General features: G+C 37.0%; 48 protein-coding genes and 3 tRNA genes (2 of these 51 only partly in view). 32 read left to right on the top strand and 19 right to left on the bottom strand.

Annotation, left to right across the window (positions count from 1 at the left end; translation table 11 throughout):
* Nucleotides 1–980, top strand: partial view of a SusC/RagA family TonB-linked outer membrane protein gene (locus HMPREF2660_RS03770; protein WP_083299054.1) — the 3' portion only. The gene continues 2,155 nt to the left of window position 1, outside the view; the window shows 980 of its 3,135 coding nt (coding positions 2,156–3,135); the start codon falls outside the window, past its left edge; it ends in the stop codon at nucleotides 978–980.
* A gap of 14 nt (nucleotides 981–994) precedes the next feature.
* Complete coding sequence (locus HMPREF2660_RS03765) at nucleotides 995–2,482, top strand: RagB/SusD family nutrient uptake outer membrane protein (RefSeq protein ID WP_013598198.1); 1,488 nt, start codon at nucleotides 995–997, stop codon at nucleotides 2,480–2,482.
* 97 nt (nucleotides 2,483–2,579) lie between these two features.
* On the opposite strand, the gene HMPREF2660_RS03760 is transcribed toward HMPREF2660_RS03765, so the two are convergent.
* Nucleotides 2,580–3,536: a magnesium transporter CorA family protein gene (locus tag HMPREF2660_RS03760; protein WP_070485657.1), complete on the bottom strand. Its 957-nt coding sequence runs from the start codon at nucleotides 3,534–3,536 to the stop codon at nucleotides 2,580–2,582.
* 86 nt (nucleotides 3,537–3,622) lie between these two features.
* Between HMPREF2660_RS03760 and tyrS the strand changes: the two genes are divergently transcribed.
* Together tyrS and cls are read left to right on the top strand one after the other, a co-directional pair.
* The gene (gene tyrS / locus HMPREF2660_RS03755; RefSeq protein WP_070485655.1) at nucleotides 3,623–4,921 is read left to right on the top strand and encodes a tyrosine--tRNA ligase; all 1,299 of its coding nucleotides are present in this window, start codon (nucleotides 3,623–3,625) and stop codon (nucleotides 4,919–4,921) included.
* Between the two features lie 77 nt (nucleotides 4,922–4,998).
* Nucleotides 4,999–6,501, top strand: coding sequence for a cardiolipin synthase (cls, locus tag HMPREF2660_RS03750; protein WP_070485653.1), 1,503 nt, complete (start codon nucleotides 4,999–5,001; stop codon nucleotides 6,499–6,501).
* 16 nt (nucleotides 6,502–6,517) lie between these two features.
* On the opposite strand, the gene HMPREF2660_RS03745 is transcribed toward cls, so the two are convergent.
* Nucleotides 6,518–7,081, bottom strand: a complete 564-nt coding sequence (locus HMPREF2660_RS03745; protein ID WP_070485652.1) for a hypothetical protein — start codon at nucleotides 7,079–7,081, stop codon at nucleotides 6,518–6,520.
* 88 nt (nucleotides 7,082–7,169) lie between these two features.
* Between HMPREF2660_RS03745 and HMPREF2660_RS03740 the strand changes: the two genes are divergently transcribed.
* Nucleotides 7,170–8,546, top strand: coding sequence for a tryptophanase TnaA (locus tag HMPREF2660_RS03740; RefSeq protein WP_013598193.1), 1,377 nt, complete (start codon nucleotides 7,170–7,172; stop codon nucleotides 8,544–8,546).
* A 15-nt stretch (nucleotides 8,547–8,561) separates the two neighbouring features.
* Here HMPREF2660_RS03740 and trpA read toward each other — a convergent pair whose 3' ends face one another.
* Both trpA and HMPREF2660_RS03730 read right to left on the bottom strand, forming a co-directional pair.
* The gene (gene trpA, locus HMPREF2660_RS03735; RefSeq protein ID WP_070485651.1) at nucleotides 8,562–9,335 is read right to left on the bottom strand and encodes a tryptophan synthase subunit alpha; all 774 of its coding nucleotides are present in this window, start codon (nucleotides 9,333–9,335) and stop codon (nucleotides 8,562–8,564) included.
* On the bottom strand, nucleotides 9,332–10,537 hold the full coding sequence (locus HMPREF2660_RS03730) for an endonuclease/exonuclease/phosphatase family protein (RefSeq protein ID WP_041942099.1): 1,206 nt from the start codon (nucleotides 10,535–10,537) through the stop codon (nucleotides 9,332–9,334). Before HMPREF2660_RS03730 ends, trpA begins: the two co-directional genes overlap by 4 nt.
* A 74-nt stretch (nucleotides 10,538–10,611) precedes the next feature.
* On the opposite strand from HMPREF2660_RS03730, the gene HMPREF2660_RS03725 reads away from it, so the two are divergent.
* From HMPREF2660_RS03725 to HMPREF2660_RS03715, 3 genes are all read left to right on the top strand, one after another.
* Complete coding sequence (locus HMPREF2660_RS03725; protein ID WP_013598190.1) at nucleotides 10,612–13,392, top strand: carboxypeptidase regulatory-like domain-containing protein; 2,781 nt, start codon at nucleotides 10,612–10,614, stop codon at nucleotides 13,390–13,392.
* Nucleotides 13,393–13,417: 25 nt separating this feature from the next.
* Nucleotides 13,418–14,806, top strand: coding sequence for a DUF5689 domain-containing protein (locus HMPREF2660_RS03720; protein WP_013598189.1), 1,389 nt, complete (start codon nucleotides 13,418–13,420; stop codon nucleotides 14,804–14,806).
* Between the two features lie 133 nt (nucleotides 14,807–14,939).
* Nucleotides 14,940–15,380 (top strand): nucleoside deaminase, encoded by a 441-nt coding sequence (locus HMPREF2660_RS03715; protein WP_013598188.1) that lies wholly within the window; start codon nucleotides 14,940–14,942, stop codon nucleotides 15,378–15,380.
* A gap of 241 nt (nucleotides 15,381–15,621) precedes the next feature.
* On the opposite strand, the gene HMPREF2660_RS03710 is transcribed toward HMPREF2660_RS03715, so the two are convergent.
* From HMPREF2660_RS03710 to HMPREF2660_RS03700, 3 genes are all read right to left on the bottom strand, one after another.
* Nucleotides 15,622–15,695, bottom strand: a tRNA-Cys gene (locus HMPREF2660_RS03710).
* A 46-nt stretch (nucleotides 15,696–15,741) separates the two neighbouring features.
* Nucleotides 15,742–16,101 carry a dihydroneopterin aldolase gene (gene folB / locus HMPREF2660_RS03705; protein WP_013598187.1) on the bottom strand — a complete coding sequence of 120 codons (360 nt, stop codon included), beginning with the start codon at nucleotides 16,099–16,101 and terminating at the stop codon, nucleotides 15,742–15,744.
* A gap of 116 nt (nucleotides 16,102–16,217) precedes the next feature.
* Complete coding sequence (locus HMPREF2660_RS03700; RefSeq protein ID WP_013598186.1) at nucleotides 16,218–16,817, bottom strand: superoxide dismutase; 600 nt, start codon at nucleotides 16,815–16,817, stop codon at nucleotides 16,218–16,220.
* Between the two features lie 157 nt (nucleotides 16,818–16,974).
* Between HMPREF2660_RS03700 and HMPREF2660_RS03695 the strand changes: the two genes are divergently transcribed.
* The 6 genes from HMPREF2660_RS03695 (at nucleotide 16,975) to HMPREF2660_RS03670 (ending at nucleotide 25,253) form a co-directional block, all read left to right on the top strand.
* Entirely contained in the window at nucleotides 16,975–18,162 is a 1,188-nt protein-coding gene (locus tag HMPREF2660_RS03695; protein WP_013598185.1) for a serine hydrolase domain-containing protein, read from the top strand.
* A complete protein-coding gene (locus HMPREF2660_RS03690; protein ID WP_013598184.1) occupies nucleotides 18,155–18,841 on the top strand; it encodes a 3'-5' exonuclease in 687 nt (228 codons plus the stop codon). Before HMPREF2660_RS03695 ends, HMPREF2660_RS03690 begins: the two co-directional genes overlap by 8 nt.
* A 180-nt stretch (nucleotides 18,842–19,021) precedes the next feature.
* Nucleotides 19,022–20,158, top strand: coding sequence for an aminotransferase class I/II-fold pyridoxal phosphate-dependent enzyme (locus HMPREF2660_RS03685; protein WP_013598183.1), 1,137 nt, complete (start codon nucleotides 19,022–19,024; stop codon nucleotides 20,156–20,158).
* Nucleotides 20,159–20,176: 18 nt separating this feature from the next.
* Entirely contained in the window at nucleotides 20,177–22,096 is a 1,920-nt protein-coding gene (locus tag HMPREF2660_RS03680; protein ID WP_070485650.1) for a polysaccharide biosynthesis protein, read from the top strand.
* Nucleotides 22,086–22,853 carry a polysaccharide biosynthesis/export family protein gene (locus tag HMPREF2660_RS03675; RefSeq protein WP_013598181.1) on the top strand — a complete coding sequence of 256 codons (768 nt, stop codon included), beginning with the start codon at nucleotides 22,086–22,088 and terminating at the stop codon, nucleotides 22,851–22,853. Before HMPREF2660_RS03680 ends, HMPREF2660_RS03675 begins: the two co-directional genes overlap by 11 nt.
* 3 nt (nucleotides 22,854–22,856) lie before the next feature.
* Nucleotides 22,857–25,253: a GumC family protein gene (locus HMPREF2660_RS03670; protein ID WP_070485649.1), complete on the top strand. Its 2,397-nt coding sequence runs from the start codon at nucleotides 22,857–22,859 to the stop codon at nucleotides 25,251–25,253.
* A 535-nt stretch (nucleotides 25,254–25,788) separates the two neighbouring features.
* Here HMPREF2660_RS03670 and HMPREF2660_RS03665 read toward each other — a convergent pair.
* The 3 genes from HMPREF2660_RS03665 to HMPREF2660_RS03655 all read right to left on the bottom strand — a co-directional run bounded on the left by HMPREF2660_RS03665 (nucleotide 25,789) and on the right by HMPREF2660_RS03655 (nucleotide 29,914).
* Complete coding sequence (locus HMPREF2660_RS03665; RefSeq protein WP_070485648.1) at nucleotides 25,789–27,951, bottom strand: SurA N-terminal domain-containing protein; 2,163 nt, start codon at nucleotides 27,949–27,951, stop codon at nucleotides 25,789–25,791.
* Between the two features lie 95 nt (nucleotides 27,952–28,046).
* The gene (gene lptC, locus HMPREF2660_RS03660) at nucleotides 28,047–28,529 is read right to left on the bottom strand and encodes an LPS export ABC transporter periplasmic protein LptC (RefSeq protein WP_232013423.1); all 483 of its coding nucleotides are present in this window, start codon (nucleotides 28,527–28,529) and stop codon (nucleotides 28,047–28,049) included.
* Between the two features lie 98 nt (nucleotides 28,530–28,627).
* Nucleotides 28,628–29,914, bottom strand: a complete 1,287-nt coding sequence (locus tag HMPREF2660_RS03655; protein ID WP_070485777.1) for a BamG family beta-barrel-assembly machinery protein — start codon at nucleotides 29,912–29,914, stop codon at nucleotides 28,628–28,630.
* Between the two features lie 231 nt (nucleotides 29,915–30,145).
* Between HMPREF2660_RS03655 and HMPREF2660_RS03650 the strand changes: the two genes are divergently transcribed.
* The 4 genes from HMPREF2660_RS03650 to HMPREF2660_RS03635 all read left to right on the top strand — a co-directional run bounded on the left by HMPREF2660_RS03650 (nucleotide 30,146) and on the right by HMPREF2660_RS03635 (nucleotide 33,121).
* Nucleotides 30,146–30,218, top strand: a tRNA-Phe gene (locus HMPREF2660_RS03650).
* A gap of 146 nt (nucleotides 30,219–30,364) precedes the next feature.
* Entirely contained in the window at nucleotides 30,365–30,958 is a 594-nt protein-coding gene (locus HMPREF2660_RS03645; protein WP_013598175.1) for a riboflavin synthase, read from the top strand.
* Nucleotides 30,958–32,415, top strand: coding sequence for a sensor histidine kinase (locus HMPREF2660_RS03640; RefSeq protein WP_070485647.1), 1,458 nt, complete (start codon nucleotides 30,958–30,960; stop codon nucleotides 32,413–32,415). The genes HMPREF2660_RS03645 and HMPREF2660_RS03640 overlap by 1 nt, the downstream gene beginning before the upstream one ends.
* Nucleotides 32,408–33,121: a tRNA1(Val) (adenine(37)-N6)-methyltransferase gene (locus HMPREF2660_RS03635; protein ID WP_013598173.1), complete on the top strand. Its 714-nt coding sequence runs from the start codon at nucleotides 32,408–32,410 to the stop codon at nucleotides 33,119–33,121. Before HMPREF2660_RS03640 ends, HMPREF2660_RS03635 begins: the two co-directional genes overlap by 8 nt.
* 62 nt (nucleotides 33,122–33,183) lie before the next feature.
* Here the strand turns inward: HMPREF2660_RS03635 and pckA are convergent, their stop codons facing one another.
* Nucleotides 33,184–34,755: a phosphoenolpyruvate carboxykinase (ATP) gene (pckA, locus tag HMPREF2660_RS03630; protein ID WP_070485646.1), complete on the bottom strand. Its 1,572-nt coding sequence runs from the start codon at nucleotides 34,753–34,755 to the stop codon at nucleotides 33,184–33,186.
* A 220-nt stretch (nucleotides 34,756–34,975) separates the two neighbouring features.
* Here pckA and HMPREF2660_RS03625 point away from each other — a divergent pair, with 220 nt between their 5' ends.
* The 6 genes from HMPREF2660_RS03625 to pheS all read left to right on the top strand — a co-directional run bounded on the left by HMPREF2660_RS03625 (nucleotide 34,976) and on the right by pheS (nucleotide 40,295).
* Nucleotides 34,976–35,212, top strand: coding sequence for an acyl carrier protein (locus HMPREF2660_RS03625; protein WP_013598171.1), 237 nt, complete (start codon nucleotides 34,976–34,978; stop codon nucleotides 35,210–35,212).
* Nucleotides 35,213–35,220: 8 nt separating this feature from the next.
* Nucleotides 35,221–36,474: a beta-ketoacyl-ACP synthase II gene (gene fabF, locus HMPREF2660_RS03620; RefSeq protein WP_013598170.1), complete on the top strand. Its 1,254-nt coding sequence runs from the start codon at nucleotides 35,221–35,223 to the stop codon at nucleotides 36,472–36,474.
* A complete protein-coding gene (rnc, locus tag HMPREF2660_RS03615; protein WP_070485645.1) occupies nucleotides 36,474–37,244 on the top strand; it encodes a ribonuclease III in 771 nt (256 codons plus the stop codon). The genes fabF and rnc overlap by 1 nt, the downstream gene beginning before the upstream one ends.
* A complete protein-coding gene (locus HMPREF2660_RS03610; protein WP_070485644.1) occupies nucleotides 37,225–37,680 on the top strand; it encodes an IPExxxVDY family protein in 456 nt (151 codons plus the stop codon). The genes rnc and HMPREF2660_RS03610 overlap by 20 nt, the downstream gene beginning before the upstream one ends.
* An 11-nt stretch (nucleotides 37,681–37,691) precedes the next feature.
* Complete coding sequence (gene pyk, locus HMPREF2660_RS03605; protein ID WP_013598167.1) at nucleotides 37,692–39,131, top strand: pyruvate kinase; 1,440 nt, start codon at nucleotides 37,692–37,694, stop codon at nucleotides 39,129–39,131.
* A 144-nt stretch (nucleotides 39,132–39,275) separates the two neighbouring features.
* The gene (gene pheS, locus HMPREF2660_RS03600; RefSeq protein WP_070485643.1) at nucleotides 39,276–40,295 is read left to right on the top strand and encodes a phenylalanine--tRNA ligase subunit alpha; all 1,020 of its coding nucleotides are present in this window, start codon (nucleotides 39,276–39,278) and stop codon (nucleotides 40,293–40,295) included.
* Nucleotides 40,296–40,379: 84 nt separating this feature from the next.
* Here the strand turns inward: pheS and HMPREF2660_RS03595 are convergent, their stop codons facing one another.
* Complete coding sequence (locus HMPREF2660_RS03595; RefSeq protein ID WP_070485642.1) at nucleotides 40,380–41,438, bottom strand: ABC transporter substrate-binding protein; 1,059 nt, start codon at nucleotides 41,436–41,438, stop codon at nucleotides 40,380–40,382.
* A gap of 123 nt (nucleotides 41,439–41,561) precedes the next feature.
* On the opposite strand from HMPREF2660_RS03595, the gene HMPREF2660_RS03590 reads away from it, so the two are divergent.
* Nucleotides 41,562–41,635: transfer RNA gene (locus tag HMPREF2660_RS03590), tRNA-Arg, on the top strand.
* Between the two features lie 120 nt (nucleotides 41,636–41,755).
* Here the strand turns inward: HMPREF2660_RS03590 and HMPREF2660_RS03585 are convergent.
* From HMPREF2660_RS03585 to HMPREF2660_RS03570, 4 genes are all read right to left on the bottom strand, one after another.
* The gene (locus HMPREF2660_RS03585; protein ID WP_070485641.1) at nucleotides 41,756–44,464 is read right to left on the bottom strand and encodes a T9SS type A sorting domain-containing protein; all 2,709 of its coding nucleotides are present in this window, start codon (nucleotides 44,462–44,464) and stop codon (nucleotides 41,756–41,758) included.
* 262 nt (nucleotides 44,465–44,726) lie between these two features.
* A complete protein-coding gene (locus HMPREF2660_RS03580; protein WP_070485640.1) occupies nucleotides 44,727–46,283 on the bottom strand; it encodes an SGNH/GDSL hydrolase family protein in 1,557 nt (518 codons plus the stop codon).
* A gap of 9 nt (nucleotides 46,284–46,292) precedes the next feature.
* Nucleotides 46,293–47,522 (bottom strand): OmpP1/FadL family transporter, encoded by a 1,230-nt coding sequence (locus HMPREF2660_RS03575; RefSeq protein ID WP_013598161.1) that lies wholly within the window; start codon nucleotides 47,520–47,522, stop codon nucleotides 46,293–46,295.
* A 139-nt stretch (nucleotides 47,523–47,661) separates the two neighbouring features.
* Nucleotides 47,662–48,873 (bottom strand): BaiN/RdsA family NAD(P)/FAD-dependent oxidoreductase, encoded by a 1,212-nt coding sequence (locus HMPREF2660_RS03570; protein WP_013598160.1) that lies wholly within the window; start codon nucleotides 48,871–48,873, stop codon nucleotides 47,662–47,664.
* Between the two features lie 106 nt (nucleotides 48,874–48,979).
* Between HMPREF2660_RS03570 and folD the strand changes: the two genes are divergently transcribed.
* Genes folD through HMPREF2660_RS03555 form a run of 3 tightly spaced genes read left to right on the top strand, consistent with a single transcriptional unit; the run spans nucleotide 48,980 to nucleotide 51,053 of the window.
* Nucleotides 48,980–49,855 (top strand): bifunctional methylenetetrahydrofolate dehydrogenase/methenyltetrahydrofolate cyclohydrolase FolD, encoded by an 876-nt coding sequence (folD, locus tag HMPREF2660_RS03565; protein ID WP_070485639.1) that lies wholly within the window; start codon nucleotides 48,980–48,982, stop codon nucleotides 49,853–49,855.
* An 8-nt stretch (nucleotides 49,856–49,863) separates the two neighbouring features.
* Nucleotides 49,864–50,511, top strand: a complete 648-nt coding sequence (locus HMPREF2660_RS03560; RefSeq protein ID WP_013598158.1) for a 7-carboxy-7-deazaguanine synthase QueE — start codon at nucleotides 49,864–49,866, stop codon at nucleotides 50,509–50,511.
* 35 nt (nucleotides 50,512–50,546) lie between these two features.
* Nucleotides 50,547–51,053: a plastocyanin/azurin family copper-binding protein gene (locus HMPREF2660_RS03555; RefSeq protein WP_070485638.1), complete on the top strand. Its 507-nt coding sequence runs from the start codon at nucleotides 50,547–50,549 to the stop codon at nucleotides 51,051–51,053.
* Between the two features lie 195 nt (nucleotides 51,054–51,248).
* Here HMPREF2660_RS03555 and HMPREF2660_RS03550 read toward each other — a convergent pair whose 3' ends face one another.
* Both HMPREF2660_RS03550 and hisS read right to left on the bottom strand, forming a co-directional pair.
* The gene (locus HMPREF2660_RS03550; RefSeq protein WP_070485637.1) at nucleotides 51,249–52,169 is read right to left on the bottom strand and encodes a PfkB family carbohydrate kinase; all 921 of its coding nucleotides are present in this window, start codon (nucleotides 52,167–52,169) and stop codon (nucleotides 51,249–51,251) included.
* A gap of 98 nt (nucleotides 52,170–52,267) precedes the next feature.
* A complete protein-coding gene (gene hisS / locus HMPREF2660_RS03545) occupies nucleotides 52,268–53,677 on the bottom strand; it encodes a histidine--tRNA ligase (protein WP_070485636.1) in 1,410 nt (469 codons plus the stop codon).
* Nucleotides 53,678–53,796: 119 nt separating this feature from the next.
* On the opposite strand from hisS, the gene HMPREF2660_RS03540 reads away from it, so the two are divergent.
* From HMPREF2660_RS03540 to HMPREF2660_RS03525, 4 genes are read left to right on the top strand one after another with little or no spacing between them, the layout of a single operon-like run.
* A complete protein-coding gene (locus HMPREF2660_RS03540; RefSeq protein WP_070485635.1) occupies nucleotides 53,797–54,876 on the top strand; it encodes a DNA replication/repair protein RecF in 1,080 nt (359 codons plus the stop codon).
* Between the two features lie 9 nt (nucleotides 54,877–54,885).
* Nucleotides 54,886–55,197 carry a DciA family protein gene (locus HMPREF2660_RS03535; RefSeq protein ID WP_013598153.1) on the top strand — a complete coding sequence of 104 codons (312 nt, stop codon included), beginning with the start codon at nucleotides 54,886–54,888 and terminating at the stop codon, nucleotides 55,195–55,197.
* Between the two features lies 1 nt (nucleotide 55,198).
* On the top strand, nucleotides 55,199–56,179 hold the full coding sequence (locus HMPREF2660_RS03530; protein WP_070485634.1) for a YheT family hydrolase: 981 nt from the start codon (nucleotides 55,199–55,201) through the stop codon (nucleotides 56,177–56,179).
* A gap of 32 nt (nucleotides 56,180–56,211) precedes the next feature.
* The gene (locus tag HMPREF2660_RS03525; RefSeq protein ID WP_070485633.1) at nucleotides 56,212–56,994 is read left to right on the top strand and encodes a nitrilase-related carbon-nitrogen hydrolase; all 783 of its coding nucleotides are present in this window, start codon (nucleotides 56,212–56,214) and stop codon (nucleotides 56,992–56,994) included.
* Nucleotides 56,995–57,062: 68 nt separating this feature from the next.
* On the opposite strand, the gene aspA is transcribed toward HMPREF2660_RS03525, so the two are convergent.
* Nucleotides 57,063–57,671 carry the end of an aspartate ammonia-lyase gene (gene aspA, locus HMPREF2660_RS03520; protein WP_070485632.1) on the bottom strand. 789 nt of this gene lie beyond the right edge of the window, so 609 of the gene's 1,398 nt are visible here — the last part of the coding sequence; its start codon lies beyond the right edge, outside the window — the gene reads right to left on this strand; the stop codon is at nucleotides 57,063–57,065.

Below are 57,671 nucleotides of genomic sequence, written 5' to 3'. Positions count from 1 at the left end.
TTGATGTTGCCTTAGAGTTCGGATTCTTCCAGAATCGTATTTCGGGAGTTGTAGAATATTTCGACAGAAGAACAGAAGACATGATATTCCGAGTACCAACTCCAGGCTCTGCGGGTGTTCCTAATAATGGTATTTACAAAAACGTAGGAACAATGAAAAATAGTGGATGGGAGTTTGGGCTAAACTTAGGGTTAATAAAAAATGAAAGCTTCGAGTGGAACCTGAATCTAGCTGCAACCCTATATGATACTGAAATGATAAAAATGCCAGAAGGTCAAGAAGAAATTATCAGCAATGCTCAACGACTAGCAAAAGGACACTCTCCGTACGATTTCTGGCTTCGTCAATGGTATGGTGTAGACCCTACAGATGGAGCACCTTTATATATTCAAGATCCTAAAATAAATGCCAATGCCGATACACGCACAATGGCAGATGGCACTGTTGTTACAACAAACCACAACAACGCACTATATGATTACTCTGGAACAGCAATACCAGATGTTGGAGGATATTTTAGTACAGAATTCAAATACAATGGCTTTTATCTAAATGCACTATTTACCTATCAAATTGGTGGGAAGATATATGATTCTAACTATGCATCACTTATGGGATCCTATGCAGAAGGTAAAGCAATGCATGTTGATATGCTAAATGCTTGGAAAAAACCAGGTGATATTACAAATGTACCAATTGTAAGTACACAGAACACTTCGGCAGCAGGAGCTGTTTCAAGCAGATGGTTAGTAGATGCGGATTATTTAGCTTTGAAGAATGCACAATTTGGGTACACCTTTAAGCAAGATGATATCAAAAATTTAGGCATAACTGCATTGAAAGTTTTTGTTAGTGGAGAAAACCTATTCTCGGCAACTAAGAGGAAAGGTCTAGAACCTGCTCAATCTTTTAACGGACATACTTCTTATCGTTACACACCATCTAGGATAGTAGCTTTAGGACTAAATGTTTCATTCTAAAAAAATAAAAAATCATGAAAAAAATAAAAATCCTTACATCAACTTTATTAGGTCTAAGCTTACTATTGAGTAGCTGTTCAGATGACTATTTGGATACCGAGCCAACCTCGTCTGTTAGTGAACAAGCAGCAATGTCAACTGCAGACAACTTGATGGCAGCAATAAACGGAATGCATAGAAATATGTATACGAGACAAAACAGAAGTCAAGGACAAAACGGGTACACCGCTCAATTAATCTTTTCTGATGTAATGGGAGATGATGTTATCTTCCCTTCTACAGGAAACGGATGGTTTGTTTCTGCTATACGTTGGTTACACACCAACAACGAATCTGCTAGCGATATTTCCTATCCATGGCTATTTTGGTATTCGATGGCAAGAAATGCCAATACAATTATCACTTATGGTGAAAAGGCCTCAGGAGACCTAGAGTTGAAAGAAAACGCAATAGGGCAAGCTTATGCCTACCGCGCATTTAGCTATTTTCAACTTGTACAAATATATGGCAAGCGCTATGTTGCAGGCGAAGCAAATGCAAACCCTGGAATAGTTGTACGTCTCGACCCAACCGATATCGGACCAAAAGCAAGAGCTACCGTTGCTGAAGTCTATGAGCAAATATGGAAAGATCTAGACAAAGCAGAAGAACTTTTAGAAGGTAAAGACCAAGCAAACGTCTCGCATTTTAGCGTTAACAATGTTAGAGGTCTAAAAGCTCGTGTGGCACTCGTGCAACAAAACTATGCCAAGGCCGCAGAATACGCAGCACTTGCAAGAACACCATTCAAACTGATGTCTCGCGAAGAATATATGGAAGGTTTCAATAATTACAATAACCCAGAGTGGATGTGGGGAATAAAAATAGTAAGTGACCAAACAGACTATTTTGGGAATTTCCACGCATATATGTCGAGAAATTACAGTTCTACACAAATACGACTAGCACCGAAAGTAATGAATGTTAACCTATACAATGCATTCCCGAACTCAGACGTACGTAAAGAATTGGTTGACCCTACGGGCGAACATGCTTCATTAAAACTACCTCGCAACTTTTCGAGACACCCGTACACTTCACAAAAGTTCTTAGCCCAATCTTTTTCGATTTCATTAGGAGATGTTCCATTTATGAGAGCTGCAGAAATGTACCTAATAGAAGCAGAAGCTAAATATAAATTAGGTAACGAAGACGGTTCTAAACTAATCCTTAAACAGCTTATACAAGCAAGAGATAACGAATTTAGCGACTTCACCAAAACAGGAGAAGAATACTATGAAGAAATATTGCTCAATAGACGTATAGAGCTTTGGGGAGAAGGTTTTAGATTTTTCGACCTCAAACGTTTAGGTTTACCTCTCAATAGAAAAGATGCAAACCAAAACACCACAGTTATCAACAATCTATACACGATTGAGCCGAATGATCCACGTTGGCAATGGTTAATTCCGAGGCAAGAAATTAACTCTAACCCTTTGATCGAACAAAACCCAACTCAATAATAGTGTATTAATATTTAATCAGAGACTGTCTTCATAGACAGTCTCTTTTTTTACAAAGAGATATACTAACGATCGTAAGGTCAACCAACTAGTCGTACTATAATATCTGTTTCTTCTTAAACCAAAAATAGATAAAAATAACAATGGCAATCATCGCAACCAAACAAATAGGATAGCCATATCTGTAAGCCAATTCGGGCATATATTCGAAATTCATCCCATACACACCAACCATAAAAGTTAAGGGCAAGAAAAATGCAGAAAAAATCGTCAACAACTTCATAATATCATTTGTTTTTTGATTGGATAAAGACATGAAAATCGCAATCAAATTTTGGATATCATCTAAAATCTGAGAATAAAAATGTAGATATTTCTGACTCGATTCTCGTAAATCCTGAAACTGACTAGGATTCTTCTGGAAAATCGTCAGCTCCTTTATCACATCATCCATCAAACTTAGAATTTTCTTGCACGACGAAGCTTCTCGTTTCAACTGAAAAATTTTCTTCAATGTAATTTTATTCGATTTATCCGAAAAAACAATGGTCTCGAAAGCGTCAATCTTTTCCATCATCTTCTCCCCTGGCAATTGATAAGACAATAAGGTTTGTCTCAAAATATAATACAACAACAATTTCGAATTAATTTTTTGATGATCCCTATTCTTCATCAAACAAGCCTCCTTAGCCTGCACCAGCAAATTGGTTGGTTTTTGATGAATAGTTAACACAATATTCTCGTTGAAATAAACCCCAATTTTGTGACTAAATTCGCGCACAATATTTTGGTGCTGATGTTTATCTTTACCATAAAACCGAACCAAAAGAAAAGAAATCAAAACATCGGATTCGAATTTTGGAAAATGACCAGGCTCTAAATTATCTGCCAAAGTAAAACGATTGAACTGATAAACTCTGCCCAATTCTTCTAATTCTTCTTTGGTAGGATTCTCTAAATCGATCCATTTTAGGAATGCATTTTCGAACAAAATAGATTGCATAAGCGATAAATCTTCTCGGAAGTTAGAAAATTCGCTCCACTTTCCTACCATGATACTAAAAAAATTGCCAGATATATTATACCTTTGTCCGATAATTTTTTAACGAGTATTTATAAAAACCTCCTTAGTAGAATAAAATGAACAACCCGCTAATCGAAGAGTTAACATGGCGTGGACTTATCCACAACATCATGCCTGGTACAGCCGAACAACTAAACAAAGAAATGACAACCGGTTATGTAGGTTTCGACCCAACCGCCGATTCGTTGCACGTTGGTAGTTTGGTGCCCATCTTTTTATTGGTGCATCTACAACGGCATGGCCACCGCCCTGTCGCTTTGGTAGGAGGAGCAACTGGAATGATAGGTGACCCAACTGGGAAAAGTGCAGAACGCAATTTACTCGACGAAGAAACCCTAGAAAAATACGTCAACGGAATAAAAGCTCAACTTGCTCGATTCCTCGATTTTGATGGGCGAAATGGCAACTCTGCAATCTTAGTTAACAATTATGATTGGATGAAAGACTTCTCCTTCATCGATTTTGTGCGCAACGTCGGGAAACATCTAACCGTAAATTATATGATGGCAAAAGACTCTGTGAAATCGCGCCTTTCTGCCGAATCCAACGTCGGTATGTCTTTTACCGAATTTACCTATCAATTGATTCAGGGGTATGACTATCTTTACTTATACGAAAAACTCGGCGTCAAACTACAAATGGGTGGATCTGATCAGTGGGGAAATATCACCACCGGAACAGAACTTATTCGTCGAACGATACAAGGAGAAGCCTTTGCTTTTACTTGTCCTTTGACCACAAAAGCAGACGGAACAAAATTCGGTAAATCTGAAGGTGGAGAAAACATTTGGTTAGACAAAAAAAGAACTTCACCTTATAAATTCTATCAATTTTGGCTCAATCAAGCTGATGCTGATTGCGAAAAATATATCAAAATTTATACATTCCTCGATAAAGAAACCATCGACGATCTTATCGAACATCATAGAAAAGAACCTCATCTACGCGAGCTTCAACGCAAATTAGCAACCGAAATCACCATCATGGTTCACGGGGTTGATGAGCTTCATAAAGCTGAAAAAGCATCGCAAGTATTGTTTGGGAAATCTACCTCAGAAGATCTAAAAAGCTTAGACGCTGACACTTTCCTATCGGTTTTCGAAGGCGTTCCGCAAGCGACAATCGCCAAAGAAGACTTAGAAAACGGTTTAGCAATTGTCGATGTGTTGGTAGAAAAATCAGGTTTCCTAAAATCGAATTCAGAAGCGAGAAGAGAATTAGCAGCCAATGCTATTTCGGTAAATAAAGAAAAAATTACCGATGAATTTATCCTCGATTCTTCTCACCTAATTGCTGACAATTACGTGCTGTTGCAAAAAGGAAAGAAAAACTATTTTATCCTACTTGTAGAATAATCCTACCCCAAAAATACAACGTAAAAACTCATCCTTTATGATGAGTTTTTTTTATTTTAGTATAATAAGATTTTACCTTGGCAGAAGCAACACATATCCTACATCAACTATGGCAATTTTTGGTAGAGTGGTATTGGATCCCGCTAACGCTTATTTATTTGGTTTTGATTCTTACCATTCTCATCGAAAATAGAAAACCCGAAAAAACTATTGCTTGGATTTTGGTCATTTTTTTTCTACCCATTATTGGTTTATTATTCTATTTCTTTTTCGGACAAAAATTCAATAAAGAAAAAACATTATCCCGAATAGATACCAAACAACAACGCCAAATCATCGAACGTTGGCACAGCATAAGTTCGTTTAATAGCAGTAACCAACAACTAATTACAGAACAAACCGGTAATTTTAGTAAAGTTTTTCAATATTTGTACCACAGCCTTTCTTCTCCCTCATACCTTGATAATCAGCTAGAAGTATTGATCAATGGAGAGGAAAAGTTTCCTCGATTTCTAGAAGTTCTTCGACAAGCTAAACATCATATCCATCTAGAATATTATATTTTTGAGTTGGACCAAATAGGCCAAGAAGTAATTGAAATTCTCAAAAATAAAGCAGCAAACGGTGTCATTGTTCGCATAATCGTAGATGGATTTGGATCACCAAAACTAATAAAAAAAGCAAAAAAAATTTTTGAGGATAGCTTGATTCAGTGTCAGACTTTTTTACCAGTCCACTTTTCTTCTTTGGCAAATTCTAACTATCGTAATCATAGAAAGATAATGATTGTAGATGCAGAAATTGCTTTTGTCGGGGGTATCAACATTTCCGACCGCTACATCAATACTCCTCCCTACAGCGACAAAAATAAATTGTATTGGCGAGATACTTCTCTCTGCATTCGAGGCGAATCGGTTGATATGTTAGAGTTACAGTTCTGGTTAAGCTGGTCGATGACCCAAGGCCAAATGTACTCGATGGACGAAGCTGAATATCATTTCCCAGAACAGAAAATTACATACAGATCTATTGAGTCTGTTATAGGCTTCTCGTACACTTCACCCGGGTCTGATGTCCCCTCGGCAATGGAATCCATGATTCTAGCAATCTCCTTGGCAAAAGAAAAGATCTGTATCACAACTCCTTATTTCATCCCGTCAGATGAATTCAAGTCTGCCTTATTAATCGCTGTTTCTAGTGGTGTAGAAGTCAACCTCATCCTACCCGAAAAAGGCGATTCGTTTATAGTGCAACAAGCTTCGCTATCTTTCCTTAAAAGCCTGATGAAACGTGGTGTCAATGTTCATCTCTACCAAAAAGGATTTATCCATGCGAAAACGATTACGGTCGATAACGAGATTGCTTTTGTGGGAACAGTGAATCTAGACAACCGAAGTTTTTTTATCAATTTCGAGATTACAGCTGTTTTTTATGATAAGAAAGCAATAAAAAAGTTATACCAACAATTTAAGTTGGATTTACTCGACACGCGAAAAATCACCTATCAACAATGGAAATCTATCCCGATGATTCACCGTGGGATTGCCTCTCTTTGTAGATTATTAGCTCCTTTATTATGATACGGTAGAAAAAAAATCACAACAAAACTAACGATTTTTTAGATCTAAAAAGCTCCTCTATTTCTGGTGGTAAACCGTTGAGGTTATCCATAAAATCATCAAAAAAACCTTTGGTATGGTCTGATAACAAAGCCTGATACATCTCGATCGCATCATCAGAAATAAACAACGGCGTAGACGGCAAATTCATCGTAGGAGAATGCAACAAAACAACCTGAAACTCTTGGCAATCATCTATCGATTTACCCGTCAAAAAACATTGATTTTTTTCTTGCAGTTGCTTCAGCTTTTCAATGACTTGAGTTTTATTTTCTTGGATAATTTGAGCTTTATCATGAAGAAATTGTTGAATATTTTTTTTCGATTCGCTAGAAATATCTCGATTCATTTGCAATCGACAAGCATCGCAAACAGCCAACTCAAAAACCATTACCCAATCATTTTCTAGATAATCTTTTTTATAGGCTTTTTCTACTACAAAGTTCTTATCAACAATCGATACCCGACAAACCGAACAATACCTAAATTGTTCTTGGTTTTGATCGGATTGCATCAAAGAAGTAACATCAAACTTTTTCATTTTTTAGTACTCTTCTAAAGAATTCTTTAAATCTACTTATTTTTCATCAAAAATTCTCCTACATTTAAAGTTCAAAATCACAAAAAAAATGAAATTACCTTTTATAGAACCGTATCGCATCAAGACCATAGAAGAAATAAATTTTTCTACTCGCGAAGAAAGAGAAAAATGGATAGAAGACGCTGAGTATAATTTGTTTAATCTACAGAGCAATCAGGTGATTATCGATCTTCTTACCGATAGCGGAACCGGAGCCATGTCTGATAAGCAATGGGCAGAAATGATGACTGGTGACGAAAGTTATGCAGGTTCTTCATCCTTCAAAAAACTAAAAGATACGGTGGAGCAACTTACTGGTTTTCCCTATCTTTTGCCAACACATCAGGGCAGAGCTGCCGAAAATGTATTGTTCTCTGTACTGGTAAAAGAAGGCCATATTATTCCGGGCAATACGCATTTTGATACGACAAAAGGGCACATAGAATTTAGGAAAGCACATGCAGTTGATTGTACGATCGACGAGGCTTTCTCTATAGACGATCCTTACCCTTTTAAAGGAAATATCGACATAGAAAAGCTGGAAAAAATATATCAGCAATACGGAAAAGAAAAAATTCCGTTCACCCTGATTACCATTACTTGTAATTCTTCTGGTGGTCAACCAGTTTCGATAGAAAATATTCGTGCCGTGAAAGCCTTATCGGAACGGTATAATATTCCGATTTTTTTTGATGCTGCACGATTTGCCGAAAATGCCTTCTTTATAAAAGAACGTGAAAAAGAATTTCATCATCAAACCATCAAAGAAATTTGCAAAGAAATGTTTTCGTATGCTGACGGTATGACGATGTCTTCTAAAAAAGATGGTTTGGTAAATATTGGAGGTTTTCTAGCACTGAAAAATGAAGAGTTATACCAAGAGGCTGGAAATTTCGGAATTATTTACGAGGGTTATTTAACCTACGGAGGTCTGGCTGGTAGAGATTTAGCTGCTTTGGCACAAGGTTTACAAGAGTCGACAGAACATAGCTATTTGCAAGCGCGTATCGGGCAGGTAATTTATTTGGGTGAAAAACTAAGAAGTTATGGAATTCCAGTACAATATCCGATTGGTGGCCATGCTGTTTTTGTAGATGCACTGGGTTTTTATCCTCACCTAAAAAGAGATGATTTCCCAGCACAAACCTTAGGTATAGAATTGTACAAAGAAGCTGGTGTTCGTGGAGTAGAAATTGGCACTTTATTGGCAGATCGCGATCCAGAAACTAGAGAAAATCGCTATCCAGCTCTCGAGCTCTTACGATTAGCAATCCCAAGAAGAACATATACGCAAAACCACATGGATTATATTGCCAAGGCACTGAAAAATGTTTTCGATCGGAGAGAAGAAGTCACCAAAGGCTACTCTATTGCTTGGGAAGCGCCTATTTTACGACACTTTACTGTGAAATTGAAAAAGAAGTAAAAAAACAAAGGAAGTCTAAGCTTCCTTTGTTTTTATGGAATAAATAAATTGTTCGATAGCTTGATCCAGATTTTCACTTTCGCCGAGCATTTTAAGAAATGCACTCCCTATTATGGCTCCGTTTGCAAACTTAGTTGCTTTTTGGTAATCGGTAGCAGTTGCAATTCCGAAACCTACCAAACTCGGCTTCGACAACTGTTTTTCTTTGATTCTCTTTAGGAAACTTTCGTTATAAGCGCTATTACTGGTTCCGGTTGTCGCAGAATTCGATACAATATATACGAAACCAGTTGTGGCATCAATTAATTTTTGCGCACGCTCTTCAGAAGTTTTAGGTGTAACGAGAAACACTACTTTCTGGTCATAGGCTTCGAACATAGCTTGATGTTGTTCTTGATATATTTCTACAGGCATATCAGGAATAATCAAACCAGATACGTTTGTTTTTTTACAGTTTTGTAGAAACTTTTCCAATCCATATTTCATCAATTGATTATAATATCCCATCAATAATATAGGCGTTTGTATAGGTTGAACGCTTGCCAATTGCTGAAAAAGTATGTCGATAGTGAGCCCATTCTTCAGGGCTTGTTCGCTGGTTTTCTGTATCACCGATCCATCTGCTAATGGATCCGAATAAGGAATACCAACTTCGATAAGGTCTGATCCACTTTTCTCCAAAGCTTTGATTATCTTGGGAGTATCGTCAAGTTTGGGATATCCTGCAGTAAAATAGATTGCTAGTAAATTGTTCTTTTTATGTTTGAAAAGTTGATCTAATGTATTCATTCTGCTTGTTTGATAAGAATAGTATAAATCGGGAAGTGATCCGAATATCCGTCTGCACGATAGGTGTCACCACTCCACATTCTGTAGGGAGTTCCTTTCCATTGGCCATCTTTGGTGATAAGATAATCACGAGTAAAAATTTCGGTTTTAAAAATTCTATACGATGAGAAATCATTCTCTTTGGTCACCAATGAAGCGGTAAAAATAAACTGGTCGAAAAGATTCCATGCGTCACGGTATGCCAGTGTCCCATAACCTTTCTTAAATAGTTTTGTCATCGGATTATAATACCCGCCTTCTTTTACAGAAGACTTATCAGCTGCTGCTTTGAATGTATTCCGGATACTTGGACTCACTGGATCGTCGTTAAAATCTCCCATGGCGATAACTTTTGCATTCGGATTTTTTTGTTTCAACTCATCAAAAATACCTCTCATGACTTTCGCTGCTTCTATCCTACCTGGCATCGAAACTTTTTCACCTCCACTACGTGATGGCCAGTGGTTGACCAAGAAAGAAATTTCTTCACCATCTAAGAGTCCCGTAACCAAAAGAATATCACGTGTATAACGACGAGAGCCATCTTTATCGTAATTGAATATCGGGTAAGGTCTTGCATATGTCACAGTAAAGCGATCTTTTTGATACATCAACCCAACATCTACTCCACGCGCATCGAATGAATTAAAATGCACAACACCATAGTTATACTTATTGAGGAAAGGAGAATTAGCGATATCGATCATGTTTTGACTATTTTCTATTTCGCACAAACCAATAATTACTGGCGGAACTTTGGTTACATCTGTGCCAATTTCAGATAGTACTCGAGCGATATTATTAACTTTTTGGTTATAGCGTTGACTCGTCCAAACTTTTTTTCCTCTTGGTAGAAATTCGTCTTGGAGAATTAGCGGACGGACCACTTTTTTGTTTTTCAGGTTTTCGTAAGTGTACGGCATTTTAAAAGGTTCTGCCTCGTATTTGTCTATATCTTCTACCGGAATAGAGGTATGATAATGAGGATCATTAAACGGTAAATGTCCATTAATATATCCCGCAGACTCTATTGTATCGAAAAGGTTTTCGATATTATAAAAGGCCACCGTAGCACTTTTATATTGTTGCGCATTGGTAATCGTCTGAATTACACATACGAAAAGCAGGTGTAATATTAACGTTAATTTGTGTTTTAGCATCATAAAGTATTAATTATTTCTTAAATTTGTTACCCCATAAAGGTCGCATGTAAAATTAAGAATAAAATTAGTATTGAATGAATAAATTATTATTAAGTCTTTCATTCTTCTTGTCTTTTATGATGGTCGTGTTCGGACAAACAAAAGTACATGGAGTAGTGAAAAATGGTAGCACGGAAAAGGAAGTTTACAACCTGAACGTGAAGCTGGAAGGCTTGTACGAGGAAATGGTAACAACCGATCGGATAGGATATTTCCAGTTTATGAATGTCCCGAATGGCTCGTACACCCTACGAGTAAATGGGCCAAATTATGATCCTTATCTTATAGAATTTACCGTAAGTGGAGAAAGGGATTTGGATTTAGGAGACCTATTTATCAATTACAATCCTGCTTCTGCCGAAGTTGGGCTTATTACATTGAGTGACGATGAAGTTTCTTCAGAGGAATCTTCTCAGGCATCGAGTGCAGGTCTATTACAATCATCGAAAGACATCTTTGCAAGTGTAACCGCCTATGAGCTAGGAGCATATTGGTTTAAGCCACGAGGCTATGATAATAAGTACAGCGATATCCATTTTAATGGTATTCGGATGAATAAAATAGACAATGGCCGAGCAACCTTCAATAACTGGGGAGGTTTGAATGATGTAACTCGTCGTCCACAAGAATTAACTTATGGGATAGACCCTGCAGAAACAGCATTTGGTGATATTGGTGGGGTAACCAATTTCGATACTCGTCCTTCGACAATGCGCAAAGGATTTGGTTTGGCTTATTCAGTATCGAACCGTTCTTACCGTCAGCGCGTAATGTTAACTTACAATTCTGGATTGTCTGAAAAAGGATGGGCTTGGATGATTTCTGGTTCTAAGAGATGGGCAGAAGAAGGAGTAATCGAAGGTACTTTTTATGATGCTTATGCACTTTTCATCGGAGCGGAGAAAAAATTCAACGAACATCATACCTTGAATTTTACGGCTTTTGGAGCACCAAATCGTCGAGCAGGAGGATCGCCAAACACACAAGAGATTATCGATATCAAAGGAATTCATTACAATGCCTATTGGGGGTGGCAAGATGGAGATAAACGAAGTGAACGCGTTCGTAAAACATTCGAACCAGTATTTCAATTAACACATCACTGGAATATCAACCCAAAATCGAGATTAACGACTACACTTTCTTACCAATTTGGTGAAGACAGTGGAACACGATTAGATTGGTTTGCAGCTAGCAACCCATCGCCATCATACTACAGAAATGCACCAAGTTACCATTTATGGAAAACAGGAGCAAATGAAGCCGACTACAATGCCCAACTAGACAAATGGAAAACGGGTAAGGTAGGACAAATCGACTGGAACAGCTTATACCAAGCAAACTACGCAATGTATTATAACTCAAACGAAAAAGAAAGAGGGCGTGCAGTTTATTGGTTAGCAAAAGATGTTACGGCAGATAAAGTATATGCATTTAACTCCAACTTCAAGTCGCAATTAACCGATAAAATAGATCTAGTAGTTGCATTCGCCTATCAGCATACCGAATCGGAAATGTACCGCGAAGTAGACGATCTAATGGGAGCACAATACGTATCGAATGATGATGATTACGCCAACAACACAAAACGCAGAAGCTACAACATGCTCGACCCTGATTATGTAGCTCGTGAAGGTGGTCGTTATGAGTATAACTATGAAGTGGTTAGAAATTTTGCAGACTTATTTATCCAAACGAAATTGAAAGGAGATTTGGTAGATTTCACTTTAGGAGCACATGCTTCGTACACAGATTTCTTCCGTGATGGAAAATATCAACATTATTTATACACGAATAATTCGTATGGAAAAAGTAAAACGTATGACTTTTTCAATTTTGGTGTAAAAACTCAATTCTTATTCAAACTAAACGGTCGTAACTTCGTTTCGTTGAATGGGCAATATTCTACCGAAGCACCTACAGCAGACGAAGTATTCCCAAATGCTCGTCTTCACGATATAAGTATTGCTTCAATCGATAATGCAAAAATCTATACCGGAGATCTTAGCTATATCTATCGTGCACCAAGAATCAAAGGACGTATAACAGCATTCTACACCAAAATAGAAGACGAAACAGAAAAATCTTTTGGCTATATCGATGGACGTCAAGGGCCAACAGGTTCTAATACTTACTTCGCTGCAGAAGTTCTTACAGGAGTAGACAAACAACATCTCGGAGGAGAATTTGCGATCGAAGCACAGGTAACACCAACCATCAAAACCTCATTAGTAGTAGCTGCTGGTCAACACACCTATACAAATAATCCTGACTATTATTTATTTTCTGATGATTTAATGGATCCAACCACAGGAACAGGTGAAGCCTACAAAAACTTTGGAAATACTTACCTCAAAGATCACTTTGTTGCAGCTGGTCCACAAGTTGGGGGGTCATTAGGTGTAGAATATCGTGACCCTAAATATTGGTGGGTAGGAGCATCTGCAAACTATTTAGGAAACAACTATATCGATATGGCAGCGTATAGAAGAACCCGTCATGTATTCGAAGGGTATTCTGGACCAGTTACCGAGGAAGGCCTGAAAATGATTTTCGATCAAACCAAGACTTCAGACGAATTCATGTTCAACCTAAATGCAGGTTTCTCTAAACGTATTGGCAAATACTACGCACTTATCAGTGGTACTGTAAACAATGTTTTCGATAATAAAGAATACATTACTGGAGGATTCGAGCAATTACGTCTAGGTTCTTACACCAATGCAATCAACCCGAATTATCAGAAAAACATCGGGCCAAAATATTGGTATGGAATCGGACGATCTTATTTTGTCAATTTAATTTTTAGATTTTAATTAATAACCCGAAACACTATTAACAATGTATAATATCAAACAATTTTTTCCCAGTATAGCATTTGCCGTTGCTGCGCTTTCTCTCAATTCTTGCGTTCAGGACGACGATTATAAAATGCCACCTATCGACTGTTTAGAAGTTACAAAAGCAACTCATACCCTAGCAGATGTTTTCGCTTTAGTTGGAGATGGGCAATATAAATTCCCAGATAACCAAGACTACATCGTAGACGGGTATGTGATCAGTTCGGATGAAACTGGTAACTTCTACAAAACATTTTCTATCCAAGATAAAGTTTCAAACCCTACGTACGGAGTCCAAATCGAAACCGAAGCTTTGAACCTATATAGCAAATATCCTTTATATGCAAAAGTACAAGTAAACCTAAAAGGATTAATTGCTGGAATGGATAGAGGAGTTCTAAAAATTGGAGTAGATGATCCTTCTACAACCTACATGATAGATCGTATGCCCGAAGAAGTTCTTACCAAAAACGTAGCTAAATTCTGCTATCAAGGAGAAACTCCTGTACCGACCGTTTACGAAAACTTGAAAGACGCCCTGAAAGATGAGCACATCAACACATTAGTAACCATCAAAAATATCCAATTCTTGGATCCTAAAGGAGATGCTACCTATGGTGATGTTACCAATAATCCACCAAAAACACTCAACAGAAAATTGGTAGACCGTTTAGGAAAAACTGTAGACTTACGAAACAGTGGATTTGCAAAGTGGGCTGGTAACGAATTACCAGAAGGATCAGGCGAAATTACCGTAATAGTAAGTAAATACGGTACCAGTTATCAACTGTACATACGTGACACCGATGACGTAAAATTCGATCAACCACGTTTTGGTGACACCGGAGGTGGAGGAAACGAAGGAGGATCGAGTTCTGAAGCAGCCAACTTCTTATTTGCGGGAGCAGACTTTGAAGACTGGACTACTTTTCTCGGTTCACTTAACCGTTTCGGACTTGGAAAAGATTTAGCAGTACAAGGAATCGGATTAGGTAGAGATGGATCTAATGCATTTCATCTAAACGGCACAACCTTAGATACCAACCCATACGTATTTACCGTAAACGCTGGTACGCTTACCATCCCAGAAAAAACAACAAAAATTACGCTTTGGGTAAAAGGAGCTGCCAACAAATCACTTTCATTTAACGTGTATACGACCGATGGTACAATTTTCTTTAACGCAGGAGAATTTGGTTCACAGGACATTTCATTAAATCCTGCCAGAAACAACCAATATATAGGCGCTGTAAACACTAACAACGAGTGGCGTTTGATAACATTAAACATCAATGGTTTAACGCTCAATAAAACAGGTGATTTATTTGCACTTAAAGCAGGATCGAAAACAAAATACGATATAATTATCGATAACATCAAAGTAGAATAATCCAAAGATTCTATCCCAAAAAAACCTCGGAAGTAAACTCTGAGGTTTTTTTTATGATCATAAAGCTTTATCATCATAAAAAAAATAACATTTCGTAAAGAAAGTTGTACATTCGACCGAAGTAAATAATGTGATGGAAAATATTTTTTCGGATGAATATTTTATGCGGAAAGCTTTACAAGAAGCACAAGTAGCTTTTGATCGAGATGAAATTCCGGTTGGTGCTTTGATTGTCAGTCAGAATAAAATCATAGCTAAAACACACAATCTCACCGAAACCCTAACCGATGTTACCGCACATGCAGAAATGCAAGCAATTACGTCAGCAGCGAATTACTTGGGAGGTAAATACCTGAAAGATTGTACGCTCTATGTAACCCTAGAGCCTTGTGTAATGTGTGCGGGAGCTCTGTATTGGAGTCAGATTTCGAGAATAGTTATTGGTGCATCAGATGAGAAAAGAGGTTTCCGATCGCAACTTGTAAAACTTCATCCCAAAACCCAAATTACAGAAGGTGTATTGGCCAAAGAAAGTACCGAACTAATACAAAAGTTTTTTAAGGATAAACGTTAAAAAAAACAATGAAAACTCATGTTTTCACAACCTCTACAAATACTTCCATAATTAATTTTTTTACTGACTAATAATAGGATGTAGACCTGTATTTCCCAAACTTTTGCTTAACTCAACGATTCCTTTATTATTATATACTGGGTTTTAGCTTTAGTTGGGTGAACTGAAAATATTGTATCTACGTAGGTAAAGGCTAGAAATAAAAAAGCCAATCACCTATGCAGATGATTGACTTTTTAGTTGGAGGTTCCTAGCGGATTCGAACCGCTGTGGACGGTTTTGCAGACCGCTACCTAGCCTCTCGGTCAAGGAACCATATCATTTCGGATTGCAAATATAAGCAATTATTTAGAAAAGGCAACTATTCGTACTTTTTTTCCATCACTACACTCACTTTTTCTACATGTCCACCAATCGGCGGATTGAGTTTGGATAACTTTACCTTTGCCCATTTTGCCGCAATCAACTCGTTCCCAATGCGCTCTAAAATTCTATGTGCCACATGTTCTAATAACTTCGAGCGCTGTCCTACCTCCTCTTTTACGATTTGGTTAAGCTGCACATAATCCAACGCATCCACCAACTCATCAGACTCACTTGCTTTGGTAAAATCACCTTCCACCTCAAGATCAATCAAATAATCAGAGCCAATTCTTGCTTCTTCATCTAAGCATCCGTGGTTAGCATAGATTTTTATATTTTCTAAAATAATAATCCCCATACTTTTTCTTTTTCGATAGGATGAAATACACTCCTAGAACCAAGTAAGCCAAAAATAAAAAAAGACTTGGCAATAAGCCAAGTCTTTCTATGAAATTCTATGAAAAAAAATAATAATTAATTATTATTAAATAATTCTTCTACTTTATCCCAATTGATTACACTGAAAAAAGCTTCGATATAATCTGGTCTTTTGTTTTGATATTTCAAATAATATGCATGCTCCCATACATCAATACCCAAAATAGGGAAGCCCTGAACATCTGCAACCGGCATCAAAGGATTGTCTTGATTTGGTGTTGAGCTTACAACCACCTTACCATCTTTTTTCACTAACCAAGCCCAACCAGAACCGAAACGAGTTGCAGCAGCCTTAGAAAATTCATCTTTGAAAGCGTCAAAAGAACCAAATGCTTCATCGATTGCTTTGGCCACATTCCCTACGGGCTGTTTGCTTCCTCCTGGCGTCATAATATCCCAAAATAAATTGTGATTGTAGAAGCCGCCTCCATTGTTACGTACAGCAGGCTTGTCGGTTCCTTTTGCCAAAATTTCTTCGATTGTAGCGTTTGCCAAATCTGTCCCTTCAATAGCTGCATTTAGATTATTAGTATAGGCAGCATGATGCTTATCATGGTGAATCTCCATGGTTTTGGCGTCGATATAAGGTTCTAATGCATCAAATGCATAAGGAAGTTTTTTTAATTCAAATGACATAATTTTTATTTTTATTTGTTCTTTAATTTGTTACTAAAGATACAAAATATTCTATCAACTATAGAGAATACACCTTGTACTTTAACATATTTTTATATTAATATTCTTATCTTTCGGTAAACTAAACTCTTCATTCTTAAAATCCAATATCGTTATCATGAAGATTATTTGGAAATTAATAAAAATTTGTATTGCCGTTTGCTGCATCTTTATATTACTGCTTTTTGCTACCGGAAACGACTATATTATCCGCGGGGCACGCCTAACTTATCTCAAAGGACATAAAACCGCTAATATAGACGATTATAAAGACTTTGATAATAACTTGGTTCTTACAGGGCATCCGCAACCTTGGACCAAACATCCGCAATACAACCAAATCGAAATTACTGACACACTACAAAAAGAATTGGTACAGTTCAAGACGGCTTCATTTGTTGTAATAAAAGACAATCAATTATTGATCGAAAAGTATTACGACCCGTACAATGATAAAAGCATTACCAACTCTTTTTCGATGGCCAAAAGCATCACAACCATGTTATTGGGCAAAGCTATAGAACAAGGCTTTATCAAAAGTTTGGATCAAAAAATTATCGATTTCTTACCCGAATTCGAAAAAGATAAATTCGGGAAATATTGCACCGTAGGCGACTTATCTCGTATGACTTCTGGTTTCGAGTGGGAAGAGGATTATTATTTCCCACTCAATCCGACGGCAAAATCTTATTATGGTGACGATATAAAAAAGCAAATGCTGAGTAATACATTCAAGAAAGCACCGGGTGGACATTTCGAGTATCTTTCGGGTGACACTCAATTACTAGCCATTGTTTTGGAGCGTGCAACTGGCAAGTCTCTTTCTCAATATTTTAGTGATAATTTTTGGAAACCCATGGGCATGGAGCAAGATGCATATTGGTCGAAAGATCGAAAAGACGGAATGGAAAAAGCTTTTTGTTGCTACAATGCTACGGCCAAAGACTTTGCAAAGTTAGGTCAATTACTTTTGAATAAAGGACAATGGAACGGAAAACAAATTCTTGCTTCAGACTTTGTAGAAAAAATGATTACTCCCAATACACAAGCCTTTGACAAAAACGAGCCCGTTATCTATGGCTATTCTATCTGGACAGATCTACAACACTCCACTCCGTTTTATGCAATGCTGGGGCACTTGGGCCAACGCGTAATCATGATTCCTTCTGAGAACTTAGTTATTGTACGATTAGGAAAAGAAAAAGATACTCGCCCACATAATCGAGGAGTATTGAAAGATTTGGATATTTATTATCTTGTTGATGAGGTATTGAAAATGAATCAAAAAATCTTACCTAATGAATAGTTCTACCCTTCAAAAAATACTTTTCATCGATATCGAGACCGTTCCTCAGGCCAAGGATTGGAATGATTTGGACGAGCGTACCCAAATTTTGTGGGATAAAAAAACAATGCATCAGCGACAAGAGCTCTCTGCAGAAAAGTTTTATGCCCACCATGCTGGTATTTTGGCCGAGTTCGGTAAAATTATTTGCATTTCTTGTGGGCTTGTTCATCAGGGAGAGATCCGTGTAAAGAGTTTTTATGGGCATCATGAAGAAAAGATTTTGCAAGATTTCTGTCAATTACTACACGAAAATTACTCTAAAAGCGATCATTTACTTTGTGCACATAATGGTAAAGAATTTGACTTCCCATATATTGCACGTCGTTTGATTATTCATCAAATACCAATCCCAAAGCTTTTACAAATACAAGGAAAAAAACCTTGGGAAATTACACTGCTCGACACGCTAGATTTATGGAAATTTGGCGATTATAAACACTACACTTCTCTAGATTTATTGGCACATATTTTAGGAATAGAATCACCCAAAGATGATATAGACGGATCGCAAGTAGCACAAATATATTATGAAGAAAAAAATCTTGATCGTATAAAAAACTATTGCGAAAAGGATGTTATTACATTGATAAATGTTTTTCTTCGGATGAATCATCTTCCTATTATTCACAAAATGTAATAAAAATAGAAACCTTTTTTTCTTAGCTATCTTTCTGAGAAATACCTTGTTTGATAGCTGCTTATTTATAACCACCTTAAAAGCTTTTAATAATAATTAAAGGTTAAATGACTTAATCTATTTTTGAGAATAGAAAAATAAATTAAATTTGCATGCTAAACTTTTCATAAAAACATAAAAATGAAAGATAAAATATGGCTATCTTCTCCTCATATGGGAGGAAGGGAACTGGATTTTATTCACGAAGCGTTTGACCAAAACTGGGTGGCGCCACTAGGCCCGAATGTAAACGGATTCGAGGATGATTTGACAAAATTTCTTAACGATGATGTATACGTTGCTGCACTTTCTGCAGGAACAGCTGCATTGCATCTAGGTTTGATTATTCTAGGAGTAAAAGCAGACGATGAAGTAATTTGCCAGTCTCTTACTTTCTCTGCATCAGCCAACCCAATCCGCTACCAAGGAGCAACCCCTATATTTATAGATTCTGAACCTGACACTTGGAATATGTGCCCAATTGCTCTAGAAAGAGCAATCCAAGACCGCTTGGATAAAGGAAAAAAACCAAAAGCTATCATACCAGTACACTTGTATGGTATGCCGTATAAAATAGAAGAAATACAAAAAATTGCCGACCAGTATGCAATTCCTATACTCGAGGATGCTGCCGAAGCTTTAGGCAGTACCTACAAAGGGAGACATTGTGGGACATTCGGACATTTAGCTGCGTTATCTTTCAATGGAAATAAAATCATTACAACATCGGGAGGAGGAGCACTAGTTGCACATTCTGAAAAAGAAAAACAACAAGCTGTTTTCTTGTCTACACAAGCACGTGATGCAGCTCCGCATTACCAACATTCGCAGATTGGTTACAACTATCGAATGAGTAACATTAGTGCAGGAATTGGTCGTGGACAAATGCTTGTCTTAGAAGACCATATCGCTAAAAGAAGAGCTATTCACCAATTCTATAAAGAAATTTTTTCTACAATCGAAGGGGTAAAGGTTTTCGATGAACCCTCATCAGATTATTTTTCAAACCACTGGTTATCAGCCATCACTATAGACAGTGAAAAAACCAACGGAAAAACTGCAGAACAATTACGCTTAGCATTAGAAAAAGAAAATATAGAAAGTAGACCTATTTGGAAACCAATGCATCTACAACCAGTTTTCGAAATGTATCCTTACTATGGTACAACAATTGCAGAAGACATTTTCTCAAGAGGATTATGTTTACCATCAGGATCTAATTTAAGTGAAGCTGATTTAGTACGAATTAAAAACGCAATCCTCGATTTTTTTGCGTAATCTGCTCTTTATAGTAATATGAGGATAATAAAACAACGTTTAAAAAAAGAAACTCCTAGGAGTTTAGTTTTACTTATAGACCTGACAATCGTTGCATTGTCTTATATGGTAACTAATTTTATATTCAATAGTTTCCAAGATCAATTCGATCTTGAGAGAATGATTGATAGGCTTCCTTTGATTTTACTTGTATACCTGATAGCATTTTTCATCTTCAAACCATATAGAGGAATCATTCGTCAAACCTCTTTAAAGGATGCTACAAGTGTATTATGGTCGTGTTTAGTTGCAGGTTCAATTTTATTAGCAGTAGGTTTCATAGTACGCTATTTTGTAGATAGCCCAACGATCAAGCAATTTGCGCGTTTTTCTTTTTCTGTAATCTTTTTCCACTCATTTATCTCTACGTTATTGATGGTTTATTGCCGTGCGATGTACAAAACATTTTACCGTTGGTACGTTCTAGAAACCCCGAACAAAGTACGCTCAATTATCTACGGTGCTGGGGATTCTGGGATTATAACACTCAATGCTCTACAAAACGATACTTATAGAAAAAGCCTAATATTCGCTTTTGTTGACGATAACGAAAAAAAACAAAAAACGACTATTCATGGTATCAATGTTCTAAGTCCCGATGTGCTTACCGAATCTTTCATTGTGCAACATCGGATAGATGAAATTATTCTCTCGATCCAAAACATAACTAACGAACAGATTTTCGAAATCACTCGTAAACTAGACAAGTTACCTGTCAAACTAAAAATTATTCCACCTGCCAGCAACTGGTTAGACGGGAAATACACATCAAAGCAAATTAAAAAGCTAAAGATCGAAGATTTACTTGGAAGAAAACCAATTAATCTAGACAATCCTATAATCGATGAAGAAATTGTAGGCAAGGTAGTTGTTGTAACTGGTGCTGCAGGTTCTATAGGCGGCGAGTTGGCGCGTCAGATTGCACAGAAAGCCTTCAAACAACTAATATTAATCGATGTAGCCGAATCTGCTTTGTATGACATTCAGCAAGGATTCAAGACGACGAATAGCGAAGAAACCCATTTTATTATAGGCAATATAAGAGACTATAAGAGAATGGAGCAAATTTTTATCCGTTTCAGACCCGATATTGTCTTTCATGCGGCTGCCTACAAACATGTTCCTTTAATGGAGCAATACCCATTTGAGTCGGTCAACACGAATGTACGAGGCACCAAAAATGTTGCAGATCTAAGTGTTCTTTATGGAGTAAAAAAATTTGTAATGATTTCTACCGACAAAGCTGTGAACCCGACCAATGTAATGGGTGCAACCAAACGTATCGCCGAAATTTACGTAAGTTGCCTCAACAAAAAATCTGCGACTAATTTTATCGTTACTCGATTTGGGAATGTTCTTGGTTCTAATGGTTCTGTTATACCTTTATTCAAAAGACAAATCGAAAAAGGAGGTCCTCTTACCGTAACACATGAAGATATTACTCGTTTTTTCATGACGATTCCAGAAGCATGTCAGCTCGTTTTAGAAGCTGCAGTAATGGGAAACGGTGGCGAAATATATGTTTTTGATATGGGCAAATCGGTAAAAATTATGGATCTTGCCAAAAGAATGATTTATTTGAGTGGGCTAAAATACCCAGACGATATAGATATCCGTATAACGGGACTGCGCCCTGGAGAAAAAATATATGAAGAACTTTTAGCCGATAAAGAAAATACTATTAAAACGCATCACGATAAAATAATGATTGCTAAAGTAAGGGATTGTGATTGTGATGAAATGGAATTCAAAATCAATAAATTAATTACCTTTGCTCAAAATCATTTTACACGAAAAGACAACCTAGAGTTAGTAAAATTAATAAAAAGTATAGTGCCTGAGTATATATCACAAAACTCTGCTTACGAAGCCTTAGATAAACAGCCATATGAAAAATAAGTTATCCTATTTGTTTCTATTAATCAGCTTGCCACTTTTCATTTTTTCATGTGCAAGCAGAAAAGACATTGTATATTTTCAGGGAGATGACCAACAGGTACTCGATGCAATCTATGAGGCACAGATTCCTAAAATTCAACCCAATGATATTTTAGCCATTGCAGTAAGCGCTGCCGATGTGAGAGCTACAGAAGCTTTTAACCAAAACAGCATTTACCAAGCACGTACCTCTTCTGGTTCAGACGGAACATATAAAGTTACGTACACGGTTGACGAAGAAGGCTATATAGATTATCCTATTCTAGGAAAAGTTAAATTGGGCGGACTTACTAGATCACAAGCTATCGAAACAATGCGAGCTCGTTTTTCTCAATACATCAAAGACCCAAGTGTTAGTATTACGTATACCAATTTTCGGGTTAGTGTAATGGGTGAAGTACAAAAACCAGGAACCTTCAATCTACCAAACGAGCGTGTTTCTATTCTAGAGGCACTAAGTATGGCCGGTGATTTAACCATACAAGGTGTACGAAAAAACATAATGGTTATCCGTGAACAAAACGGTGTAAAAGAAACTCATCGTATTGATATTAGTTCTCGAGATGCACTCAACTCTCCAGTATTCTATCTTGCCCAAAATGATGTGGTTTACGTTGAACCTAACAAAACAAAAATGCAATCATCGGTATTGAATTATACCGTATTTATCTCAATAGCTGGTGTAATAATCTCCGTAATTTCTGTTTTATCACGATAAAAAATGACGAATAATAACCCAATAGAGTTCAATCATTCTAACGATGAATCGATCAACTTGCGTAAAGCAGTAGAAGAGTATTTCTATTATTGGAAATGGTTTCTCCTTTCCGTTATCGTTGCTCTACTGATAGCCTTTATATATTTGCGTTATGCAACCAAAGAATACGCAGTAGATGCAAAAATATTGTTGAGCGAAAAACAAAATGTTTCCTCAGAACTTGCAGCATTTGGGGATGCATCAAGCCTTTTGGGCGAAGGAACAAATGCCGTAGTTGCCGATCAGATCGATGTACTAAAATCGAGAAGATTGATGCATAAAGTAGTACAGAAACATAACCTCAACAAGCGATATTTTCATGTTGGGCGAGTGAAAGAATCAGAAAGCATGGAAGTTGATTCACCTGTAAAAATATCTTTCCTCAATGATACTTTAGCTTATAATGATAACTTCCGAGGTTCATTGACCATTAAAATTGTTGATAAAAATAACTTCTCTATTGAAGAGAGTACAATTGTAAAAACCGGGAATTATAAATTCGGGCAAAAAATCAACAGTAAGCTCGAGAGTTTCATTCTTTTACCTAATAAAGAATTCGAAGAAAATATCGGGAATACTATTCGCATCAACATTCAGCCGATGATGAGTACGGTAAATTATTACCGTAGCCGAATAAAAGTAGAACCGAACACCGACAAAAAATCGATGGTGGTGAATTTTGGTATGGTCGACAACCTAAAACCTAGAGCCCAGCTGGTTGTAAATTCTATTATCGATGTATATAACAATGACCTCAATTCTGATACTGATCGCCTTACCAAAGCAACAACCAAATTTATTAACGATCGTTTGGCGCTAGTTACCAACGACTTAAAGGCAGTAGATAAAGATTTAGAAATCTATAAATCATCAAACAATATTACTGATGTAAGTTCGGAAGCCAATATCTTCTTACAAAATGCTGCCGATAATGATAAAAAAGTTTTAGAATACACCACACAATTACAAATTGCCGATTATGTAAGCAGTGCTGTAAATTCGGGTAAAAATGAACTACTCCCATCGAATGTAGGGATACAAGATGCAACGATAGCTTCGCAAATTAATAAATACAACGAATTGATGATGGAGAAACAAGATCTCTTGAAATCAATGACCAATGAAAACCCCTCGTTGCAACCATTAAACGAAAGCATCAAAGAATTACGCCAAACAATCCGACAAAGTTTAGGAATCTATCGGAGAAATATGCAAACTGCTTTGGGTTCTGTACAGAGTAAACAAGGACAAATCAATACCCAAATAAAACGTTTACCTGCCAAAGAAAGAGGGTTTAGAGATATTTCTCGTCAACAACAAATTGTAGAAGCTCTGTATCTTTTCTTGTTACAAAAAAGAGAAGAAGCCGAAATAAAATCTGCTGCAACACCTGATAATATCAAAATTATCGATCATGCTTACGGTACGAATATTCCGGTTTCTCCAAAGAAAAATATCATCTATTTAGGAGCTTTGATTTTGGGTAGTTTGCTACCATTTGCAATATTATACATTAAGTTTTTATTGGATAATAAAATCAAAGACAAAAGTGATTTCGAAGGCAAGTTGGACAATCCTATTTTGGGAGAAATTCCTCAATCAGATACCAACATCATCCAACTAAACGACCGAAGCAGCTTAGCAGAAGCATTCCGTATCATACGCACAAATATGAATTTCTTATTACCGCAAAATATAGATCGTGGACAAGTAATATTTGTTACATCGACCACAAGCGGTGAAGGAAAATCATTCGTCGCGACCAATATGGCACAAGTCTTAACCATGTCTGGCAATAAAGTATTACTGATCGGTGCCGATATCCGATCGCCAAAAGTTTTAGACTATTTAGGGATTACAGATCAGGTGCGTTATGCAAAAGGAATTACCGAATTTTTAATCGACAACTCTCTAAATCCTGAAGAAATTATCATTACACAACCTGCACCATATAAATTCGATGTGATTTATTCTGGAATTATTGCTCCAAATCCATCTGAATTACTGATGAATGGCCGTTTTAATGAAATCATCGAGTATGCAAAAAATGTGTACGACTATATTTTGGTCGATACGGCACCAGTTTCTTTAGTAACCGACACTTTACTTATTGCAAAAAATGCCGATATCACTTTTTATGTGGCACGTTCTAACTATTTAGACAAGCGTATGCTTCCGTTCATCAAAGAGATGTCTGAAACGAAAAAATTGAACAATATGGCAATTTTGGTTAACGATGTCGATTTCCAGAAAGGATATGGGTATGGATACGGTTATGGATATGGGTATGGTTATATCGACAAAGAGAAATCTTTTCTAAGAAAAATCATCCATCAATTGAAATCTAAATTCAAAAAATAATAACTTTAAAAATCCTGAAACATATGTTTCAGGATTTTTTTATTAAAAGTCCGACTTCTTTTACTATAAAAATTAGTACACCAACTCCTAAAAATAAACGTGCTAATAAAATTAGATGAATAAAAACATATTATATTGTGATTATAGAGATTTCATCGAAACTGCTTTAAGGATTTTTATTTTACATTCGTTTTCTTCTAAAAAAGAATATAGTTCTGTGAATAATATAAAACACATCATTAACGCTACAAATAGACAGAGAAATTGATAAACATCTAGTAAGAAAAAGTTTTCTATACCTCTCAACTATAGAGTTAGAGAAATTTAGAAAACAACAGGAAAAGCTTGTAATGGATTTATAGAGTAGTACGTTTCTACGGTTGTCAACCTTTTGTTTCTGCGAAGAAACTCTGATTACGTTCACTAAACCAACCCAATAAACCAGACAGGCTTTTCGAGCTAAAAAAATTCTTTAGCAATGGTTACAAAAAAACCACGTCTATTGACGTGGTTCATTTTCTTCTTTTTTATGATTTTATCGCATAGACTTTGCTCGATTGTCTACGATATCGGCAGCTTCTATCAAACTCTGAATCAAGGTTTGCTCAACTTTATTTTTCAAGCTACGATTCATATTCTCTAGAAGAGAGTCTCCTTTCTGACCTTTTGGTAAAGTTTTCGATTTGGTGATGATATAATAAACACCTTCGTTTCCTTGAATAGCTTTCGAAGAAGTATTTTCTTTGATACCAAATGCAGCTCCAACGACACGCGGCTCGATTCCAACATCTGCTATCACTCCATTTCCAAAATTAACATTTGTAGTTGTTTTTACTGCTCCAAAAGATTTCATAAACGCATTGATACCTCCGTTACCAATTTTTTCGTTTACTGCTTTTGTTATCAACTGTTTCTTTAGGATTGGTTCTACCAATGGTCGAGCAATACTTGCAGGCGCCAAACCTTTGTCGAACTTATCTATCAAATGAACCACAATATAATCACCGTTGGCCGTGGTAAATAAGTTAGTTGCTCCCTTATCTGTTTTCTTACCAAAAGCCCAAGCCAAAATAGCATCATCCTGATCGTTTGGTAAATTCTCTCCAATCATAGTTGCAAAACGTTCTAAACCTTCGGTTTCCTTTGTATCATATCCTTTATTTTTGGCCAAAGTAGTGAAGTCTTTTACCGATTTGTTCTCTACCGATTGTACATACACACGTGCATCATTGAACGCTTTATCCGAAGTTTCTTTTGATGGCTCTATTTTCTTTACCAGATGTGCAAATTGATAACCAGTTTTATTCTTTGCTTCATCTACTCGGATGATATGATACCCAAATTCAGATTCTACCAAATCAATTGTACCAACGGGTTTACTGAAAATAAATGATCTGTATACTGGCGTCAAAGCATTTTGTTGTCCGACCCATCCAATGCTCCCTTTCTGGGTTGCTGAACCTTTATCATCCGAATACTTTTCTGCCAAAGCACCAAACTGTGAAGGGTTTGCTTTTGCTTCTGCCAAATACGTTTCTGCTAATTTTTTGGCTTCTTCTTTACTTCTTTTGACACCTTGAGCGGCAGGGCTTCCGTCGAAAGCAACCAATATATGAGAAGATTTTACCGAATCTTTTATTTCTTTTGTTTTTGATAATTTGAATAATTGGTATGAGTTACCAATTCTGAAAGGCCCTCCTACTTGACCAATGGTGGCAGAATTGATGAATGATTGAGCATCTTCTGGTAACTGAAAGCTTGCTAATTGTTGTTTAGTAAAATAATTCGACATGAAAGGATCATCAGAGTTTTGACTAACATAAATCGAATCATTGTTGGCTTGTGCAAAACTAACAATGGTATCGGTAATATTATTCTCTTTATCGTGTTTTATTTGTGATTGTTTATATCGATTGATCTCAGTTAATACCGCTTGTTCGTCTGCTGCTGTGGCTTTTGCAGGGAAAAAAGTATAAGCCAATTTCACCATCGGCTGAACCTCAAATTGTTTTGGGTGTTTCTTTACATATGCTTTGATGTCTTCATCCGAAACCTTTACATTTAGCTTTTTTTCTAAGGTTCCATAATCAACTTTAGCATAATCGATTGTCGCCATTTCGGCATTGTATGTTTGCTGAATATCTGCTTCTTTTGATGTAACAAGAGTCGTTGCTTTTACATAACTCGAGTATTTTTGTAACATTAACTGAGAACGAATGGCATTGGCTGTGCTCAACCAACCTTGGTACTGTTGCATCATTTCTGGATTCGCCGAAGCTGCTTGTTCTAATTGTGCAATATTGTTTTTGGCTTCATCGCCAGAGCCCATTCCGAAGTTTTGTGCTACGAAATCCCAAAACTCTTCGTCCGAAACTTTCAAACCGATATTGTCTGCAATTTGCTGAACAATCTTAGACGACACTAACGAAGCCCATGTTTGTTGTGCTGCTTGATTTGGCGTTACGTTTTGCCCTTGAGCCTGCAACATATTGGTCGTAAGATTTATTGCATTTTGGTATTCACCTATCCCAATTTTTTCGCCGTTTACGGTACCAACAACACTTGGATCTCCGGCAAAAACTTTACGAATTGCTGAATTCTCACTGAACAAATCACCCGCAATAAATGCCACTAATGCCACACCAATTACAATCATTATAACCCACGGACGTCTACGAATTTCTCCTAAAACTGCCATTTTACAACTTATTTGTTTTGTTTAATAGGTTGCGAAAATACGACAAACCATTGGAATATCAAACAGTTCTCTAACGGATGATAAGAAAATTTCTTTTAAGGTGCTTCTTTTTCATCTATCCACATAAAGCCTCTGTTATTGTAGAGTGTATATCGCTCTAGATCGTCTGTGGACTCTAATCCGTTCTGGGCATGAAGTGAATCGCCTTGCTTTGATATAATGAAAACCTCTTTGGTGGTGTACACCTTTTTCGATATTTTATTCCAAAAAAGATGTTCAGTTTTCAGCGAATCTCCTTTCTCATTGACTACTATGACATTGCCTTTGCCTTCATAAATTTGGGTAGCATCATTCAGTTTGGCCCAATTGGCCTGAAAGTAACCAGGTTTTGCTTTTCCTTTTTCGTAAAAATCTAGATTCAACCCTTTCGGAAATAATGTATACGGTGAATCCAACAAACTATAAATTTCTATTTTTGGAGCGCGCATATCAACCTGTAAACGTCCAGAATCTTTGTGCAAGATATGTGCCTGATAAAGTACACGATCAGGGAAATCTACTTTTTTGGGTGTGCCCAAATTGGATGAACCCCTTTCGCAAGAAAAGAAAAAAATAAAGCTGATTAGAAAACCAACTTTACTTTTGTTATATGTTTTTGGATGGATCAACATGTCTATTAATCAATCACGCGTTTTCTAAACCATATATCATTAAAATCAAAACCTAAACGGAAACCAATGTAATTCTCTTGAACCAATTGATGTTTAGTTGATCCTTTTTTACCGTATTCTAATGCAATATTCAACATCGATGCATCATTGGTTTTTCCTACAGGTAAACCAAACCCTAAGGTTGCTCCATAGTTGTTGATTTGATGATAATTGAGATTGAAATTCCCACGTTCGTAATAAATACCCCCACGGTAAATTACTCGATCTAAATAACTTTTATAACTATTGAAGTTCGGTATATAATATGCACCTAATGCAGCCCTATAACTATCTTTGAACTGTAAATTACTCGTCAAAGATGTGTTGCTTTCATACACCGGATTCGAGTAATCAGACCACATTGCATATTTTATCTCTGCCGCTACATTCCACTTGAGGTCTTTCCCATACGAAGCAGCAAAGCTAAATTCGTTTGGCAATTGTGTTTTTGCATTTTTATTGTGTATGTACGAAATTGTATCCAAGGCAATCATTGTTGGCCCGTTATAATTATATGTGGAAACGTAATACGTGAATTGAGATTTTATTTTTGTCCCTAATGTATACGTTGCCCCTATATTGAGACGATGATTATCGCCAATTCTTTTATTATAGACAGTTCCTATTGCAAATTGATAACCAGAATATGATGTTTTGGTATCATAATCGGTAATTAAACTTCCTCCCTGAACCGAAATTTTTTCATTTTTGTTCTGATCTCCAAACAAGAAATTTGCACGCGCTCCTACCGAAATTTCAGGAGTAACATTATAAGAGTAAAAAGCATGTACCGAATTTATTCCTCCTTCGCCTTGGTATTGTGCATTGAGCGGAGTAGTACTTGTAGAATCTACTTTTATTACATCGAACCCTGTGGTAGAATAAGGCTGGTAACCAAATCCTGCTCTACTTTTTGGTGATACTGGGAAAGCCAGCGAAAGATTAGAAATATAGGCTGTGCCCGATTTCTCTTTGTTCTGATTATATTTGTACTGAGTATCATCGCCTCGTAAACTTATGTTAAACGTCGTCATACGCAACGATTGGTTAGCTGCAGGATTGTAGAAATTAGCACTCTGCCCATACGGATTGAGGTTGAGAGTAGAAATATCTCCCATACCGCCTTGCTCGGTGTTGTTATCAAACAAGCCTTTCCCGATTCCATAAGCTGAATAGGGGGATGTAGAAAGGGTTTGTGCTTGTATTGCAGTAAGGGCAAGTAACGATAAGCTACTGAAAATCCATTTTTTCATAGAACCAATTTTCATCTAAACAGGGTACAAATATGCTAATTAGTTGGCATATGTAAAAATTTTAATACGTAGAAATATTGTTAATAACTCCTCAAAATCCATAGAACATAAGAAATTGCACTAATCAAAGCCTTTAATAATCAATAAATAAAACAAATTTTTGGCACGAAATGATGAAAATTGTTTTGAAAAACAAAAAATCAGCTTATATTTGCAATCGCAATTGAAACTGGTGCCTTAGCTCAGTTGGTAGAGCAAAGGACTGAAAATCCTTGTGTCCCTGGTTCGATTCCTGGAGGCACCACAAAAAAACTTCTCATGAAAAATTTGAGAAGTTTTTTTTATTCCTAGCAAAACTACTGTTATTCCTACCAAAATATACCGTATTTTTACAGATGAGATACACTTCTCTTAATTACTATTTACTATTTAAAAAAATACTATAAAAGCATGTTTACAGGAATCGTAGAGGCAGTCGGTCATGTAAGAAAAATAGAAAAAGAAGAAAAAAATATTCACTTTTGGATTGAAGCTCCCTTTGTAGATGAACTAAAAATTGATCAAAGTGTAGCCCACAATGGCGTATGTCTAACAGTGGTTGATTTTAAAGATAATCTCTATAAAGTTACTGCAATCGACGAGACACTCTCCAAAACTAATCTTGCACGTTGGCAAATTAATGATTTGGTCAACTTAGAACGCTGTATGCCTCTCAACGCTCGCTTAGACGGACACATCGTGCAAGGACATGTAGACCAGATAGGTCAATTAATCAACATAGAAGAGCAACAAGGAAGTTTTCTTTTAACAATTGCCTATGATGAAGAAAAAAGTGGAAATGTTACAGTAGAAAAAGGATCAATCTGTCTCAACGGAATTAGTCTAACAGTTGTAAATAGTAAAATTGGAGAATTTTCAGTAGCAATTATTCCGTACACTTGGGAGTTTACAAACCTACATCAATTGAATCTTGGCGATGAACTAAATCTTGAATTTGATATTGTTGGGAAATACATCAAACGATTAATACCGAATATAAACTAATGAATCAAAATAAAAAGCAGGCATTGAGAACCTCGTTGTCTGTACGCATATTCTTGGGTATGTTTGGCGTAATTTTGGTTATCGCCACCTCTATCCTACTCATTACCTCTAACCACTACAACAAGCAAACCGAACGCTATCATGAAGATTTACTAAAAAGAAAAGAGCAAACCGTTTTGGCACTTATCGATTATGAGATTATTGATAATTCATACGGCGAAAAAAAAGATGATATCCTAAAAATTCTGGAAGATAAAATACTAGGCTTCCAAGATATTAGTAAAATGGATGTCAATATTTATGACCTCCGTGGAAACTTGATTCTTTCTACCCAAGTTTCACAACCGAAATATCTCGTCATACCAGAAAATATCCTAAAAACATTAAATAAAAAAGAGTATTACACCGATTACACTAGTGATAATATCAGAGAAAACAACTTATATTCTACGTTTTCTTACGTTAAGAATATCCAAGGACAACGGATCGGAATCGTCAATTTACCCTATTATACCAACGAATCTTTCCTTCAAGAAGACAAAGAGGCACTATTGCGTTTATACGGCGCAGTTCTATTATTTGTAATTGTGGTAGGAGGTTTGATTTCTTGGCGAATTTCTCGTCAGATAACAAACAGATTACGTGTTTTTGCCGCGAGAATTAGAAAAACCCAAGTCGTAGGAAACAATAAGCCTCTATATTATACGGGGAATGATGAGATAAAAATATTGGTAGACTCGTACAATGAAATGCTTCAGAAACTAAAAGAACAATCGGATCAATTGGCACAAATAGAACGAGAAGAAGCATGGAAAGACTTGGCGAAACAAGTTGCACATGAGGTAAAAAATCCATTGACACCAATGAAATTAATGATCCAAAGTTATATCCGAAAATTTGATCTAAACGATGATCGACTCGAAGAAAAAACACGAAATTTAACAGAAGCATTACTCGATCAGATTGATACAATTTCTACCATTGCAGAAGCCTTTTCGGATTTTGCCAAGATGCCCATCAGAAAAGACGAAACTATAGACATGGTAAAAGTTATAGAAAACACACTTAGCATCTATCCTTCACAATATATACATTTTTCTAGCAGCCATGATGAGATTCTTTATCGTATTGATAAAATTTACCTCAACCGAATAATCACCAACCTTACGAAAAATGCCTTGCAAGCTGTACCTGCCAACGTACAGCCAGAAATTCGTGTAACAATAGAAAAAAAAGTAAATCGATTATTAATAAAAGTTTCGGATAACGGAAACGGAATTCCACCAGAAATGGGTAATAAAATCTTCACCCCAAAATTCACGACCAAAAATAGCGGAATGGGAATTGGACTGCCGATGGTGAAAAAAATCGTCGAAGATTACAACGGTCTGATTCGTTATGTGAGCGAAGAAAGTAAAGGAACCACTTTTATCATAAACTTCCCGATTGATGAATAAAAAACCTCAACCTTTTCGGTTCAAAGAATTTTGCATATATCAAGACCAAACTGCCATGAAAGTTGGTACAGACGGCGTTCTTTTGGGTGCTTGGGCTAGAGTGTCAGATGCAAAAAAAATTTTAGACGTTGGTACCGGAACGGGACTCATCGCACTGATGTTGGCACAGAGAAACCCTACTGCAATGATCGACGCTGTCGAGATTGATGCTTCAGCTTACAAACAAGCCGAAAGAAATGTACAAGAGAGTAAATTCCATGAAAGAGTTTCGGTTATATTCAACGATTTTTCTGCTTTTTCACCTAACCAAAAATACGACTGTATTGTTTCTAACCCACCATATTTCGAAGAAAATAAGCGCATGCAAAACTCCGAAAGAAAAACAGCTCGCCAACAAAACAATCTCACCTTTCATCAATTATGCAAAAAAGCATCCGATTTACTCGAAAAAAATGGACACTTGTGTCTCATCCTACCGTTTTCTTCTTTGGATAATATACGAGAAGTTGCTAAAATTTTCGGTTTATTCTGCAACAAAATTTGCTTTGTAAAAGGACACAATAATTCTCCTGTAATCCGTGTATTATTAGAGTTTAGTTTTGAAGAAGGAACGACAATAACCGAAAATTTGACCATCGAAAAAGACCGACATGTTTACACCGAAGAATATATAGCACTCACCAAAGCATTTTACCTAAAAATGTAAACACCCTGCACATTATTCATTACTTACTGTGCAGGGTGTTTTTTTACCTTTTCGGTAGGATTTTATATAATCGGTCCTCCCGCTAATAATTCTTCACTTGCAAACTCTTCGAATTTCTTGAAGTTTTCTTTAAATTTCCCAGCCAAAATCACTGCATTCTTTTCGTAAGCTTCCGAAGAATCAAAAGAGGTTGCCGGATCTAGTTTTTCTGCATCAACGCCTTCTACTTTTTCTGGAATCTGGAATCCAAAGAAAGGATCCTGACGGAAAGTTGCATTATCCAATTTACCACTCAACGCAGCATTGATTACGGCGCGTGTATCTTTTAAAGACATACGCTTTTTCTGACCATTCCATCCTGTATTGATCAACCAAACATTCACATTACTACTCTCTACTTTTTCGCTCAACATCTTCGCATATTTGGTCGGGTGCAATGGCATAAATGGCGCACCAAAACAGTTAGAAAAAGTTGTCTGAGGTTCGGTAATTCCGGCTTCTGTCCCAGCTACTTTTGATGTGTAACCCGAAATAAACAAATAGGCGGCCTGTTGTGCGTTTAACTTTGCAATCGGAGGGAAAACCCCAAATGCATCGAACGATAAGAAGAAAATATTTTTCGGATTTTTACCTACTGATGGCACCGCTATATTTTCGATATAATCAATCGGATAACTCACCCGCGTATTTTCGGTAATTTCGTCATTGGTATAATCAACCACATTGCTTCCTTCTACAAATTTCACATTTTCTAAAAGAGCTCCTTTTTTGATTGCACCAAAAATTTCAGGCTCTCCTTCGGCCGATAGGTTGATTACTTTAGCATAACATCCTCCCTCGAAATTGAAAACCGTATCATCAGGTGTCCAACCATGCTCGTCATCCCCAATTAAACGACGATTCTTATCGGCTGATAATGTTGTTTTTCCTGTACCCGAAAGTCCAAAAAACAAAGCTGTATCGCCATCATTTCCCGAATTGGCAGAGCAATGCATTGGCAATACATTTTTCTCAACCGGTAAGATGAAATTCAGCGCAGAGAATACCCCCTTTTTCATTTCCCCAGTATAACCAGTTCCTCCGTTAATGATAATTTTACGTTTGAAATTGAGGATAGAAAAATTATGCGATATTGTTCCATCTTCTTCTGGGTTTGCCATAAAAGATGGTGCGTTAACAATTGTCCAATCAGCCTCACCAAAGTTTTGTAATTCTTCCTCGGTTGGTCGGATAAACATATTGTAGATAAACAAGTTTGCTCCTGGAGTTTCGGTGATTGCACGAATTTTTGTTTTGTAACGATCATCTGCACAAGCATACGCATCACGCACATATACTTCTCGGTTACTGAGATGTTTTACGACTTTTTCGTATAAGCGATCAAATTTTTCAGCATCGAATGGAATATTAATTTTCCCATCCCACCAAACTGAATTTTCTGTAATTTCGTCTTTTACGATGAAACGATCCTTAGGCGAGCGGCCGGTGAATTCACCTGTTAACATGTTGATTGCACCCGATGAAGTAACTTCTCCTTGGCCATTACGCACCATTTCTTTCTCTAATTCGTCTGCTGATAATTGGTAGTTTATCTTCGCATTTTCTATTCCGTAAACTGTAAGATCTAAACTCATTCTTTATGTTGTTTTTTTTGGAAATTTTTTCGTAAAAATCAATCCTCAAAGATAAGAATTATTTTTTTATGATTACATTTGACATATATCATTCAGAAAATATGCTAAAAAGGGAGTATTTTATAGAATCTTCTATGCAAGCATAATAAAAATAAATTGGATATTAATAAAAGTTCCTATTTTTGCAAAGAGTTTAAATCAAAAATTAAAAAAAGTAATTATGTCTGACATTACATCAAGAGTAAAAGCAATTATCGTTGATAAGTTAGGTGTTGACGAAAGCGAAGTAACTTTAGAATCAAGCTTCACAAACGATTTAGGAGCCGATTCGTTGGATACTGTTGAGTTGATTATGGAGTTCGAAAAAGAATTTGATATCCAGATTCCAGACGATCAAGCTGAAAAAATTTCAACTGTAGGTCAAGCGGTTAAATATATCGAAGACTTAAACAAGTAATATTCCTTATGGAATTAAAAAGAGTAGTAGTAACAGGTATCGGCGCTCTAACACCAATCGGCAATACTTACCAAGAATACTGGGAAGGGTTGAAGAATGGTGTCAGTGGCGCTGCGCCTATTACGCTTTTTGATGCAACTCTTTTTAAGACACAATTTGCTTGTGAGGTTAAAAACTTCAATATTGAAGATCATTTTGACCGAAAAGAAGCGCGCAAAATTGATCGTTGTGCCCAATTGGGAATTGTAGCTGCAAGAGAAGCTATTGGACATAGCCGCATCTTAGATGATGCAAATGTAAACAAAGAGCGTATCGGCGTGATATGGGGTTCTGGCATTGGCGGTATCAAAACATTTGAAGAAGAGGTATCAAATTTCGCAACAGGAAACGGAATACCACGTTTCAATCCGTTCTTTATCCCTAAGATGATAGCAGATATCACACCTGGTCATATTTCGATGGAATTTGGTCTAATGGGGCCAAACTATACCACAGTATCGGCTTGTGCCTCCTCTACAAATGCAATTATAGATGCTTTTATGCTTTTACGTTTGGGTAAAGCAGACGCCATCGTTACTGGTGGCTCTGAAGCAGCAGTAACAGCGTCGAGCATAGGAGGTTTCAATGCAATGCATGCCCTATCTACAAGAAATGATGATCCGAAAACAGCCTCTAGACCCTTTGACAAAGACCGAGATGGATTTGTAATGGGAGAAGGTGCAGGATGTATCATTCTCGAAGAATACGAACATGCCCTAGCAAGAGGAGCAACCATTTATGCAGAATTAGTAGGTTGTGGAATGACAGCCGACGCACACCACATCACAGCTCCTCACCCAGAAGGAAAAGGAGCCCTCAACGTGATGAAAGCTGCCTTGGAAGATGCAAAAATTAAAGCAGAAGAAATCAACCACATCAATATGCATGGGACTTCTACACCGCTTGGAGATATTGCAGAATCTAAAGCAATCCAAACTTTATTTGGGGATCATGCTTACAATATTCAGATAAATTCGACTAAATCAATGACTGGTCATTTGCTTGGTGGTGCTGGAATTATTGAGGCGATTTCGACTATCGGAGCAATCAATAATAGTTTAGTTCCTCCGACCATAAACCATTTTACGGATGATGAAAATCTAGATCCTCGAATGGATTATACCTTTAACAAAGCAAAAGAGAAAAATGTAGAGTATGCATTGAGTAATACTTTTGGTTTTGGTGGACACAATGCATGTGTTATTTTTAAGAAGTATAAGTAATGTTTTTTCTAAAAAAACTTTTCGGATGGCTTGATAAACCAAACTCGGAAAGTGAAAATCCAGACTTAGTTCAATTTGTCACGCAATTGGTTGGTGTAAAACCGAAAGATATTCGTGTCTACGAGGAAGCATTTACGCATCGGTCTGCACAGCGAAAAGACGACAAAGGACAGAATGTCAATTTCGAACGTTTGGAATTTTTAGGAGATGCATTACTTGGTGCTTCTGCAGCAGTACATTTATACAACAGTGCCCCCGATCGGCAAGAAGGTTATTTGACCAAAATGAGATCGAAAATTGTCTCTCGTAGACAACTCAATGAAGTTTCTAGAAAACTTCATCTTACCGAATTTTTAATTCCTGCCAATAACCTTGCCAATTTGGGCGAAGATGTAAATGGCGATTTATTAGAAGCTTTTGTTGGTGCTATCTACGTTGATCAAGGATTACTGATAACCGAAAAATTTATCACACGATACGTAATTGCACCCTATATTACGGACTTAGAAAAACTAGAACAACGCATTGCAAGCCACAAGAGCCTAATACTAGAATGGAGTCAGAAAACCAAAAATAGTTTACGCTTCAATACCTTCGAAGAACAAAACGCTGAAGATATACAGGTTTTTGTTTCTGTCGTCCGCCTCAATGAAAAAGTAATTTCTAAAGGCAGAGGAACTTCGAAGAAAAAAGCAGAAGAAAACGCTGCCAAACGCGCTTACTATTCACTTCAGAAAAAAATAGTAAATCATGACCGATATCCTTCTTGATGATTTAATTGATTTTCAATTGTTGGGTATCATATCGACCTTTAGCAATCCGTTCCAATTGGTGTATCATCTCAATGTAGAGCAACATACCCAATTTACACGAACCAATGATTTAGACATCTACATCAACGATGAATTATTGGTCTATTATCCAACTTTTTTATGGGAAGATCCCTTACAACAAAGATCCTATCATTTGATAAAAAACCTACCGTTGCCAGAATTCAACTCCGACACCAAAGACATGAACAAGTTGTTTGATATGGCACCATATTTACTACCTCAACATAAAAATTATAACTATATCTTAAAAATTAATGGTTGGGAATTTAATGCACATACTGTACATTTGCCTTTTGGTCTAAGTCACGCTATACAAAATATTGTACAATTCGATTTAACCCAAATTAAAACTCTTGACCGCTTGATTTTTTAAAATACAAAAAAATGAATGCAAACAAATACCTAAAAAAGACAAAAATTGTCGCAACTTTAGGACCAGCAACCGACTCGAAAGAAATTTTATTAGACATGATGACCAAAGGTGTGGATGTTTTCCGCATCAACTTTTCGCATGCAGAATACGACGAAGTGAAAAAAAAGATAGAAACCATACATCAACTCAACGATGAACATGGTTTCAACACTGCAGTATTAGCCGATTTACAAGGTCCTAAATTGCGAATCGGGAAAATGGAGCACGAAGATTTTGTGATTAATCCGGGCGATATTTTGACGTTTACCAACGAAAAAGTAATCGGCAATGCAGAAAAAGTATACATGACCTATCCCAAGTTTGCGCAAGATGTGCAGATAGGAGAAAATATTTTGATTGATGATGGAAAATTGATTTTTACGGTCATCGAAACCAACGGAGTGGATACTGTAAAAGCAAAAACAATCCAAGGTGGACCATTACGCTCTAAAAAAGGTGTAAATCTTCCCAACACAAAAATTTCTTTACCTGCTCTGACAGAAAAAGACAAAGAAGATGCGCTTTTTGCTATCGAAAATAGAGTCGATTGGTTTGCTCTTTCGTTTGTTCGATCGGCACAAGATGTAGAAGATCTAAAAGCCTTTATCAGAGAAAACTCGAATCTAAAAATCCCGATTATTAGTAAAATAGAAAAGCCAGAAGCACTCCAAAATATAGATGATATTCTGAAAGTTTCTGATGGATTGATGGTTGCTCGTGGAGATTTGGGCGTTGAAGTTCCTTTTGAAGAAGTTCCTAGAGAACAAAAGCGCTTGATAGACAAATCGAAATTGGCTCGTAAACCTGTTATTGTTGCTACCCAAATGATGGAATCTATGATTAGCAGCCTTACACCAACACGCGCAGAGGTAAGTGACGTAGCAAATGCTGTTTTTGATGGTGCTGATGCGGTAATGCTATCGGGCGAAACTTCTGTTGGTAAATATCCTGTTCAGGTGATTGAGAAAATGACCAAAATACTTCAGACTGTAGAAGACGATGAACATATTAATATCCCAGAACATCAACCCAAAATCCAGAACGAACGCTTTGTAACAGACATCGTTTGTTACAATGCAGCAAAGATGGTAGAACAAACCAATGCCAAAGTAATTGCAACCTTGACCTATTCGGGATACACGGCGTTCCAGATTTCCTCTCATCGTCCGTTATCGTATATTCTAGTGTTTAACCCTAGTAAGCGAATCAACCGAATGCTGAATTTACTTTGGGGTGTAAAAGCAATTAATTATGATCCACGAGATACAAGCACCGACCAAACAGTGATCGAAGTCAACACCATTGCTATTGAGCGTGGATTCGTAAAATATGGCGAGTACATTATTAATCTAAATGCGATGCCAGCCTTCGAAAAAGGAATTACCAATACCGTTCGTTTAACGACTGCGTAATCTCCTTTTCTATAGTAAAAGACAAATCCTTGAACGAAAATAGTTTAAGGATTTTTTGTTTTGGTAGGATATAAAGAATCCCGTGAATATTATTTGAATAAAGCAACGAATCCCTTAAATTTGTGCGTATAAAGAAAGAAAAAAATGATTGAGCAAATAAAAAAACACATCCAAGAAGTTTTGGCTTATCAGACCCAAGACACTGCCGAAATAGAAGCATTTAGAATAAAATATTTAGGAAAAAAAGGAATTCTAAATGATTTGTTTGCTCAATTCAAAAATGTCCCCAATGATCAGAAAAAAGAGTTTGGCCAAGTTATCAATGAACTAAAAAATGCTGCAAACCAAAAAGTAAACGACCTCAAGGAAACTTTGCAAAACGAGCAAGACACAGCATTAACTATGGACCTTACTAGACCTGGCGAACCTTTCCCGATGGGTTCTCGTCATCCTATCAATATCGTGAAAAATAGAATTATTTCTATTTTCGAGCGTATTGGCTTCACCTTGTCTGAAGGGCCAGAAATAGAAGATGATTGGCACAACTTTACGGCACTTAATTTACCACAACACCACCCTGCTCGTGATATGCAAGACACTTTCTTTATAGAAAAAAATCCGGATTGGGTTTTGCGTACGCACACATCATCGGTACAGATAAGACATTTAGAAAACAACCGTCCGCCACTAAGATTTTTATCTCCAGGTAGGGTGTACCGGAATGAAGCTATTTCGTCGCGTTCGCATATGATGTTTCACCAAATAGAAGGTTTGTACATCGATAAAGATGTTTCTTTTGCAGATTTACGTCAAACTTTGAGTTATTTTACACAAGAACTTTTTGGGAAAAGTGAAATTAGACTTCGCCCTTCTTTCTTTCCGTTCACCGAGCCTTCTGCAGAAGTAGATGTATATTGGGGCTTAGAAACAGAAGCTGATTACCGTATGACCAAAGGAACGGGTTGGCTAGAAATTATGGGTTGCGGAATGGTGGATCCTAACGTATTGAAAAATGTAAACATTGATCCTGAAGAGTTTTCGGGATATGCATTTGGAATGGGGATTGAGCGAATTGCCCTTCTGCTTTACCAGATTGGAGATATCCGTTTGTATACTGAAAATGATATCCGCTTTTTGGAGCAATTCAAAGCTGAATTATTCTAAAAAAACTACGTTACAATACATAAAAAGAATGGTTGAACAAATGTTCGTCCATTCTTTTTTCTATACTTCAATAGAACTTTATTTCTACAGTAATTTTTGATAGAAATAAAACGAATGATTGCTAAATAATTCTGGATAATAAATCTTTCCTAAATCTTGTAAAATAAGATCTGGACGAACAACTCCCGTTTCGAAATAATCACTCCCTCCGTTGGAGTTTGCTTTTCGATTGGTATTGTATACATTTTTTGTTTTATAAGCATCGAACCAAGTATATTGATTTCGTGCGGCTTTCATCTGGTCTAAGTTTTGAAAATCACTTACATTTAACCAGATTGTTGCTCTTTTGGCTCGCTTATAAACCTGCTCGAAACTGGCATTAATAGACAAAACATCGCCATCATTTGCCCATAAATAATTAGCGTTGGCATCTGCCAAAAGTTTTGCTTGCAAGGTTTCTTTACCAGGTAAATACCAAACATCACCGTACATGGTGTTTACAAAAGTCGTGTGTTTGTTTGCTTTAGCGTTTGCTATTTTCGTTTTTGTGTTTTCGTAGTTTTCACGGATTTCGGAGAATCTTTTTTGTGCCAATTCTTCTTTACCAACCAAAAGACCGAAAAGTTTCAAGTACTCTACTCGTCCGATAGGCGAAGTTTCTTTGTAATCATCGATCAAAAGTACATCTATTCCACTCTGCTGTAGGACAGAAAGAGCTTTGGTGTGGCTCGGGTTCGAAGAGGCGATAATCAAATCGGGCTTGGCTTCTAATATTTTTTCTACCAACAACTCGCTTGCGTTGCCAAATTCTAAGATTTTGTTTGCTTGTATTTTGGTTCGTATGGCTGGTTGATAAATAAAGTTAGCATCTGTAACTCCGATAAGTTTGTCTAAAGCGTCTAACTCTTTTAGAAACCCAACACTAGCGGTTTGGGTAACGACAATTCTCTTATAAGGAAATTTGGTTAGAGGGAAAGCTTGTTTTTGTCCATCGATCCATATTTCTATTTGTTGATCTGTTTTTTGATAATTGAGATAAGCAGCGTACGATAATTGAGGCTGAGAAGAAGGTTTTTCTGCTTTTTTACAGGTAAAATAGGAGAAACTTAGTAGCAAACAGAGAATCCAAGTTTGTATTTTCATTTTTATAATCAATTTAATTATTTGGTTTACAAAGGTTAAGAAAATATTTTGAATTTTTATTACAAATCATTTGTTTTATTAGATAAATGTACCTTATATTTGCAATCCAAAACGATAACAAATGGCGTCGTGGCGCAACTGAATAGCGCATCTGATTACGGCTCAGAAGGTTGCAGGTTTGAATCCTGCCGACGTCACTACAAAAAAATCCTATTCACCTTTGAATAGGATTTTTTTATATGATGAAGTTTCATCTTATAAAAGAAAAAGAGCAGCCCAAATCATGAGCTGCTCTTTTTTTGTGGTTTTTAGACTATTTATTTTTTCACCACTTTGTAAGAGTTGATATTTCCATTCGCATCTGTCGTACGAACAACGTATACTCCTGGAGTTAATTTACTTACATTGATCTCTGTTTTTGATTTATTCAAGCTAGAGATAGAGTTTACCATCTGTCCTGCTATATTATAAATTTCTACAGATTGGATCGCCGTTTTAGACTCTATCGTTAATACGTCATGTACCGGGTTAGGGTATAATTTTACTGCTGCATCGTTTACATTCGTTAAACCTAACTCACCGATATTAACGGTATAATCTTCGATCTCTCCGTAAGGGTATTCTGCATTATCATAACATGCCCCCTCATTTCCATATGCAATAGAAGCTTGTGGATGATCTGGTCCTGGCATTGGAAATACGCGAACACGCATTCTGGTTGCTCCTTCTAATGCATTTTCTGGGATTGTAATCATATTCGTTACAGTACCTCCTGGATTGCTTCCGATATACGTGTACTCTTCTTCGGTGAATACACCATCGTGGTTATAATCTATCCATACATGTACAGACTCATATTGCCATCCTGCTCCTGTAGAGGCAGAGAATTCGTAGCTAGCATTACGTTTCACATCGGTAGACATTGCTGTAAAGTCATTGTACCCTCCAGCTCCACATGTTGTTGTGTTGTTAATTGTACCGAATGTTACATTGGTTAATACATCTCCATCATCACACAAAAGGTTGGTAGGTATACAGTAATCTCCTCCTTCTCCTGGACCTCCTGGACCTTCTCCTTCACAAACGGCAACCAATTTATATACTGCTTCGTCTGTACCAACTACCCAGTTTCCTTGAGAGTTGTTGTTATTGAATGCCATTCTCGAACCAATTGTGGTAGCTGTGGTTGTTTCCCAAGCTAATGCATCTGCTTTTACTTCTAACCAGTATTTCGTACCTTGTGCTCCATCTAATGCAATTGGACTTTGGAATTTAACAACTACTTTATAGATTGGGTAGTTGAACGCTGTGCCTATTTGAGTAGAGCTTACAATTGTTCCTGCTACATCCTGAATCAAAGCTCCTGGTGCGTTAGCATCATCATTATACAACGAGAAGTTAACTGCTGTTGGCTCATTGAATAAGTTCAACTCCATTTCTGTCGCTGTTAATTTTTGCGTAGCAGCTACTGGGATATCAATCGCCAATCTCTGATTACTATCTCCTCCTAAGAAAGATCCATTCTCGAAGTTGTTTGACGCAGCAACTTGATCACATGCATCTCCTTCTGGTTCTGCATAAGAACATTCTGTCTCTAATGAATAAACCGCTGCTGCTGTTGTATATCTCCAAGCATTTTGTGTTGCGTTAGAAGCAAATACTAAATTTACTGGCGATGGAGAAACCGTTGTTGTTTCGATTGCTGCTACATCCGCTTTCACTTCAAGCCAATAACGACTTGCTTCGTCTCCTTTTATTTCAATTGGCTCGCTAAAGTCTACCGTATACGTATAAGTAGGAAAGTTGAAGTGGGTTCCGGTACTTACTTTTTCAGAAATTGTACCATTTACTGTTTTCAATAATTGATCTGGTAACCCTTCCTCATTGCTCGAGTAAACGTCGAAATTAATTGATGTTGCATCTCCGAATAAGCTTAAGTTAATCTTAGATGCTTTAATGATCTGTCCTGGGTTAGCATCGAAGTTGATGGCTAAACGTTGCTGTCCTTCTCCTCCTAATAAGGATCCATTCTCAAAGTCATTCGACTCGTTACCTGGATTACACAATTCTTCATCTGTTTGGCTTGGTGCCATAGCAGAAACGATTCTACTAAAGCTTCCTGTGCTCTGATAGTTACACTCTTCATCATTATGCAAGTAGAAACGTACAACTTTTGTTTCATCTGCTTTCCAAGTTACTGTTCCTGTTCCAGATCTCAATATGTTCTCTCCAGCCTCGTCTCCGATGGTAATGAAATGTGTATCAACCGATGATTTGAAGGTATAGTTATACCCTTTTTTCACACGAACCTTAGAGTATTCTCCTGTCCATCCAGCTCTAATAATTGCATACTCAACCCCATCAGCAGTTGGTAATGAATATGTTGCTGTAGGATATTGACCGTTTGGCGCTGTTAGACATCCTTTCGCCCCAGCTAGTTTTACAGTGTAATCTTCTACTTGCCCGTAATTAGAACCAAGATTACATCCATTTTGAGCATAGGTATTATTAGAGGCTGTAAATCTCTTCATAACTCTCATTCGAGTATCTCCCGGCAATGCGTCTGTTGGTATTGTTATATTCCCTACCAACTCAACATCGTCTACACCTGTAGAGTTAGCAATATAACCAATATTAAAACGCTCTTCTTCATCAAAAACTTTATTTTGATTAAAATCGATGAAAACTGTGAAAGAGGTAGAGAAATTACCTCCAGTATATCCTTTTAGTTTTATCTCATACTCTTCACCAGGAGTTAAGTTTGCCGGCGCTAATGACGTAAAATCTTCATAAGCCAAATTTGAGTTTGCAGGTGACTGATTGTTAATTTCACCAAAAATAACAGACGTTATCGCTTCTGGATTTGAAATTGCTGGAATACAATAATCGGCCACCAAAGCTGATATCTTTTTAAACGGAGACACAAAACCATAGTCTTTCAGAGATAATCCTCCCCATGGATTCGTGCTGGCAAAACCTACGGATGAAGCTCCGATAAGTAATAGCGCTAGTAAATTTTTTCTCATAAATATTAATTTTTGTTAATTTATCTTAAAATTATAGAATTTTTTCAAATAATCAAAAAATTAACTAAAAATTTATTTATTGTTTGTCTATATAAGATAAAAACCTGTAACATTAATACTTGAACAGCCATTTCACAACAGATATGTTATAGCATAGGAATTACATTTCTAGAATTTTTGTTAAAAAAAAAGCTCCTACCGAATAGTAGAAGCTCTGTTAACTTAAAGGAGTAAGTCTCTTTATCTAATAAGAAATTACTCTTTAGTTAGGAAATGTTACCCCAGGATAAACGCTTGGGTTGACTTGTCTTAAGTTTGATGAATATTTTTGATTGATTGCTTTCACAAACATATTGGCAACGATTGCGTACCCGATACCTGTTAAGTGAACTCCATCTAAAGAGAAAGCCCCTCCTGCAATGAAGCTTGTGGTATAGGTTGTTCCGTAGAATGTTAAACCAGATACAGAAATATTTCTCATTTCAGTATTGGCATCAACCAAAGCCAAATCATACTTACTTGCAATTTCTGCAATTTTTGTATTATACGCATTAACGGCTTTTTCTACAGTCTGCAACTCGTTTCTGGTTAATACCCACTTATCTTCTAACGGATAGGTAATTCCTGCAAAAGCCAATTGTGCTGCTTGTTCAGCCGGAACGCCCATTTGTTTTAGCTGCTCTACTCTTTCAGTATCCATTTTCCCGATATACGAAGAAGAAGGAAGAACCAGTAAGTCTTGTGCAGTTGCCTGACGTGCTTGACCATATATTAGACCAAACAAAGCTGCTTGTTGTGCTCCAACTTGAGGGGTGAGTACTGCTGTAATTTCCGCGGCAAGGTTTGGTAAGCTTTCATCTTTTATTACTACGGCTGAGGCCGAAGAAGGCGAGAAAACAATTTTACGCTCCGGAACTTTTAGATAATCAAACACCATATTCAATGCACCAAATTGTTGATTTAATGCTGGAATCATCGGTCCAAAACTCGCATTTGCAGGGCTCAATGGTGCATATGGAACGGTCGTGAAGTACGGTACCGAGGTCACACTAGGAATATTGGCTAATACACCTTTTGTAGCATTTGTTCCATTTGCTGTTAAAGCCTTAACATACGATTCGATAACGTTTCCTAACAGGTCTGGATCTGTAATATCATTTGGACCGTATTCTGCGGCATTCGGATTTCCTGTTCTGTCTACTCCAACTCCACCGCTAGTAGCATATGACAAAACATCGTTATTACCAATCCATAAAGAGAAGAAAGTAGGTTGTTGAGCGACTGCATCTTTTATAACCGAGGTGTTTGCAGAGGATGCAAAACGTGCAAAGTAAGGATTTGCTTTTCCAGTAGCAATCCCAGCAGGATTTCCATAACCATCTACACCTAAATGGAACGATTTGGCTCCAGGAACACCCATATTACTGAAAGCCCCAGAAAGTTGATTGAAATTGCTTTGCGCATCAGTCGGCACAGGGACTAACGATCCATTAACAACTTGTAGTTGTAATTTCCCTTTGATACCGAAATTGGCAAATCCGCCAATATCATCCGGCATTAACGGTTGTGTAAACTCACCTCCACCTGCAGGTTTCATTAGACCTGCTAAAATAGATGGGTAGGAGTTTTCTTGTGCTGTTTTGTACAAAGCACCATCCATATAACCCGAAGTTAACGAGTTACCCAAAGCAACATATTTTGTGAAATCTGCTTTCCCAGAAGTGACTACAAAGTCTTCTACCGGATTTTCAAAATCGTCATTACAGCTAAAAAATGATAACGCAAAAGCTGCTAAAATTATTTTATTGATATTTTTCATGATGGGACCTTATTTTAGGTTATACGTTAATCCAAGACCAAAGTTAAGCGCTTTCAGTTTGAAATCTCCTTGGAAATTCGATTCTATATTATGTACATAGCGTTCGGTACCGATGAGGTATTGCCCCATTAGATCTAAATAAAATCCGTTGGCGAACTTAAATCCTAGACCACCCGATATCGTATGTTGAGTTGTACTTGGTGTTTCAGAAGACCAATACTCGCTTCTAACAGGTGATGGATCATAGGTATATCCTACACGACCAAGAATCATATCTGTAAAAGCATATTCGGTACCTACACGCCAAATAGCAACGTCTTTGAATTCTTTGGTTGCTATATTTTGGTAACCTTCTCCTGTTTGCTCATTGTATAAATCAAAAGTCAAGCGTTTGTAACGACTCCAACCATTCACCATAACATCGGCACCGATTAACCATTTTTCGATAGGACGATAAGCAATTCCGAACGTAAATTCTGATACAAGCGGTAAAGAAGCATTGAATTTATTTACCATGAAGTTCGGATTAGTCTGAAGTACTCTCGGAACATTTTCCCAGGTTAAATCTCCTTTGTTCGCTTCCATATCAACTTTTGATTTATAAGCGATACTTACGGCTAATTTTTCACTTGGTTTGAAATATGCTCCGATATTGAATCCTTTCCCAGTTGCATCTTTATCATTGATATTGAGGTTGATGTCGTTTCCAGCAACGCTCACTACTCTATCCAAGTTAACTGATCCACGTGCAAAAATTAATCCAACACCTGCACTAAACCAGTCATTGAATTTGTAAGCAACAGTTGGCTGGATATAGAAAGATTTTAGTTCTATTTTCGTTACGTTAGCTTTATTTTCCCAATCAGCCGGCCAAGTAAGGGAGCTACCGTATGGTGTGGTAAAACTTACTGCTACTGCCAAATCTTCCACAGGCTTGTAACTAACTGCTGCATAGACAGGTGTAGACATTTTGTTATCTGTAACCGATTTGTTTAAGGTTAAAGGGTCTTGCCATTTTGCTTCGGTATTTACCCCAAAACCACCGATAGAAATGCTTAGTTTACTATCGACAAATGCCAAGCCTGCTGGATTATAAAAAGCGATACTCGCATCTCTTGCGTCTGCACTTACGCCTCCCATGGCTGCTTGACGAACCCCTTGAAGAGCTACACGATATCCTCCTGCAAAAACAGAAGAACATAAGCCAAGCATAGCTATTGTTAAGAAAAGTCTCTTCATAATTTATGATGTTTTTTTAGAATATTTTAACACAAATATAGATTTTTATTATTAACAATGTTATGCCAACATGATTTTTTTTAAAAGCTTCTCGATATCAATCGATTATGTAATAAACTTACCAGTGTAACTCTTACACTTATTTAATGCTTTTATTCAATTCGGACGCAATGATAAATCCTTCCGACCAACAGGCCTGAAAATTAAACCCGCCGGTGATGGCGTCAATATTCAATACTTCGCCTGCAAAAAATAAATTTGGATGTAGTTTACTCTCCATTTTCTTGAAGTTTATCTCTCGTAAATCGACTCCGCCTGCTGTAACAAACTCGTCTTTGAAAGTGCTTTTCCCTTCGATAGTATATTCTCCGGCTGTAAGTTCTTTTGCTAATTGCTCGATTTGTAGATTGCGTAAATCTGCAAAATTCAATTTTTCTTTGATTCCTACACTAATCAATAAAGACTTCCAAAAACGTTTCGGAAAAGAAAAAGGATTATTACTAAAACAATTTTTTTTGGGTTGTTGTTGACGAAGTTTTTTCAGAAAATCTATTATTTGTTCTTCAGGTTGTTCTACGAAGTTAATTTTTATATTGAATTGATATTTTTTCTCACTCAATGCCAGTGCACCCCAAGCCGATAGTCGCAAAATAGCTGGTCCACTAAACCCCCAGTGTGTAATCAATAATGGTCCTTCTGCAGCCAAATCGCTATCGACAACTTCTACCGAAGCATTTGCAAAAGAAACCCCCATCAACTCTTTTATTCTATGGTCTTTACAATTAAACGTAAACAGCGACGGAACAGGAGAAACTATCGTATGCCCAAGCGAACGAATCATTTTCCATGCTTTTGGTGAAGATCCCGTTGCAATAACAATTTTATCGAAAACTTCTTCCTTGTTTTGGATACGAAGAATAAACTGATTGTTTTCTGCTCGAATTCCTTGTATGCCATGATTTAGATGAATATTTACTTTGGATTTTTCAATTTCTTTCAGAAAGCATTCGATAATAGAAAGAGAAGTGTTCGATTGCGGAAAAATTCGATTGTCGTCTTCGATTTTCAGCGGCACATTTCTCGATTCGAACCACTCCATTGTGTCTCCTGGCTGAAATTGATGAAAAACCCCCAACAATTCTTTTTTCCCGCGCGGGTAAAATTCGACCAATTCTCTAGGGTCGAAACACGCATGGGTTACATTACAGCGTCCTCCACCAGAAATTCTCACTTTCTGCAATGGACTTGTAGCTTGCTCGTATAGATGAGTGTTTTCTCCTATTTTTGGGTGAAGATTTGCTGCAATAAAAAAAGCAGAAGCTCCCCCTCCGATAATAGCAATTTTATTCAAAATAGCTGGATTTTATTTTTACAAAGATTGTAATCTCAGACAGAAAATACAAGTCAAAATTGGGCAAGGAGCTTTTTCGTTTTATCTTTGCAAAAATAGACACAAAATGCAAATTTTAGACGGATTAAAATTATCCAAACAAATCAAACAAGAAATTAAAGAAAGCGTTGATCAGCTTATTACTGCAGGGAAAAGAGTGCCCCATTTAGCAGCCGTTTTGGTAGGAGAAAATGGAGCTTCGCAAACGTATGTCAACAGCAAAATCAAAGATTGCGAACAAGTAGGGTTTCGTTCTTCTTTGGTTCGTTTACCGGAAACGACCTCACAAGAAGAGTTGTTGGCTGTGATAGAAAAGCTTAACAACCAAGCTGATTTAGATGGTTTTATCGTGCAATTACCTTTACCCAAGCACATTGATCAAGAAATGATTATCAATGCCATTGATCCTAAAAAAGATGTTGATGGATTTCATCCAGAAAATTTCGGTAAAATGGCTTTAGATATGGAGTCTTTCATACCGGCAACACCATTTGGTATAATGAAGTTACTAGAACGCAATGAAATCGAAACCAAAGGTAAACATGCCGTTATTATTGGTCGTTCTAGAATTGTAGGTAAACCAATGAGTATTTTATTAGCCCGAAAAGGAAATCCTGGAGATTGTACCGTAACCTTGGTACACTCGAGCACCATAAATATAGAAGAGTTTACGAAGAAAGCCGACATTGTGGTTACTGCCCTTGGCGTTCCTCATTTCTTGAAGGGTGATATGGTAAAAGAAGGTGCCATAATTATCGATGTAGGAATTACTCGTGTAGAAGATACTGATTCGCCAAAAGGATATAAAATTGCAGGAGATGTAGATTTTGAGAGTGTACAAGAGAAAGCCTCTTGGATAACTCCGGTTCCGGGTGGTGTTGGCCCAATGACTCGTGCGATGTTGCTAGAGAATACGCTTTTGGCTTACCAAAGAAATAATTAAAAACAAACATGATACAAATTTCAGGGATTACCAATGAACAACAACAGCTAGCCAACGAAGGTCGCCTCTTACCGGTAATGGAACATTTCTATACCTTGCAAGGAGAAGGTGCATATGCCGGAGTTGCCGCGTATTTTATACGATTAGGCGGTTGCGATGTTGGCTGTCATTGGTGTGATGTGAAAGAGAGCTGGGATGCAGAAATCCATCCGCTAACAGATATAGCAACCTTGGCAAAAGAAGCAGCTGCAATTTGTAAAACAATTATCATTACAGGAGGAGAACCCCTTATGTGGGACTTAACTTTCTTAACAAGCGAATTACACAAACATGGAGCAAATATCCATATAGAAACTTCGGGCGCTTATCCGTTGACAGGAGAAATTGATTGGGTTACGCTCTCTCCTAAAAAAACAAAATTACCTGTAGAAAGTATTTATCAGCAAGCCAATGAGTTGAAAATGATTATTTATAATCAACACGATTTTACTTTTGCCGAAGAGCAAGCAGCCAAAGTGAAAGACAATTGCTTACTCTATCTGCAAGTAGAATGGAGCAAACGTGACAGCATGTCACCTAAATTGGTCGAATTTATAAAACAGAATCCGAAATGGCGAATTACGGTACAAACTCATAAGTATTTAGACATCCCTTAAATTTAAAATCCGTATCTTTGTAAAAACTAACGTACATGAAAAAACTATTTTTATTATCAGGACTATCTATTTTATTAGCCTCTTGCGGAGGCTCTAAAAAAGAAGTAACCCCCTTATCATCTGAGGAAACAAGCGCTAGCATAGAGGCCGATGTAAATAACCCCGTAACAGCGATTACAATAAAAGGGAACGACAACATGAAGTACGATATTACCGAATTCACTGTGAAGAAAGGACAAGAGGTCACTATCACCTTAGACAATGTAGGTCAATTACCTAAAGAGGCAATGGGGCACAATTTAATAATTTTGAAACCAGAAACCGATGTAGACGCTTTTGCTAAAGCTGCTGAAGCTGAGGTGAAAAACGATTATATCCCAAATGCACTGTCTACGGATATTGTTGCACATACAAAATTACTAGGACCAGGAGAACAGGATAGTATTACGCTTACCTTTACCGATGCTGGAGACTATACTTATATCTGTTCTTTCCCGAATCATTACATATTTATGCGAGGAGTAATTCATGTTGTAGAGTAATTTTCTAAAACACCACACACTTTGGCACAAGATTTGATTATTACTTATCGAATAAGATTTAGTAGAGTAAATTTTGTCCTCATGTGTTAATTTTGAAGCCTCGGTTCTTTCGAGGCTTTTTTATATTTCATTTTACCGAACAAAAAAAACCTCGGTCAAAGCCAAGGTTTCTTAAACATATTTTTTCGAAGAGGATTACAGCTTCATTTCGAAACTAATCAAATCCTGAAAACGTTTTAGACGCTCATCCAAACGTTCTTTTGTCAGTTCATTCAACGAATCTGTACCGAATTTTTCTACCGTCACCGAAGCCAACGCAGAACCATAGATAATGGCGCGCTTCATATTCTCGAAGCTATAATCTTCTGTACTAGCCAAATACCCAGAAAAACCTCCTGCAAAGGTATCTCCCGCGCCTGTCGGATCAAAAACATCTTCCAGCGGTAAAGCTGGCGCAAAGAAAACGCGTTCGTCCTGAAACAGCAAAGCTCCGTGTTCTCCTTTTTTAATGATTACGGTTTTCGGACCCATTGTCATGATTTTTTTAGCAGCTTTCTGCAAACTATATTCACCCGACATTTGCCGTGCTTCTTCATCGTTGATCGACAAAACATCTACCTCTTTTATCACGGTCATCAACTCGTCCCAGGTATGATCCATCCAAAAATTCATCGTATCTAGCACCACTAATTCTGGTCGAATATCCATTTGTTCGAGAACCGATTTTTGTACCAACGGATGTAAGTTTCCTAACATAAGCACCTTGCAATCTTTCCATTGCTCAGGAACTTTTGGTTCGAAATTTTCTAAAACATTCAACTCTGTTGCGAGGGTATCACGAGAGTTAAGATCATTGTGATATTTCCCTTCCCAGAAGAAAGTTTTGCCATTTGGGATAATTTCTAAACCACTAAGGTCGATATTTTTAGATTTTAATAAATCGATGTATTCCTTCGGAAAATCACCACCTACCACAGACACAATGCCTGTTTTTACGCCTAATAAAGATGAAGCCATGCTGATGAACGTTGCTGCGCCTCCTAAGATTTTATCGGTTTTGCCAAACGGTGTTTCTAACTTATCGAAGGCAACGGTTCCTACGGTTAATAAACTCATGGTTATGAATAATTTTTGGTAAATATAGTGTGAATTCTACATTTTTGATGAGGTTTTCGATGATCATCTAAAAATGAGTTTTATGTATTATTTTTGGTTTAACAATCTTTTTTACAAGAGGTTGATGAATTATTTTGGTTGAAAAAAGGCACCAATGCCTCGAAGTCTAAATCGAATTGATCTCCTGTTTCCATATTTTTCACTTGTGCTTTTTGTGCTTTTAATTCTTCGGAACCGATTATCACCACATAGGCAACCTTATTTTTATCGGCATAATTGAGTTGTTTTTTCATTCTTGCTTCTTCTGGATACATTTCTGCCACAACCCCTTCCCGACGAAGTTTTTTGACCAATGTCGTAACTGTTTTGGCTTCTTGGCTTCCGAAATTGATGAATAAAGCTTGTGTTTGGCTCGATGTTTTTTCATCCGGGAAAAGATTCAATTCTTCGAGAACCAAATAAATCCTATCCAAACCAAAAGAAATCCCAACTCCTGAAATATCTTTTAAACCGAAAATCCCTGTCAAATCATCGTAACGTCCACCGCCACCGATAGAAGAAGAGAATTCTCCTTGTCGAGATTTTACCTCGAAAATTGCACCAGTGTAATAATCTAAACCTCGCGCAAGTGTCAGATTCAATTCTAATTTGGCCGTATCCAACCCAATATGGTGCACATTCTCGAAAACAAAAGTCAATTCTTCGATTCCCTTTTTACCAATCTCAGAGGTAGACAAAAGAGAGCTTAATTGGGTAAGTTGTTCCTGATAATTTCCTTGCACAGAAAACAAAGGCGACAATAGTTCGATGGCTTGTGGAGAAATCCCTTTGCTTAGCATTTCTTGTTTCACAGCATCTTCGCCAATTTTATCTAATTTATCGAGCGCAACTGTAAAATCGATTAATTGATCCGATATATTGGCAACCTCTGCTAAACCAGATAAAATTTTTCGGTTATTGATTTGGATATCAACCGGCAATCGCAAGGCTGAGAAAACCGCATCGTACAAACCAATAAACTCTACTTCTTGCCAAAGAGAATCACTCCCAACGACATCTGCATCACACTGATAAAACTCGCGATATCGTCCTTTTTGGGGGCGATCTGCTCGCCAAACAGGCTGGATTTGATAACGCTTAAACGGAAATGTTATTTCGTTTTGGTGCTGAACTACATAGCGCGCAAATGGCACTGTGAGATCGTATCGTAATGCTTTGTCTGAAATATGTGAAATTAATTTTTGACTATTTTTTTCTTCTAAAATCGTATCAGAAACTTTACTTAAATAGTCACCAGAATTGAGAATCTTAAAAATCAAACGATCGCCTTCTTCTCCATATTTTCCGGTAAGGGTAGAAAGATTTTCGAAAGATGGCGTTTCAATCGGTGAAAAACCATGCAATACAAATTGTTGCTGAATGGTTTGTATTATATACTGACGACGATTAACTTCTGCTGGCGAGAAATCGCGCGTTCCTTTCGGAATCGACGGTTTTTGTATGGCCATAAACTAACTTTTAGACCGCAAATTTAACTATTTTTTCTCGGCTATAAAAGTTTCGAGTTGGCAATCCTAAGGGAAGAATTTTAAAAGATTGCTGATAGAAAATGTTGTAAATTTGTCGTATGTATCTCCGTTTACTAAAAGCAAGACAGTTTAAAAATTTTACCGAAAGTGATTTCGAATTTTCTCCGAAAATCAATGCAATTGTTGGACCAAATGGTTTGGGCAAAACCAATCTATTAGATGCGATTCATTATTTGGCGCTTAGCAAAAGTTACCTTAATCATTCGGATGCGATGAATATCCAATTCGATAAAGATTATTTTTTGCTAGAAGGTGAGTTTTATAGAAATCATGTCGATGAAAAAATTTCTTGTTTGGTACGAAAAGGGCAAAGCAAACAGCTGAAAAGAAACAGTAAACAATACGATCGTTTATCTGATCATATTGGCCAATTTCCTGTGGTGATGATTTCCCCGTACGACAGCGACCTTATTAATGAAGGAAGCGAAGTAAGACGAAAATTTTTAGATAATATTATCTCTCAATCGGACAAGGCTTATTTACAACATCTGCTTCGATACAATAAAGTTTTATCACAAAGAAATGCTCTCCTAAAATACTTTGCTGCAAACCAAACTTTTGATGCAGATACTTTGGGAATTTATGACAAAGAACTAATTGAGCTAGGAGAAAAAATCTTTGCGAAAAGAAAAACTTTTGTAGAAATATTTGCCAAGGTTTTCGAGTCGTATTATGCTTCTATTTCCGAACAACGCGAACCTGTAAAAATAGAATATATATCTCAGCTAAATGAGCATTCATTCGACACATTACTACAGAATCATCTACCAAAAGATCGATTTGCTCAACATTCGACTGCTGGCATTCATAAAGACGATTTGGCTTTTACGATTTTTCATCATCCTGTGAAAAAATTTGGTTCACAGGGTCAACAAAAATCCTACCTAATTGCCCTAAAGCTCGCCCAACTAGAAGTAATTAAGCAAGTATTAAATCTTACACCGATTTTGTTATTGGATGATATTTTTGATAAATTAGATGAGCAACGCGTTACACAGCTAATACGGTTGGTGAATGAAGCTCGATTCGGACAAATTTTTGTGACAGACACCCATCCAGGTAGAACAGAAGAAATCGTTAAACGCATCAACGAAGAAAGCAAAATTATCCGTATATAATATTATTTCATGTATAGAAAAAAGTACGAAAAGCGCACATCGAACCAACAATCACTTTCAGAATTGATTGACTTTATATTCAAACAAGCTGGAAAAGAAGAACTGATGCTTGAGGTAAAGGCTGAAATCGCTTGGAGAAAATTGATGGGAACTTTTCTCGAGCAATGGACCGATAAAATGGAAGTGAAAAAAGGAGTAATTTATCTGAAAATAAATTCACCAGCAATGCGAAATGAAATCATTTATGCCAAATCGAAAATAATCGAAAATATTAATGAAGAGCTTGATAAAGACTATATATATGACCTAAAAATTTACTAAAATGCCATTAATCAACCGATCTACTTATCGCCCGAAAAAAATTTATCAACAGGAAGCCCATCTCTCCACTATCATTCCTGCTCGATTAAAAAAACATCCTATCCCCAACTATACACGAAAAAAACTAGAACTAGACGATGGCGATTTTCTCAACCTCGATTGGCGAAAAAAAGAAAAGTCCAACAAAATCGTAATTCTTTGTCACGGCTTAGAAGGAGACAGCAAAAGAACTTACCTCAACAGCTGCTCTGATTACTTCTATGAGCGAGATTTCTCGGTACTTGCCTGGAATTATAGAAGTTGTGGTGGTGAAATGAATCGCCTGAAACGACTCTATCACCATGGTGCGTACGACGATTTAGAACGCGTCGTCAATCATTTGATCTCATTAGGCTATACAGAAATTGCTTTGGTAGGATTTTCTATGGGTGGTGCTCTACTTATGAATTATTTAGGAAATGTTTCAGTACCAAAAGAAGTAAAAGTAGGGGTTGGTATTTCGGTCCCGATTTCTCTAAAATCTTCTGCAGATAGATTAAAAGCATTTCCGAATGTTGTTTATTTTCAGAATTTCAAGCGAACTTTATTGCCGAAAATCATAGAAAAAGCAAAACAATTTCCTGGTACAATCAACCTTGATCTTCTGAAAAAAGTTCGATCATTCGACCAAATAGACGATTATGTTACTGCTCCTTTGCACAATTATCCGAACAAAGAGGCCTATTATACCGAAGCTTCTCCTAAACATTGTTTACACAAAATTCGTACTCCTTGTTTGGTTGTAAATGCTAAAAATGACCCATTTCTTGGCAAAGAATGTTACGACGTTTCCCTATTCGAGAACCATCCTTTTGTCTATTTCGAGCAACCCGAATTTGGTGGACATTGCGGTTTTTCTCTGAGCGGTCAACGACATTCTTGGGCAGATAAACGTGCTTATAATTTTGTGATGAAATACATACAAAAAACCGAGAATTCATAATAACTTTCTTATTTCGTAAAAAAACATACCCGATGCAACAGAGTTTGTCGAAACTGAAAATATCCCTTATACAATATGATGTAGTTTGGGAAGATAGAAATGCGAATTTTTCTCGAATAGAAAATTTGATTAATTCAACAGAAACTGACCTAGTTTTGTTACCCGAAATGTTTCCGTCTGGCTTTTCGATGAATGTAGAAAAAATTGCAGAGAAACCATTCGGTGAATCTTTTCATTGGATGATGAATGTAGCAAAAACAAAGAAAGCTGCAATTGCAGGTAGTGTATCTACCAAAGAAAGCGATAAATATTTCAATCGTTTTTATTTTGTTGCCCCAGAAGGATCAATTTATATTTATGATAAAAAGCATCTTTTTGGCTACGGAAAAGAAGCCGATGTTTATTCGGCAGGTGATCGGATAATTTCGATTGATTATCGTGGTTGGAAGATTCGCCCAATTGTTTGTTACGATCTTCGTTTCCCGGTATGGTGCAGAAATACAGATGATTATGATCTGATGCTCTGCAATGCTTCTTGGCCAAAATCTCGGCGAGAAGCTTGGATGAGTTTACTCAGGGCACGTGCTATAGAAAACATGGCCTATGTTGCTGGAGTCAACCGAACCGGTATCGATGGCTATAATTTAATCTATGAAGGCGACTCCCAACTCTATGATGCATTAGGAAATGAGCTAACAAATGAAAACGCAAGCAAAGAAGTGCTTACGTTTACCTTAGACTATCAATCTTTGCATTCGACAAGAAAACATTTCGGTTTTTTAGATGATCGTGATGCATTTAGTATAGACTATTAAATTTGTTTTTTACTCTCCCATGATATCTACAACTACTTTTTGGTAAGATGATCTATTGCCACAAAGAATTAGTGCTCAGGCCCCAGCATATTTTTAGGATCCAGGATAGTGTCTAATTGTTGTTTAGACAATAGACCATACTCCAAAACCAAATGGTACACACTACCATTGGTAGCAAGAGCTTCTTTGGCAATTTTGGTACTTGTTTTATAACCTAAATAAGGATTAAGCGCAGTTACGATTCCGATACTATTTTGTACTTCTTGTTTCAGATGTTCTGTGTTTGCGGTAATTCCTTCTACACATTCTTGGCGTAGAGTCATCATGGCATTGGTAAGATATTGTATCGATTCGATGATGGAGAATCCAATAACGGGTTCCATCACATTCAATTGTAATTGTCCGGCCTCTGCCGCAAAAGAGACCGTTAAATCATTACCCAAAACTTTGTAACAAACCTGATTAACTACTTCTGGTATTACGGGATTCACTTTACCTGGCATAATGGATGAGCCGGGTTGTTTTGGTGGTAAATTTATTTCGAATAATCCTGCTCTTGGCCCAGAAGTTAACAAACGTAAATCGTTACAAATTTTAGAAAGCTTGATACTCAGTTTTTTCAAAGCCGACGAATAATCGACAAAAGCGCTAGTATCGGAAGTAGCCTCGACAAGATT

Source organism: Weeksella sp. HMSC059D05 (assembly GCF_001809725.1).
Classification (GTDB): domain Bacteria; phylum Bacteroidota; class Bacteroidia; order Flavobacteriales; family Weeksellaceae; genus Weeksella; species Weeksella virosa.
Note: the sequence above shows the minus strand (reverse complement) of the source record. Positions and strands in the feature narration are given on the sequence as shown.

Coding starts and splice junctions, on each gene's coding strand:
- HMPREF2660_RS03765 (WP_013598198.1), top strand. CDS start 995: ATGAAAAAAATAAAAATCCTTACATCAACTTTATTAGGTCTAAGCTTA.
- HMPREF2660_RS03760 (WP_070485657.1), bottom strand. CDS start 3,536: ATGGTAGGAAAGTGGAGCGAATTTTCTAACTTCCGAGAAGATTTATCG.
- tyrS (WP_070485655.1), top strand. CDS start 3,623: ATGAACAACCCGCTAATCGAAGAGTTAACATGGCGTGGACTTATCCAC.
- HMPREF2660_RS03745 (WP_070485652.1), bottom strand. CDS start 7,081: ATGAAAAAGTTTGATGTTACTTCTTTGATGCAATCCGATCAAAACCAA.
- HMPREF2660_RS03740 (WP_013598193.1), top strand. CDS start 7,170: ATGAAATTACCTTTTATAGAACCGTATCGCATCAAGACCATAGAAGAA.
- trpA (WP_070485651.1), bottom strand. CDS start 9,335: ATGAATACATTAGATCAACTTTTCAAACATAAAAAGAACAATTTACTA.
- HMPREF2660_RS03730 (WP_041942099.1), bottom strand. CDS start 10,537: ATGATGCTAAAACACAAATTAACGTTAATATTACACCTGCTTTTCGTA.
- HMPREF2660_RS03725 (WP_013598190.1), top strand. CDS start 10,612: ATGAATAAATTATTATTAAGTCTTTCATTCTTCTTGTCTTTTATGATG.
- HMPREF2660_RS03720 (WP_013598189.1), top strand. CDS start 13,418: ATGTATAATATCAAACAATTTTTTCCCAGTATAGCATTTGCCGTTGCT.
- HMPREF2660_RS03715 (WP_013598188.1), top strand. CDS start 14,940: ATGGAAAATATTTTTTCGGATGAATATTTTATGCGGAAAGCTTTACAA.
- folB (WP_013598187.1), bottom strand. CDS start 16,101: ATGGGGATTATTATTTTAGAAAATATAAAAATCTATGCTAACCACGGA.
- HMPREF2660_RS03700 (WP_013598186.1), bottom strand. CDS start 16,817: ATGTCATTTGAATTAAAAAAACTTCCTTATGCATTTGATGCATTAGAA.
- HMPREF2660_RS03695 (WP_013598185.1), top strand. CDS start 16,975: ATGAAGATTATTTGGAAATTAATAAAAATTTGTATTGCCGTTTGCTGC.
- HMPREF2660_RS03690 (WP_013598184.1), top strand. CDS start 18,155: ATGAATAGTTCTACCCTTCAAAAAATACTTTTCATCGATATCGAGACC.
- HMPREF2660_RS03685 (WP_013598183.1), top strand. CDS start 19,022: ATGAAAGATAAAATATGGCTATCTTCTCCTCATATGGGAGGAAGGGAA.
- HMPREF2660_RS03680 (WP_070485650.1), top strand. CDS start 20,177: ATGAGGATAATAAAACAACGTTTAAAAAAAGAAACTCCTAGGAGTTTA.
- HMPREF2660_RS03675 (WP_013598181.1), top strand. CDS start 22,086: ATGAAAAATAAGTTATCCTATTTGTTTCTATTAATCAGCTTGCCACTT.
- HMPREF2660_RS03670 (WP_070485649.1), top strand. CDS start 22,857: ATGACGAATAATAACCCAATAGAGTTCAATCATTCTAACGATGAATCG.
- HMPREF2660_RS03665 (WP_070485648.1), bottom strand. CDS start 27,951: ATGGCAGTTTTAGGAGAAATTCGTAGACGTCCGTGGGTTATAATGATT.
- HMPREF2660_RS03655 (WP_070485777.1), bottom strand. CDS start 29,914: ATGAAAAAATGGATTTTCAGTAGCTTATCGTTACTTGCCCTTACTGCA.
- HMPREF2660_RS03645 (WP_013598175.1), top strand. CDS start 30,365: ATGTTTACAGGAATCGTAGAGGCAGTCGGTCATGTAAGAAAAATAGAA.
- HMPREF2660_RS03640 (WP_070485647.1), top strand. CDS start 30,958: ATGAATCAAAATAAAAAGCAGGCATTGAGAACCTCGTTGTCTGTACGC.
- HMPREF2660_RS03635 (WP_013598173.1), top strand. CDS start 32,408: ATGAATAAAAAACCTCAACCTTTTCGGTTCAAAGAATTTTGCATATAT.
- pckA (WP_070485646.1), bottom strand. CDS start 34,755: ATGAGTTTAGATCTTACAGTTTACGGAATAGAAAATGCGAAGATAAAC.
- HMPREF2660_RS03625 (WP_013598171.1), top strand. CDS start 34,976: ATGTCTGACATTACATCAAGAGTAAAAGCAATTATCGTTGATAAGTTA.
- fabF (WP_013598170.1), top strand. CDS start 35,221: ATGGAATTAAAAAGAGTAGTAGTAACAGGTATCGGCGCTCTAACACCA.
- rnc (WP_070485645.1), top strand. CDS start 36,474: ATGTTTTTTCTAAAAAAACTTTTCGGATGGCTTGATAAACCAAACTCG.
- HMPREF2660_RS03610 (WP_070485644.1), top strand. CDS start 37,225: ATGACCGATATCCTTCTTGATGATTTAATTGATTTTCAATTGTTGGGT.
- pyk (WP_013598167.1), top strand. CDS start 37,692: ATGAATGCAAACAAATACCTAAAAAAGACAAAAATTGTCGCAACTTTA.
- pheS (WP_070485643.1), top strand. CDS start 39,276: ATGATTGAGCAAATAAAAAAACACATCCAAGAAGTTTTGGCTTATCAG.
- HMPREF2660_RS03595 (WP_070485642.1), bottom strand. CDS start 41,438: ATGAAAATACAAACTTGGATTCTCTGTTTGCTACTAAGTTTCTCCTAT.
- HMPREF2660_RS03585 (WP_070485641.1), bottom strand. CDS start 44,464: ATGAGAAAAAATTTACTAGCGCTATTACTTATCGGAGCTTCATCCGTA.
- HMPREF2660_RS03580 (WP_070485640.1), bottom strand. CDS start 46,283: ATGAAAAATATCAATAAAATAATTTTAGCAGCTTTTGCGTTATCATTT.
- HMPREF2660_RS03575 (WP_013598161.1), bottom strand. CDS start 47,522: ATGAAGAGACTTTTCTTAACAATAGCTATGCTTGGCTTATGTTCTTCT.
- folD (WP_070485639.1), top strand. CDS start 48,980: ATGCAAATTTTAGACGGATTAAAATTATCCAAACAAATCAAACAAGAA.
- HMPREF2660_RS03560 (WP_013598158.1), top strand. CDS start 49,864: ATGATACAAATTTCAGGGATTACCAATGAACAACAACAGCTAGCCAAC.
- HMPREF2660_RS03555 (WP_070485638.1), top strand. CDS start 50,547: ATGAAAAAACTATTTTTATTATCAGGACTATCTATTTTATTAGCCTCT.
- HMPREF2660_RS03550 (WP_070485637.1), bottom strand. CDS start 52,169: ATGAGTTTATTAACCGTAGGAACCGTTGCCTTCGATAAGTTAGAAACA.
- hisS (WP_070485636.1), bottom strand. CDS start 53,677: ATGGCCATACAAAAACCGTCGATTCCGAAAGGAACGCGCGATTTCTCG.
- HMPREF2660_RS03540 (WP_070485635.1), top strand. CDS start 53,797: ATGTATCTCCGTTTACTAAAAGCAAGACAGTTTAAAAATTTTACCGAA.
- HMPREF2660_RS03535 (WP_013598153.1), top strand. CDS start 54,886: ATGTATAGAAAAAAGTACGAAAAGCGCACATCGAACCAACAATCACTT.
- HMPREF2660_RS03530 (WP_070485634.1), top strand. CDS start 55,199: ATGCCATTAATCAACCGATCTACTTATCGCCCGAAAAAAATTTATCAA.
- HMPREF2660_RS03525 (WP_070485633.1), top strand. CDS start 56,212: ATGCAACAGAGTTTGTCGAAACTGAAAATATCCCTTATACAATATGAT.